Raw genomic sequence first — 54,608 nt, 5'->3', positions numbered from 1 at the left:
AGTCCGGTGCAGTCCTGCGGGACGGCCAGCACCCCCGCCAGACGGATGGACTCCGGCGGCACCATGACCTCTTCTGTCCGCGTCAGGGGATAAGGTGCGGACGACATCGAAACACCTCCTGTATCCGGCGTACCCGATCAGGCCGGTCGTGCGCAAGAGGGGGCGGAAGGCGTCGTCAATTGCCCCTGGTCAGTCCGCGGGGTCGGCCTCCGGAGACGGTTTCGATGTGATCACCTGGACACGCCACGGCATGCGGAAAAGACCCGTCGAATCGCTGCGGACCCACTGCGCGACAGCGGCGACGGCGGAGCCCAGCGCCGTAAAGCCGGCAAGCAGTGCCCAGTGTGTGAGAGTCGCGGAGGTGTAGGCGACCTGCCCGATGCCGGGCACCGCGAGTTTGCCGTTGCCGAAGGCCCAGTTCATGAACGATCCGATCTGACCGCCCAGATCCGAGGTGCGCGAGACCATCCCCTTCAACTCGGCGCTTTTGCTGTTGATGTGGAGCACGGTGATCAGTACGAACAACGCGGTGGCCAGCGAGGAGAACAACGCCAGGCGGGTGATCGCCTCGATACGAAGCCGCAAATTGATCAACACCGCCAAGACGGTGATGACGATGGCCGCGCTGGCGAGGATGGCCCAGAACCCGGTGATCTGCGCGGCGCGCGGTCTGTGTGATGACCAGACGTTCAGGTACACCGTGGTGATCTGCATCCGGCCGAAGGCATTGACGGTGACTCTGCCGTCGGGACCTCTGACGGTGATCCACGCCTGGAACAGCAGTACGAGCGTCACCAAGTTGCCAACCGCCGCGGCGACATAGCCCCAGTGCCCACGCAGCGCGACCTGATAGGCCTTCGGCCCGTGTGGCCCGGTGCCGCTCGCCCCTGGTTCCGGCGTGCCGGTCCTATCCTGGGTTTCGTTCGCCCCCCAGGGAGTTGGCTGCACCATAGCGCCAGTTTATGGTCGGGGCGGTATCGGAGTTCGTTCGGTGACTCACCTCCAGTGGGAAGGCTGCACCACAGGCGGGTGACCCAGCCGAGTTCGCCGCGATGGGAGAACGGGTTCGGTCGGTCCGCAGCGACTTCACTTGTGCGTGCACGGTCCCGTCGCGGGGCGGCGACTACATGCCGATAAGGGCGGATCTCTATTGCGCACCGATCCTGATGCGTAACTCGCCTCATGCATTGCCGACGGTTTTCGTGGACATTGCTGGACCAGCGGTATTTTTTGCCCGGTTCTTCGAGGTCGCTGCCCCGGAAAACCCACCCGGGGTGATCTCCCCGTTACTCCGGAGGACGGAACTTGACGTTTCCTTGCCTAGCGCTCGCCGTCCATAGGGTGAACCATGAAATCCGTGAGTCAGACGTAAGAGTTCACCCAAGTTGAAGGATCACAATGTCCACCAGAATCACGAAAATCTGCGCCGCAACCGCCATGGTTCTCTCATTGGGCCTTATCGCAGGTCCCGCCGCTTCCGCCGAAACGCCATCCGAAGCGGCGACGCCGGCTTTCGGCTCGGTCTTTGTCTGCCTTCCTCTCGGTAGCGTTGTGTGGTGCATCTGAGGCCATTTGCTGGGCCACATAGGTGGCCTGTTTCACTGAATTCGAGGTCCGTACCAGATGAGTAAGGAGGCACAGCCCAGCAGCTGTCGCCGTCCATCGATCAGCCGAGGCGGCGACGCTGCCGATCGAAACCGAAACGAACACCCGCCGCTCGAACCGTACTCCGGCGGGCGGCAACCTTTCCGGCGTGCTCGAGCCGAATTCGGCGGTGAGCCGCCTTTCGCGGAGTCAACGATCTGGATGTCGCGTCGCGACCAGCCGTAGCGGCCCCAGTATCCCGATCGCCAACCCATCTTCTTCTCGCCCACCGGGCGCTCGCACTGTATTCAGGTCACCTCCGTACGAGATGTCACACTCGGCGTCCGCGCGTCGTCTACTCGCCGGACAATCCACACGGAGGAGGTTGCGATGCGAATCGCGGTTGTCGGTGCAAGCGGTCGGATCGGCCGCGAGGTGGCCGACGTGCTGACGAAGCAAGGCCACGAGGTGCTCGGGGTCAGCCGAGCGACAGGCGTGGACGTCTACACGGCAGAGGGGCTGGCAGAGGCGCTGGCCGGGGCGGATGTCGTCATCGACTCGGTCAACGCGACGACCACCGAAACGGCGGCGGTGACGGACTTCTTCCGCAGCGTCGCGCGGAACGTGCAACACGCGGCGGCCGCCGCGGGGGTGCGGCGAATCGCACTGGTCTCGATCATCGGGATCGATCAGTTCACGGCCGGGCATTACGCCGGAAAGCTGGCGCAGGAGCATGCCTACCGGGAAGGCCCGGTGCCGGTGCGGATCCTGCGTGCCGCCCAATTCCACGAATTCACCGAGATGATGCTCGACTGGACCACTCGCGGCGACACGGCCTACGTCCCGAAGTACCGGGCTCAGCTCGTCGCTGCCCGCGCCGTCGCGGAGAAGCTGGCCGAAGTGGCCATCGAGGACAGCGGCGCCGCAATGATCGAGATCGCCGGGCCGCATGAACTGGAGCTCGCCGCAGCCGTGGCGAAATTGGCCGCGCGACAAGGCAAACCGGCTCATGTGGAAGAAATCGTCGACGTCGACGACCCGAATCACGAGCTGCAGGCCCGTGGCGCCTTGCTGCCCGGTCCCGAAGCCGTACTCGCCGGACCGACGTTCGAGGAGTGGCTCGACCACAAGTATCCGGCGCAACAGTAGAGGTCACGACTCCCCTTGACTTCAGGTCGACCTCAACTCGCAAGCTGTGGGCACCGTGAAGAAAAGGGGAATCATGACAACGTTCGGAGAAAAGCAGAGCCGTGGTTACGACCGGCGGGCCACTCGGCTGCTCGGTGGCCTGTACCGGCTGATCGCGGCCGATGTCGACGCCGCGACGGCCCAGGGCGCGTGGGTGCTCGACGTAGGGACCGGACCGGGAAAGTTGCTGGCGCGATTGTGTTCTCGACGACCCGACCTGCGGCTGCACGGCGTGGATCTGTCGCCGCACATGATCGAAATCGCCGAACGAACTCTCGCCGGCCGAGCGGAGTTCTCGGTGGGAGACGTCGGCGCGCTGCCCTACCCCGACGACAGCTTCGACCTGGTCGTGTCGAGCCTGAGTCTGCACGAATGGCCCGAGATGCACCGGTCGATCGCGGAGCTGGCGCGAGTGCTGCGGCCCGGCGGCACCGTGGCGATCTACGACTTCCGGTTCGTGCCCGCGGCGCCCGCCTTGAGCGCGTTGCGCGATTCGTTCCCGGCGGCGACGGTGCGCCGGGAAACGGCGCGTCCTCGGCGACATCCGATCGGGCTGTATGCGCGATTCACCGCTCACGCCGCCTAGAGTGCGGGTATGGCGGGCGGCGACATATCGATCGGCGAACTCGCGGCACGTTTCGGCCTGGCCACCCACGTGCTGCGGCACTGGGAGGACGCCGGCTTGCTCGCTCCGCGACGAGATGGCGCTGGCCGCCGCCGATATCGCGACGACGACGCGGAGACGGTCGCGATGATCCTGCTGGGCAAGCAGGTCGGGTTGTCGCTGGACGAGCTCGCCACGCTCTTCGCCGAAGCCTCCGACCGGAGCGCTCGTCGTGCTCTGCTGCGTGCGCACCGCGACCAGCTCGTATTCCACATCGCCCAGGCCACAGCGGCACTCGAGACCATCTCGCATGCGCTGGACTGCGACGCCGAGGACTTCCGCGGCTGCCCGCACTTCCGGGCGAAGGTCGCCGACGCGTTAGCGCTGGCGACCGTAGCAGGCGGTGCGCAGCAGCCTTCGGGAGTCACGAACCGATCAAGGCGCCGAGTGTAAATCGTTATGGCGCACGGATTTCCGCTCTGACGGTTGAGTTTGCGGCGATCCGGGCGACGGCAGGCGATTCGGTGACGAGACGGGGGTTCTGCGCACGTTTTCCCGATTAGGATCGAGTTCTGCGAACAGTCACACAGCCAAGAGTGACACTTCGACTCGATAGAGGTGCCCCGTGAGCAAGACAATTCGAATCCCTGCGGCAGAACTCGCCGACCACATCGGCGAATCGGTCGTCGGGTATGGCACCCTCACCCAAGCGGGAGTGGTCCAGCCGGGCGGCGATCTCGTGGTCGCGGTTTTCGGCGTGGAGACCAATCGGCGCGAAAAGTCGTTCACGCCAGGTCAATTGGTGGAACTGGAAGTCACCGAGTAATCGCGAACACCCATCGGCTGGGTGGAGCCGCATTCGGCTCTACCCAGCCGAGCGAGCGGCTCAGCCGATCAGCGCGTTCATGATCGTCCCCGCGCTGGTGGCTATGACGCCGCCGAGCATGCCGCCGGCGACCATTTTCGCCGACGCGAGTGGACCGCCCTGCCATTTCTCCCAGGCGAATTTCCCTCCCGCGTACATGATTCCGGTGACGCCGGAGAGAATCACGAACCACGTGAAGTACCGGAGCAGCTGGAGGATCTTGTCCGAATTGGGTGGAGCTTCCGGGACGGGATCCTCCACCTGAGCCATCAGGAACGCTTCGACTGCCGTATGGATCATCATTGATCTGTCTCCGTCGCGTTGCGGCTGGACAAGTTATACGCAATCGCTATGACGATCGAAGTATCGCGATCCGCGGAGTATCCGTCAACCCTCCGGACGGACGAGGGCAACCCGCTGCCGGTCGAGAGTTAGCTGGGAATCGGTGTCAGATCGCCGCGGACGGGTAGTGCACGAGTGTGAGCGACGACGGTGACAGCGTGCCGGCCGCTGACTTGGACCCGACGGCCGCGCGGGCGGTGATCGAGCAAGCCAAGGGCGCGGTGATGCTGGCCTACGGAATCGACGCCGGGGAAGCGTTCACCCTGCTGCGGGTACGGTCCCAGGAAACCAATACCAAGCTGCGGATTCTCGCCGCCAGAGTGGCCGCCGAACTGCCGTCCGTCTGCCCGGCGGCGGTGACCACCGAATTGCGCAGCCGCCTCGACCAACTCCTGTGGACGGCGTGAGCAGACGAGTTGGTCGCGGGTCGAGCAAGGCCACGCGCCCCGATCCTGCCGATCATCAGCAACGGCGCTCGCCTGCTCAGGCGGCTGCCCGGAGATTTCCGGACAAATGGTTGTCCAGCGCTGTCCAGGCCGGGCCGGCCCGGGATTGCTACTGCTTCTGGGCGACCGGGAATACTCGCCGGAACGGCAACCAGGTGGTGCCGTCGTCCCGGTACGGGTAGGCAGCCCGTAGCAGTGGGGCGAGCTGGGCGGCGAACTCGCGCCACTCCGCGTCGTCGAGGACGTCGCGGACCGGGCGCAGCGCAGTGCCTGCGACCCAGCCGAGCACCGGGTCGTCACCGGTCAAACGCTGCAGGTAGGTCGTTTCCCACGCGTCGACGGCGCCGCCCGAGTCGGCGAGCACGTCGGCGTATCCCGCCGGATCGAGCACGGCGTGGGGTTCGAGGATGCCCGCCCGTCCGAGTCGGTCGCGCCATTCGCCGCGGGCGGCCACTTGCCGGATGGCTCGATGCGAGGGCGCGTCGAAGTTTCCGGGAACTTGGATGGCCAACCACGCCCCCGCGGGAAGTTGGCGCATCCATTGCGCCAGCAAAGCAGGATGTCCGGGCACCCAGTGCAGGACGGCGTTGGTTATGACGACATCGGTGTCCTCGCCCGGTTGCCAGTTCTCCACGGAGCCGAGCGTCGCTTCGATGCCGCGGCCGCACGCGGCCGCGACCATGTCGGGTGATGAGTCGAGAGCTTGCACGCTCGCGCCAGGCCACCGCTGCACGAGTACGCCGGTGAGATGCCCTGGACCGCAGCCGAGGTCGACCACTCCCCGCGGCTCGGTCGCGCCGACCCTGACCAGCAGGTCGAAGAAGGGACGCGACCGATGGTCGCCGAAAGCCAGGTACTGCTGTGGATCCCACATGGTCCGCTCCCGAATCGCTACCAAACCGTACGTACGTACTGTATTGTTCGAGCGAAAAGGAGAAAACAGACTCGGCATCACGGTTTCGTAACGGCCGCCTCTGGGTATCACATAGCCATGACGGATCACCGACCAACCCGGATAGCCGGTGTGGAACGGGGAACCGGCGCGCTCGCTTTTGCTACGTGCCTTGCCTTTTCGCTCGGTATCGCGGCGCTCACGCAGTCCGCCTTCTCCACCCTCGTGGCCTGCGCGAGCATCGTGGCCGGGGTCACACTGGTTCTGAACATTCTGCCGCACAGGGCATAACCAAGCCCGCCCTTGCCCCACCAGCCGAATCCTGGTGGCATCTCGGCACATCGACGTGACTCGGAGGCGGGCGGCGGGCCGTTCTAGGGACGTCCAGCCGCCTCGGCGGGAGTGAGAGCTGATGTCGCGGCCTGCGAAGACTCAGCCGCGTGCATGTCCGGCTGCACCTGCCGGATCGGGACGCCTCGCCTGCTGCCGACCACGAACAGCGCGACCAGTACCACGCTGAACCAGACGTAGGTGTTGCCGATGAAGTGCTGCCATGGCGTCCACATGGTTTCGCGGTGCTCGCCGTCGGGCAGCCAGTTGTGCGGACCGATCACGAAGACCGCCGTGGTGACCACGAACGTCATCCACCAGCCGATCGCCCGCCTGCCAGGAAGGCGAGTCGCGTATCCGGCCATGGCGAACAACGCCGGCGCGATCCATACCCAGTGGTGCGACCAGGAGATCGGCGAGACGAGCAGGGTGAAGACGGCGTTGATGGCCAGGGCGAGCGCTGGGAGGTCGGCGGCCCGGCGCATCGCGGCGACGACCAACGCAAGCAGCGCGGCGCCCAGCACCAGCCAGACCACCGTGAACGCGGGCTCGGGCACCTCGAACCGGGCAAAGACCGCCTGAATCGACTGATTGGTATGAAATGCCGACCCGCTCAGCCCGGACACGTTACCGAGCCCGCCGAACCAGTATTTGACCGATTCTTTCGGAAGGATCGCGAAGCCGAGTGCCGTCGCGGCCGCACCGGTGACGGCGGCGGTCGCCGCCGCACGGTAGTCCCGGCGCACCAGGAAGTACAGCACGAACGCCGCGGGCGTCAGCTTGATCGCGGCGGCGATACCGATCAGCATGCCGCGGCGCCAGCGCGGCTTGTGCGTCAGGCAATCCGCGGCGACCAGCGCCATCAGCAACAGATTGACCTGGCCGAAGTCCAGCGTCGAATGAATCGGCTCGAGCAGCAGTCCCAGCGGCGTCGCGCAGGCCGTCGCCCAGACCGCCAACCTGCGCCGCGACTCCTCCGGCCACACCCGCCGAGCCACCACGTAGAGCGTGATGGCGAGCGCGGCCACCGAGGAGACGAAGAAGCTCAGCGCGGCCACATCCCAGGGCAGCATCGCGAACGGGCCCAGCGCGAGCGCGGCGAACGGCGGATAGATGAACGGAAGACCCGCGCCGATGGTGGTCTGCGGCAGTTGGCCGTACATGTCGGCGCCGTGCCGCATGGCGTCGACGCCGAGCCGATATACCTGCAGGTCGATGAATCCGCCGGTGATCTCGTCGAATGGCCAGACCGGCTTCAGGAGACAGAAGGCGGAGAACCCGACCGCGAGAACCGGTGCCAACCGCAGCACACGCCCGAGTCGACGGTTATGGGACATCGGCGTTTCGGCGGTGGCGCTGACACTACTCATCCGCGGCGACTATACCGACCTCTCTCCGCGCGTTCAGCACGTGGGACGGCCCGGTCGCGCTCGTCGCGTGAAGGGCCAGGAAACGGGTATGCCACCAACAGCCCGAGGCAGCAGAGGAGGTCGGCACATGACGGTCGCGACCCCGGTCGATGCGGGAGGCGATGAGCGATGAAGGCGCCCGGCGCTGCGGAGTTCGTCCCCGAGGGCGCGGATCTGGCGCGGTTGCGTCAGGCCGCCTGCCACTGCCGCGGGTGCGATCTCTACCGGCACGCGACCCAGACGGTATTCGGCGCGGGTCCCGCGAACGCGGATGTCGTGGTGATCGGCGAGCAGCCCGGCGATCAGGAGGACGTGCTGGGGCAGCCATTCGTCGGTCCGGCCGGACGGCTGCTCGACCGCGCGCTGGCGGAGGCCGATATCGACCGTGACGCGGTCTACGCGACCAACGCCGTCAAGCACTTCAAATTCGTCGAGCGCGGCAAACGCCGGATCCACAAGACGCCGGGACGCACCGAGGTGGTCGCCTGTTCGGCGTGGCTCGATGCCGAACTCGACCTGCTGCGACCCCGCTTGGTGGTGTGCCTCGGTGCGATCGCGGCACAGGCGGTGCTCGGCCCTTCGTTCAAGGTCAGCGCACAACGCGGAGAGGTGATCGAGGCCGAGGACTATCGAGTCGTCGCCACCGTGCACCCGTCGGCGGTACTGCGTGCACCCGACCGCGCGGAGGCCTATGCGGCGTTCGTCGCCGATCTGCGCATCGTCCGCGCCCAGCTCGGAAACTCCGCGGCAGCGCGCTGAAGGCCGCGGCGCCTGAGCGCGGCTTCACCCACGCGCGCGGACAGCGCTCACTGCCTTGCGGGCCGCCACCAGAACCGGATCCCACACCGGAGAGAACGGCGGCGCGTATCCGAGGTCCAACACCGTCATCTGCTCGACGGTCATCCGGGCGGTCAGTGCAACCGCGGCGATGTCGACGCGTTTGCCGGCGCCTTCGCGCCCCACGATCTGCACGCCGAGCAGCCGGCCCGTCCGGCGCTCGGCGAGCATCTTCACCGTCATCGGCTCCGCGCCCGGGTAATAGCCGGAGCGGCTGGTGGATTCGATGGTGACCGTCACGTACTGCAGGCCTGCCGCCCTGGCGTCCTTCTCGCGCAAACCCGTTCGCGCCACCTCCAGCTCGCATACCTTGCTCACCGAGGTGCCGACGACTCCGGGGAAGGTCGCGTATCCGCCGCCGATGCCCGCTCCGATGATCTGGCCGTGCTTGTTGGCGTGCGTGCCCAGCGGAATGTGGCGTTCCCGGCCGGAGACCAGATCCAACACCTCGACGCAATCGCCGCCTGCCCAGATGTTCTCGTGCCCACGCACCCGCATGGCGAGATCGGTGCGCAGTCCGCCGTGCTCCCCCAACGGCAACCCCGCCGCACGGGCCAGTTGCGTCTCGGGACGCACACCGATTCCGAGCACCACGACGTCCGCCGGATATTCCGCGGTGTCGGTCACCACCGCGGCGATCCGGCCGTCGTCCCCGGTCCGGATCTCGGAAACCTCCGCATTGCCGACGACCTCGATGCCCATTCCGCACATCGCGTCGCGGACCATGGCGCCCATGTCCGGATCGAGCGTGGACATCGGCTCGGCGCCGCGGTTGACCATCGTGACGTCGTAGCCGCGCCGGATCAGGGCCTCCGCCATTTCGACGCCGATGTAGCCCGCGCCGACGACCACGGCGCGGTTGCCGCGCGCCCGCTCCAGCGTCTCCAACAGTGCCTGGCCGTCGTCGAGCGTTTGCACGCCGTGCACGCCGCCCGCGTCGATGCCCGGCAGCGGTGGCCGGACGGGCCGGGCGCCGGTGGCGATCACCAGATGGTCGTAGGTCATCCATGCCTCGATCCCGGTATCGCGCTCGCGGAAGCGGACCCGGCCTTTGGCGACGTCGATCTCGGTCACCTCGGTGTGCATCCGCAAGTCGATATCCCGGGAGCGATGTTCGCCGGGGGTGCGCGCGATCAGGGCGTCCCGCTCGAGGACGTGGCCGCCGACCCAGTAGGGAATGCCGCAGGCCGAGAACGAGGCGAAACCGCCGCGCTCCAAGACCACGATCTCCAATGCGCTCGCGTCCTTCATCCGGCGCGCCTGCGACGCCGCCGACATCCCCGTCGCGTCACCACCGATGACGACCATGCGCTCGCCCATGGTCTTCACGCTACGTTCGGTGCGCATGCGGCGGGCGCTGGGGCCCGGTTTCCGCGAGTTTCCTGGTTGCCATGCGGTCGACCCGCGACTAATTCACACTGATCTTCTGGCAAACGCGATATGAGGGCAGCGTTTTCACCCGGGAGCACACATGACCGACACCCGATCCGCCTCCGACGACGAACGTCGGCTCGCCGAACTCGGCTATAAGCAGGAACTGGCCAGAACGTGGTCCGGATTTTCGAATTTCGCCATCAGCTTCACCATCGTGTCCATCCTTACCGGTGGATTGGCCAGTTATGGAATCGGATTGGCCAATGGCGGGCCGATCACCATGGCGTGGGGATGGCCCCTGGTCTCGATCATGGTGCTGTTCGTCGGGCTCGCCATGGCGGAGCTGGCTTCCGCCTACCCGACCTCGGGTGGGTTGTACTGGTGGGCCGCGGAGCTGGGCGGTCCGGTGTGGGGGTGGTTCACCGGCTGGTTCAACCTGATCGGTCAGATCGCGGTCACCGCGGCGATCGACTACGGCGCGGCCATCTTCACCACCGTCGTGCTGAACGTCATCGGCGTCGACATCGGCACCGACCGGACGGCCATCTTCGGCGTGTTCGCCGCGATCCTGGTCCTGCACGCCGTACTGAACGCGATCGGCCCGCACCTGTCGGCGGTGATCAACAACGTGTCGGCGTGGTGGCACGTCGGCGGCGTGGTGATCTTCGTCGTCGTACTCGGGTTCGGTGCGAAGCACCACCAGAGCGCGGGATTCGTCTTCACCGAAACCGTCGACAACAGCGCGATCGGATTCGGTGGGGTCGCATTCAGTTTCCTGCTCGGCCTGCTGCACGCGCAGTACACCTTCACCGGCTACGACGCGTCCGCGCACATGTCGGAGGAAACGCACGACGCGTCCCGCATGGCGGCGAAGGGCGTCATCAACACGATCATCGTGTCGGCGATCGCCGGATATCTCCTCATCCTGGCGGTGACGTTCGCGATCCCGAATCTCGACGACGCACTAGATCCGGAGCAGAACAGCGGCTATCCGGTGATCTACATCCTGGAGAACTCGCTGACCGGGTTCTGGTCGGGTCTGCTGCTGGTGATCGCGGCGGTCGCGCAACTGTTCTGCGGATACGCCTCGGTGACCTCGGCCTCGCGCATGCTGTTCGCGTTCGCGCGGGACGGCGCCGTGCCCGGGGCGAAGCTCTGGTCGCGGCTTTCGGCGCGAAAGGTGCCCGTGCACGCGGTGCTGTTCATCTCGTTCTTCGCCTTCGTGCTGCTGATTCCGTCGATGTTGGTGCCCGCGCCGAACGCGCCGACCGCATACGCGGCCGCCACCTCGGTCGCGACTATCGGCCTGTACATTGCCTATGGCATTCCGATCCTGCTTCGGCAACGCCACGGCGCCCGATTCCGCACCGGTCCATGGCAGCTCGGCGCGTGGTATCGACCGGTGGGTGTGGTCGCGCTGATCTGGATCGCGGTGATCAGCTGCTTGTTCATCCTCCCCACCGACGCTCGCGGCTACCCGTGGCATCCCGAATTCACTTGGACCACCGTGAATTACGCGCCGCTGACCCTGGTCGGCGTGGTGGGTGCGATCGGGATCTGGTGGCTGATGTCGGCGCGGAGCTGGTTCACCGGACCGAAGCGGACGGTGGACGAGCCCCCCGCCGGCGAGCAAGAGACAGAGGCACCCGCCGTCGTCTGAAGCGAGTCGCTACGGCGAGATCGAGTTCCCCGCTTTGGCATGTCGAGTTTGTCGGCCTCGGTCGCTAGGGTTTGTCGGCATGGAAAGGACCGACCTGGCACGTCTTTCGCCCGCCGGAAGAATTGTGTTCCCTGGAAATCCCTGGCCCGAGGGGCATGCGATCGAGGAGTTCGCGTGGACCGGCCGTATGGACCAGGCGGGTGGCCTGTGGTTCGATCTGCATCTGCGGTCCGCGGACTACGACGCCGATTACCGGCCTGAGGACCACCGCGACGACGACAGTGACATCGACGAGGATTGGCTGTCGCCCATCGTGTGGCAGAACTATCACCGCTGCACGTTGTCGTCCACCTACTGGGGCGAGGACGAAGGCACCGGCCTGCGCGCCGCCGCGCCCGGACGCCCCTTTCTGTTGACGTCCGAACAGCCGCAATGCCTCACCGTCGATCCGCTCCCCTTGGCCGACGCGGAAGACGTCGAATGCCTGGCGTTCAACATCTATCTGCTCGGGCACGACTCGGTCGCCGACCAGGAGGTCTCCTTCACCCGGCGCGCGGACGGCAAGCACGACATCGACTGGCAGGGGCGCATCGCGCTGACCTACGCAGGCCAGGTCGAATTCCGGTACCGATTCCAGGCTCGGATCCCGGGCGCCACGCTGGAATACATCCGATTCCCCGCCGAGATCTCGGCCGAGCAAGCCCATCGGCAGCTCAGCGCCGTACTCGACGCTCCCGAGCAATTCGAACTCGGCCTCGTCGACGGGCAGCCCGCCTGGGTGTCGAGACTCCCGGCGTGATGCTCCGCGGCGTCCGGCCCTACTGACCGGGGGTATGGCCCGGCAGTATGCAGACCGCGTCCAAGCCGAGGACGTGGTTGAGTCGGCCGAACGCGAGCCACGAGCCGATGCTCATGCTCAGTTCGACCACTTCCACCTGGCTGTAGTGGGCGAACATGCGCCCGAAGAACTCCTCGTCGAGGTTGTGGTGATCGGTGGCGTAGTGCTCGGCGTATTCGGCGGCGAGGCGGGTGCGTTCGTCGAAGGCGTCGGTGCTGCGCCAATGCGCGACGGCGTCGGCGAATTCGGGCTCGACCTTCTCGCCGTCGCGCTCGGTGCGCCAGTCCAGGCAGAACAGGCAGCCGTTGATCTGAGCGATGCGCAGCCTGGCGGCCTCGAACTCACGCAAGCCGAGGGTGCTGTGTGAATAGACCGACAAGGAGAAGTTCGAGGCGGCGATCCCGATGCCGGGGACCATCTCGCCCCAGACATAGCCGATCGGGTCCTTCCCCTCAGGGATGTCGATGATCATGGGCGCTTCCTTCCGAGTTTGCCGACCGCGGGCCGCAGCGGAATGTCCAGTGCGTCATAGAGTCCGGGCTCCGCGGCTACCAGCCAGTCGATGGCGTCCACCAGGCGGCCGACGGCCGCGGCGTTCCCGCCCGCGGACCGGTTGCCGTCCTCGTCGGTCGCCACGACGGTCACCTCGATGCGCGGGTGACCCTCGATGATCACCCGGTGCGCACCCGCACCGCCGTCGGCGGGCGTGGGCCAGTCGGTAGCGCAGGACGGATGGATGCGAGTGACATGTTCCACGACCAGGCGCGGTTGCCCTTCGACGATCCCCTGGACCTCGAATCGCACGGCACCCTGGGTACCCGCGGCGAACTCGCCCATGGACGAGGTGGTGACCGTCGCCTCCAGGGCACGCCGGTCCAGCGTCTCGCGGATCTCGTCGAGCTCGACACCCAGCGCTCGCGCCATCAGCCGAATCTGCCCGCCCCACACCATCGTCGGCACCGATGGCGCGAGCATCGGCGGCTGGTAGTCCATCGGCTGGCCCATGCCGACCAGGTAACGCACCGAATCCGGCTGATCGTAGGTGGAGTAGTCGAAGATCTCCTGGCACCGGATCGTGTCCACCGTGCTGCCGAGCCCGCTGACCAGCAGTGGCAGTACGTCATTGCCCCACCCGGGATCGATGCCGGAGACGAACAGCGACCCGCCGCCTTCGGCGATCGCGGCCAGCACCGGCTCGCGCACCTCAGGTGCGGCGTTGCGCGGGTCGTACAACGCATAGAGCGCGGGCGTGACGACCACCGCGCCCACGCGCACCGCCCGCACGATGTCGGCGAGCGCGTCGTCGGGGCGAATATCGCCGGAGGCGGCATAAACGACGGCTGCCGGGCCGGCCGCGAGCACACCGTCGACATCGCAGGTGGCCGCGATGCCGAGCACGTGGCCGAGGCCGCCGAGTTCGCCCGCGTCGCGGCCGATCTTGTCCGGATTGTGCACGAGCACTCCGGTCAAGCGCAGCGCTGGATGGGCGTCGACGGCCCGGATGGCCGCCCGGCCGACATTGCCGGTGCCCCAGACCACCGTGGAGATCATCGATCGAGCGTAGCAAGCGCTTGGTCGGCTGTTCGGCGTTCCTGGAAAGCGCTCGCGGAACCCGGTCGTGGCACGGTCCGGATTCCGCTGCCGAACGGGCGGTTCCCGAACGACGGCGGCGATACGATGCCCCCATGGCGCACCCTGCTGCGGCGGGTCCGGGGGCGACGGTCGCATCCTACGCCGTCCGGTCGCTGTACCCGACGTTTCTCCCGCATGGCGGACTCGGCGCCGAGGACGCGCGTCGCCTGCGGCAACTCGACGCGACCAGTACCTACTTCCTGGCCGTCGCCGCCGCGGTGCCGTTGCTGGGCGTGGCTGGCGTGACCTTCATTCCGCCGCAGGACATTCCCGCCGTGATCATGCCGCTGCGCGTGCTGTGCGTTGGTAGTGCGCTGGCGTTCGTCGGCGTGTATTGGCTGTTCCGGGCGCTGGAAAAAGACCTTGCCGCGCTGGAAGGCCTCGCCGCGTCACGTCGATAAGCGGGGTCGCACCTCGACACCGGCCGCGGGTCGTTCGACGCCGTGCGGGGTGCACGTCGGGGCTGATACCGCGGGAGGCCCCGTGATAACCGCGGCTGGACCGCCAAGTGACTCGTGGCGTTGCTGCGCACGGGTGTTGCCGAGCGCCAGGGGATAGCGGCGCGGCTCCGGATCGCGGCTAGTACGGTTAACGCTGGCCGCCCGGCGCGGGGGCGGCGGTCGGGATCGGGCGGAAAGGCGGCGCGAACATGAACGATCCGTATTCGTCGTGGGCTGCCCGGAATTCGTCCGAAGACCTGCCACTGGCCGCGCGCTATCAGAGTGCGGACCCGATCATCTGGCACGGCAGCATGGTGTATCCGATGTACACCGAGCAGATCGGCCCTTCGCCGACTACCGTCACCGTGACAATGCTTTCCGCGGCGCCGCCCGCTGGGCTGCGCGGGCTGGGGATCGGTCTATCCGTAGTCGACGGCTATGTGGATTTGCACGGACGGCCGCTGGCCGGAGTCGATGCGTGGAGCGACGCACTCGCCGAGGGGGTCGGCTTCCACGTGACGCCGACGGCCTCGAGCGCGTTGGTGACTCTCACCCCGGTCTGGGTGGACGAATTCGGCACCCAGAAGTCCTGGACCGGCAATTACGGCATCGTCGTCGAGCACGGGCCGGAGGGGCGAGTCGTCTTGTGGTGCAGCATCGGCGAGGGACCCCCGAACTTCGCCAACCTGGTCGTGGCGGTGTCGACCGCTCCCACGGTGCTCGCGCCGGACGTATCCGCCACGAACGCGCCCGCGACGACACCGATGGCGATGAGCACGCCCGCCACTCCGTCTGCATCCACCGAAGGTCCCCCGACCGCGCCGACAATGCCGGTTCCCCGCATCGACGCTGCTCCGCGGGCGGGCGAATCCACCACTACCGCCAGTACGACCGTGGGCGAGTCCCCGCGGGTCGCGAATGGCCACCCAATTGCCAACGGGCGACCGGTCCCAGCCCGACGCGCGGGCAGTCTCTTCACGAACCTCCAGTCGTCACGGGGGCCTGCCCAGGAAGCTCCGCCTTCCGTCCCCGGAGCGGTGGAAGGCGACACGCAATCCGCACCGGATTCGCCACACCTAGGGCTACGCCTCCCGGACACGGATACGCGGGCCACAGCAGACCCCCGGCTCGGCGCTGCCACAGCAGACGCCCGGCTCGGTGCTGCCGGTCCATCGCCGACAAACCAACACTCTCCGGCAGATTCCTCGTATTCAGCACCCAGCCCGCTACTGGGGACCACACTCCCCGCAGCAGATGGCCCCGGCACTCCCTCCTCCCCGGGGCTCGCACCCACGCTCTCCGCGACAGAAGTCCCGCGGCTACTACCGGTCGATGCTCCCAACCCGCTGGCCGCGCATCCGCTGACAGACACCCCGCGCACTGATTCCAGCCCACGGGTGTCGAATATGGCGCAGCACACCATGGATGCTTCGAATCCTCCCTTCGGCCCACCGGTTGCCAATACACACCCTGCGACCTACCCCTGGGACTTGGCATCGCCGAATACGCACTCCCCAGGCACGCCGCAGCAGCCCCCAGGAGCGCCGCAGCAGTCCCAAGGAGCGCCGCAGCAGTCTCTAGGCCCGCCAGTAGCGACCATGCAGAGAGCGACGAATACCACGCACTCAGCCCCCGGTTCGTCGTCGCAGAACACGCAACCACCAGTAGGAACTCCCAGCTCCGCCCCCAACCCACCGGTTCCGGATACCGCGACCGATCCGCCGTCACCACCGCAGGCCGGCGAACGATCCGCGGCAGTCGATCCGCCGCGGTCCGCGACCGAGACCAGGCAGTCGGGCGATCCCGGCTATCGCGGCGCTCTCTACGATCTCGGCGTCGCCATGTCCACCATGGGCGAGGAAGAACAGGCGTGTGGGTTGTGGGCCCAGGCCGCCGAGGCCGGGCACGCGGGCGCCGCGTACGAACTAGGGCTGGTCCGGTACCGGCACGGTGATCGGGCCGGAGCCGAAACCTGGTGGCGCACCGCCGCCGACCGCCGCGAACCTCGTGCCATGGCCGGACTCGCCGATCTGCTGGACCAGCAGGGCAAACACGCCGAGGCAGGTTCCTGGCGCGCCTACGCCGCCGAGCAGCAACCCTCCGACGTGCTCGGTCAGACGACGTAACTGCGGGATCGATGCCGGACCGACGACCTCGAGCGGAAAACAACTGGCGCCTGCCTCCGAGCATGCCGTAGGTTGCCGGGCATGGGTGGCAGTGGCGGTGTGCACGCCGCATACGCGGTTGGCGGGTATTACATCCGGCTGCGTATGGCGGCCTGGGCTCTGCCAGCGCACCGTACCGCTCTGATCTCCTGATCCATTCGATCGGAATCCACGCCGACGGCCGATAGGCGCCGTCGGATCCGCCGTGCCCTGGCATGGGTCCGGGCGAATCAACCTTCCTGATTCGACCACTCCGTTCGGAGGACACCCATGTCCCGCCATCGCTCTCTTCCGCTTGCCCGAGGCAGCAGGCTCAGCACCCCGAGCACGCGAATGCGGCTGTCGCAGAACTTTCTCACCGATGCCGGTGCCGCGCGCCTGATCGTGCGCGCCTCCGGTGTGGGCGCCGACGACCTGGTGTTGGAGATCGGACCCGGTGACGGCATGCTGACCCGGCACTTGCTCGGTACCGCAGGCCGCGTCCGCGCCTACGAGAAGGATCGGCACTACGCGGATCTGCTGCGCCGCAGGTACGCGAATGATCGGCGCATCCACTTGTACCACAGGGATTTCCGCACGGTACGCGCTCCACGGGAGCCGTTCGCCGTTGTGGCCAACGTGCCGTTCGCCATCACGACCGACATCGTGCGCTGGTGCCTGGCCGCGCGGCAGCTCACCTCCGCCACCTTGCTCACCCAAATAGAGTTCGCCCGTAAGCATTCCGGCGACTACGGCCGCTGGTCCAAGCTCGCCGTCAGCCATTGGCCCAGGACAGCGATCGAGCTCGGCGCGCGTATCGGCAGGAACAGCTTCCACCCGGTGCCGCGAGTCGACACAGCCATCCTGCGGCTGCGTAACCGGCCCGATCCGCTGCTCCCGCGCGAGCTGATCGGCGACTACCGCAGGGTGGTCGAGCTCGGTTTCTCGGGAGTCGGCGGTTGCCTGGCCGCGTCACTGCGCCGGGAGTTTCCGGCCGGCACCGTACGCGCCTCCTGCGCGGCGGCCGGAATTCCGCTCGACCGGCCGGTCGGGCTGGTCGCACCCGATCGGTGGCTGGTCCTCTACCGAGCACTGCGCGCCTGACCAGGTCCAGCTGGGAGTGGCCCGGTCGGCGAGAAACGGCCGAACCGGGCACCCGCGGCATCCAACGCCCGGATCACGACGACACGCGGACCGACCGCGGCGTCTCGGCGATGAGCATTCGCCGGAGATGCCGCGGCCGGCCTACCCCTGCTGGTCGACTCCGGCAGCCACGGTGATGCCGGCATCGTCCAGCGGCGGATCACGTCCGCGGTCCAGCCCGAACCCGCGGGGTGGGGGATCGGTCAGGCCGACAGAGGCGTGAAGTCGCGGCTGCCGATGTAGCCGGGCCGCGGCGCGGGCGCGGCGAACGGCTCGACGAGGGTGTTCTCCACGCTGTTGAACACCACGAAGATGTTCGAGCGGGGGAACGGCGTGATGTTGTTCGACGATCCGTGCATCAGGTTGGAGTCGAACAACAGCGCCGAGCCGGCCCGGCCGGTGAACTGGCTGATCCCGTACCGGTTCGCCAGCGCGGTGATGTCCTCGGCGGTCGGCACCCCGATCTCCTGCTCCTGCAACGACTCCCGATAGTGCTCGGCCGGGGTGCTGCCCAGGCACGGCACGAAAGTACGGTGCGAGCCCGGCATGACCATCAGACTGCCGTTGATCGGGTAGTTGTCGGTCAGCGCGATCGACAAGCTCACCGCGCGCGGGGTGGGCATGCCGTCCTCGGCGTGCCAGGTCTCGAAGTCCGAGTGCCAGTAGAAACCAGCGCCCCGGAAGCCGGGCATGTAGTTGACCCGGCTCTGGTGCACGTACACCTCCGATCCGAGCACCTGCTCGGCCAACCGCAGCACCCGCGGCTGACGCACGAGCTCGGCGACCGCGGCGCTGAGCTTGTGCACCTCGAAGATCGAGCGCACCCGGTTCGACGACTTCTCCACGATGAGCCGGTCGTCGTCGCGCAGCGCGGGATCCCCTGCGAGCCGGTTGATCTCGCCGCTGAACTCGGCCACCTCCCCAGGAGTGAGCAACTCGTCGAAAATGGCGAACCCGTCGGCGTCGAACGACGCGAGTTCGGGGCTGTCGATCTCTCCCCACACCGCGGGGTCGGCGCGCTCCAAGTGCGGAGCGGGTGCACCGAGCCGGGTCGGGTAGCGATCGTAGCGCGCGGTCTCGGGCCGGGTTTCAGTGTGCTGCAGAACCATTGGTGTGCTCATCCTCCGATCGTCGCGGCCACCAGCGGGTAGACGCCGTTGCTGTCGTGGACCTCCTGCCCCGTGACCGGCGGGTTGAACACGCACATCATCCGCATCCGGGTGCGGACCTCGAGGCGGTGGCGTTCGTGTCCGTCGAGCAGGTACATCGAGCCGGGCGCGAGCTCGTAGCTGACGTCGTTGTCCAGATCGGTCAACGTGCCCTCGCCCTCGATGAGCCACACCGCCTCCACGTGGTGCAGGTAGTGGAACTCGTGCACCGTGCCCGCGTCGATGGTGGTCTCGTGGAAGGAGAAACCGACGCCGTCGCCGCCGAGGATGATGCGCTTGCTGCGCCAGCCCTCGCCCCTGACGTCCCGCTCGCTGCCGGTGATCTCCGCGGTGGTGCGCACGATCATGCGCCCGCCCCCATGCCGCCGCACACCGACTCGACGGCGCCGGTGAGAACATGCAGCCCCTGGTCCAATTCCTGCTCCGTGATCGTCAACGGCGGAAGCAGCTTCACCACTTCGTCGGTGGAACCGGAAGTCTCCACCAGCAGACCACGCTCGAACGCGATCTGGCAGACCTTGCCCGCCTGCGAGGGGTCCTCGAACACGACGCCGTGCACGAGACCCCGGCCGCGGGTCGAGACGCCCGGGAAGTATCCGGCCAGCTCACTCAGGACGCGGGCGATCCGCTCGCCCTTGGCCTGGGTCGCGGACTGGAGGGCGTCGTCGGACCAGTAGTGGCGCAGCGCGGTGGTGGCGGTGACGAACGCCGGATTATTGCCGCGGAAGGTTCCGTTGTGCTCGCCCGGCGACCACTCGTCCAACTCCGGCTTGAACAGCACCAGCGCCATCGGCAAGCCGTAGCCGCCGATCGACTTCGACAACGTGACGATGTCCGGGGTGATGCCCGCGATCTCGAAGGAGAAGAACGGTCCGGTGCGCCCGCAGCCCATCTGCACGTCGTCGACGATGAGCAGGATCTCCCGGGCCGCGCACAGCTGGGCGAGATGCCGCAACCACTCGGCGCGCGCCACGTTGACGCCGCCTTCGCCCTGCACGGTCTCCACGATCACCGCGGCGGGGCGGTCGAAGCCCGACGAGGTGTCGTCGAGAACCTTCTCCATCCACTGGAAGTCGGCGGTGGTGCCGTCGAAGTAGCCGTCGTAGGGCATGTGCGCGGCGTGCACCAGCGGCACTCCCGCCCCCGCGCGCTTGGCGGCGTTACCCGTGACCGACAGAGCACCGAGAGTCATGCCGTGAAAAGCGTTGGTGAAGCTGACGATCGTCTCGCGGCCGGTGATCTTGCGCGCGAGCTTGAGCGCGGCCTCGACGGCGTTGGCGCCGGTCGGGCCGGGGAACTGGACCTTGTAGTCCATGCCGCGCGGCGTGAAGACGGTGTCGCGCAGCGTCTCCAGCAGCTCCCGCTTGGCCGCCGTCGACATGTCCAGGCCGTGGGTGATGCCGTCCGCGGCGATGTAGTCCAGCAGCGAGCGCTTGAGCACGTCGTTGTTGTGCCCGTAGTTCAGCGCACCGGCGCCGGCGAAGAAGTCCAGGTAGTCCTTGCCTTCCTCGTCGCGCAGCCAGCTGCCCTTCGCGGTGGTGAACACGGTGGGCCAGGCGCGGCAGTAACCGCGCACGTTGGACTCCAGGCTCTCGAAAACGGTGGTGTCGGCGTTGATCATCGGTGATCCTCCTCGGTGGTGCGGGCGGTCGGTGCGATGCGGTACAGCTCTTCGGGTGCGTGGCTGTCCGGGAAGACGCCGGCATCGAACAGGGGGTGCCGGGTGACATCCGCTCCCCGTGCTCTCGCCACCGACGCGAACATTGCGATGGATCCGGCGTTGTCCGGCGAGATCGTCGTCTCCAGTACCGAAACACCCCGCGCCGCGACACTGTTGAGCAAGGTGTGCAGCAGCTCGGCGCCGATGCCGCGGCCGCGCTGCGAGTGATCCACCGCGACCTGCCAGACGAAGACGGTGTCGGGCGCCTGTGGGCGGACGTATCCGATCACGTATCCCACGACGCGGCCGTCGAGTTCGGCGACCACCGAGGTGCCCGCGAAATCGCGGCACCACAGCAGGTAGGCGTAGCTCGAATTGACGTCGAGCACCGCGGAATCCTTGGCGATTCGCCACATCGCGGCGCCATCGTCCAGGCGGGGCGTGCGCAGGACCACGAGCGGCCCGGTGTTGTTCCGGGACGGGGCGGCCCCAAGAGCGGCCGCGGCGTTTTCGACGTGCGATCGCTCGATCTCCGCTGGGGACAGGGTTGGCAGTGACATACAACTCCCTCGTCGGGTCAGCAGTACTTATTCAGGCTTGCGAAGTGACTTTGAGCTGAAGTGGTCGACTTCTTTACGGTCGTGTTACGGATGGATGTCGCCCAACCGGGGCAGGCGCACGACGAATCGCGCACCCCCGCCCGGCCGCTCGGTGCAGTCCACCCGGCCGTGATGCGTGGCGACGGTTTCGGCGACCAGCGCGAGGCCGATCCCGGTTCCACCCGGCGAGCGGCGGCCGCTGCGCGCGGTCGCGAATCGTTCGAAGATGCGCGTCCGGTCCGCCGGCGGCACGCCCGGCCCCGCGTCATCGACGGTGATCACCGCGTCGGTGCCGTCGCGGTGCACGGTGACCGCGACCACACCGCCGCCGTGCCGGTCGGCGTTGTGCAGCAGGTTGGCCACCGCGCGTTCCAGCTCCAGCTTGCGGCCGCGCACGGTGACGTCCTGGTCGATGGTGAGCAACTCCGCCCGGTAACGGCGATCGGCCAGCGTGTGGGTGAGCAGGTCGCGCACCGACAGCGGCTCGGCGTCGCCGTGGTGCATGCCCGCCTCCACCCGGGCCAACGCCAGCAGATCATCCAGCAGCCTGCGCAGGTGGTCGACCTCGTCGGTCACCAGGCCGACCGCCCGTTGGGAACGTTCCGGCAGATCACCGCGATGCCGATTGAGCACGTCGACGCTGGCCATCAGGGTGGTCAGCGGGGTTCGCAGCTCGTGGCTGACGTCGCCGAAGAGGCGATGCTCGCGTTCGATGCGCCGCTGCAGCGAGTCGACCATGGAGTTGAACGACTCGACCGTGATGGCCAGGTCCTGGTCCGCGGTGGCAGGCAGCCGCAGGTCGAGGTCGCCGGAGGCGATCCGCGCGGCCGTGCCGGCGAGCTGGTGCAGCGGGGTCAGCACCCGCCTGCTGGCCCACCAGCCGACCGCCGCGCCGATCAGGGTCACCGCGATGGCACAGCCGATCAGAACGTTGCGCAGCAGAACCAGATCGGCATTCAGGTCACCGTACGACTCGGCGCCCGCACGCTGCCGCTGCGCCTCGAGATAACCGCGGCTGATGACGAACACCGACACGACCAGCACCAGCGACATCAACGCGGCGATGGCCGCGAACGCGGCCGTCACGCGGCCACGCAGGCTCCAGGCGCCCGGACTCCAGCGTTTCGCGTCGAAGCGGCGCTCAGCGCCGCACATCGAGGCGGTAACCGAGCCCGCGCACCGTCACCACGATGCGCGGATCGGACGGATCCCGTTCGATCTTGGTGCGCAACCTGCGCATGTGCACGTCCACGATCCGCTCGTCACCGAAAAACCCACGGTCCCAGACTCGTTCGAGTAGTACGGTACGGCTGAGCACCCGGCCGGGTGACTCCGCCAGCTCACACAGCAACCGGAACTCCGTCAGCGTGAGCCGGATCTCCTCGTCGCCGCGACGCACCACCCCGCTGTCCTGCGCCAGCACCAGCGGCGCCGTGTCGTCGGCATCCAGCACCATCTCCTGCGGCGTCTCGCGCTCAGCGGTCAGCCGGGCGCGTCGGCGCACCGCCCGCATGCGCGCGGTGATCTCCTTGATCTCGAACGGCTTGGTGACGAAATCGTCGGCGCCCGCCTCCAGTGCGGCCACCACGTCGTGGGTGTCGTCACGAGCGCTGACCACGATGATCGGAACGTCGTGGTCACGACGGATCTCCCGGATACATTCGAATCCGTCCATACCGCCGAGCATCAGATCGACGATCATCACATCGGGCACGCCGTTGCTGCGCAGATGGGTGAGCGCGTCCTCGGCTTCCTCCGCCTCATCGACGTCGTAGCCCTCATCCTCCATCGCGAGGCGTAACGCTCCACGGACCCGGTCGTCGTCTTCCACGATCATCAGGTTTGCGCTCAAGACCTTATCCCTTGCAGACATGCGGAAGCGCGTCACGATGCGGACTACCGCATCCCCATACCGACGCGAACTTCCGCTTTCGAGCAACCTTGCTCGCTTTCAAATACCCGGGAGTCCCTGCCGGTAAACGTCCGGCAGACCGGCGCGGACCCCCGTCGGGTCGTCCACACACGCTATATGGCCCACCGGTCCGGCGGTGATCGGGTCATCGGCCGACCTGGATGCGCCGCTGCTACACGCACCGCGGAGCCCACCGGACTGTACACGAAAAGCCCTCGGCCGCAGTTATTTTCGTATGCACCTAAGGTAACGCCGAGGCCGCGGGGAAACGCTGGGCACACACCGCAACTCGCGATCGCGCTGTGTTCGGCACCACCCCCTCCGTACGCGGCCGCCGACGGTGACGGGACTCACCCCGGTGGCAGCGGCCCAGCGGCTACCGCGGTGCCTCCAGGCGGTTGAAGTTACTCGGCGACCCGTCGGCGTTGTGTTCCTGGTACCAGAACCGCAGCTTTCTCGCGTCGAAGATGGCGAACCATTCGTCCCACCCCACCCGGCGCAGCACGGCGCCCCCGTATCCGGGGAAGTCGAAACGCAGCACTCCGAGCCGTCCGTCGTACTCGCTGCCCGGCACGGTCGCGGGCCGGGCGCCACGCTGCTGCGCCCAGCGACGGATGACGTCGTGATTCCTCGTGACGGAAATCCCCTTGGTCCGGGGCGGCCACCCAGTGCCACCCGGACCCAACTTCGGATTCCGGGTGCCTGGTCGGCGCTGGTCGGTCATGACGAGCTCCTCGAGCCATTGGCATCTGTTGTCCGGCTCCTGAGTGACTACCCGGGGGACATACTCCGCAAACTGGTCGGACGAACCGTCCGTAATCGCAGCCCCGGCCGGTTCGTCCCGCAATCGCTGGGTAACCGGCCGGTGATCGGCTCCTGCGCACGGCGCGGCCGCGGCGCGGCGCCGACCATGAAACGAGGAGGAGTTCGATGCGCAGTGTCAGCACGGCGCGGCCGGTCCCGGATCCCGTTCCCCCGAGGCCCGAGCCGGACCCCGTGCCGCCCATCCCGGAACCGGATCCGGTACCCCCGATTCCGGAACCGGATCCCATTCCGGATCCGAATCCCCGTCCACCGGGACCCGGTCCGCTGCCGCCGGTGCCAGGACCGATCCCTCGGCCGCCGACGCCTGGACCGGTGCCGGATCCCGGTCGTCCGTCTCCGGACCCGCAACCACCTGGACCGTCGCCGGACCCCATGCCGCCGAATCCGGTGTAGGCGTACCCCGGTCGCGCGCGGGCTGACGACGGACCGACTTGCCCGTCAGGCGTACTCAGTCGCGCAGCGCCTGTTCCCGCAGGGAGTTCAACGTCCTGGACAAGATGCGGGAGACATGCATCTGGGAGACACCGAGTCGCTCGGCGATCTGGTTCTGCGTCAGCGACTCGAAGAATCGCATGATCAGCACCTGGCGCTCACGCTCGGGCAGCTCGCCGATCAGCGGTTTCACCGCCATGAAGTCTTCGACCAGGTGATAGGAGGGCTCCTCGCTGCCGAGGCTGTCCAACAGGGGCAACGGGGCGTTCTCGATGTCGTCGCCGGCCACCGCGTCGATGGACGACGACTGGTAGGCGTTGCCCGCGATCAAGGCCTGGGTCACCTCGACCAGATCGACGTCCAGCTCCGCCGCGATCTCCCTGGCCTTCGGCATCCGGCCGAGTCGCTGCGACAGCGTCTCGACGGTCGCGCCGATGCTCAACTGGATCTCTTTGGTCCGGCGCGGCACCCGCACGGCCCAGGTGTTGTCCCGGAAATGCCGCCTGACCTCGCCCATGATGGTCGGCACCGCGAACGACAGGAACGACGATCCGCGCGCCACGTCGAACCGGTCTGCGGCCTGCACCAACCCCAGCCGCGCGACCTGCAGCAGGTCGTCGAAATTCTCGCCGCGCCCGGAGAACTTCCGCGCGATGTGCTCGGCCAGCGGAAGGCAGCGTTCGATGAGTTCCTGCCGCATCGGCTCCCGGCGTGGATCATTCGGGGCCAGGGCTGCGATCTTCTCGAACAGCGGTTCGATGTTGTCGTAGCTGTCGCCGCGCGATCTCGACTCACCCGTCATCCGCGGCACCCCGCACCCAGCTGAAGTCGATCACCGTGGGAAACCCGCCCAGCATGCCGTCGTAGGAGCCCTGGGCCGCGGCGATCGAATCGGTCAGGGTCCGCACGATGTGCCAGCCGAAGCCTGCCTGGCCGATCACCGACTCGGAGACCGCGACCGAGGAGACGTGCACGAACATCTTGTCGGCGTCGTAGGTGAACTCACAGTCCAGCATCGAGCCGGGCACGGCGTCCAGAATCAGCGAGGTCGCCACCTCGTCCAGCGCGAGCCGGATGTCGGTCACCTCGTCGAGGGCGAAGTCCGCGATCAGGGCAACGGTTTCCGCCAGCGCGCGCAGCATGGTCAGCTGCTCCGACTGAGCGGGCACGCGCACGCCGACGGTTGTTGTCTCGGTAGAGGATCGGGAAATCCACTCCCCCATTGCCCATCACCACCTTGTCCTCGCAGCCGCCGCGCGGCGGCCTGGATACCGCTGGTCATCCCGAGCCGCCGAAACACCGCACTCGCCGCGGACGTGAATCGAATGGCCGCCGCGCTTCTCGGTCGTTGACGTACCCCGCGCCGACGGATCGAAACACTGGTCAGTCGGTGCCGATCCGCTCGTGGGCGGTGAGCAACAGGTGGTCGAATTCGGTGCGCAGGCTCACCGGGGTGCCGGTCAGCCCGGGCAGGTCGGCGACCAGTCGCGCCGCCAGGGTGCGCAGTTTCACATTGGTCTCCTGCGACCGCCAGCTCAGCACCCGGAATGCCTGCTCGGCGCCGATGCCGTAGACCAGCATGAGTGCGCCTTTCGCCTGTTCGATCACCGCACGGGCGGCGTACAACTCGGGCAGCGCGTCGTCGAGCGTTTCCTGCCGGTGTTCCTCGAGCGTCTCGGTGACGTCGATGTAGTACCCCGACGTGCCGACCACCTCGCCGGCCTCGTCCACCATGCGATCGGCCACCAGGATCACATGGTGGACTTCGCCAGTGGTATCGATAATCCGATGACGGCTGGAGAACGGCTCTGCGTAATCGATCGACCTCGCCAGGGCACTGGCGACCGCGGCGCGGTCGTCCGGGTGCTTGTGCATCAATAGCAACTCCGTTGTCGGCGTCACCGTCCCCGGCCGGTAGCCGTGGATCAGAGCCACCTCGTCCGACCATTCCCATCGCTGGTCGGCGAACCAGAACCGAAAACTGCCGACGCTCTGCGGCGTCCCCATCGCGATCACCCGGTCCAGCACGAGGGCTTCCTCGGGCTGGACCGACCCACTCTCAGTCACAGCAGAAGTATCCGTTGCCCGTGCGTGCGGTGCGAGCAGATCGGGACGCGAGGTCACGACGGCATCGAGTCAGCTGATGCCTGCCCTCGCTGGGGCTCGGCTATAACCTCGGTTCGCTCGCTCATACCTGCGCACCTGCGCCTCACTGCCGCTCGGCTCCGGCATGAGCGAGTGCTCGGCTGTGTCCTCGCTCATGCGTCCAGCGCCGTCCGCATCGAGGGATAGTGCGGGAAGAGCGACCGCACGCCGGTGACCTCGAGCGCCCGCTCGACTCCTGATCCACCCGCGACGATCCGCAGATCGGGACCGCTGGACACGGCCCTCCGGAGCGCGCCGAGCCGCACTGCCGCGCGCAAACTCATGAACCTCGCCGCCCGCAGATCGATCACGACGGCATCGCACGGTGACTGCAGCGCTCGGTCGACCGTTGCGAAGAACTCGGCCGATACGGCGGCGTCCAACTCGCCTTCGACGCGGACCACTACACATTCGCGGCGGCGATCCACCCGCTGTGCCCACAACCGGTTGTCGCGCCTACGTCCCGGTCCCGAACCGTCGAGATGCACGCCATCGGCATGCTCTCGTAGCAGAGAAATGGCAGACAAGTCGAACCTCCCATCCAGGGGATTCCAGCTCTCCGCGACGGCTGGGACGAGGGGCGGCGCCCGGGGTGAATCGGTTGTCATGCCGTCCCATCGACCGGCTGCGCCGTGCGTCGAACCGGGGTCGGCTGTTATCTCAACCTCCCTACAGTGTGGCACGGCCGACCAGTTCCCGACAGCGTTCGGCGGGAGAACCTCGTACCGCCGTAACGCCCGCGAGCGGGGCGATAGACCGCGCACGGCCGGAGCGAAAGCAGGAGGTACGCCCAGCCGTGGCCACTCCGGTGGGTTTCATCCGCCCGCCGCAGGGCATATCCGGCACATATTCCCCGAACGTCACGCGATGCCGGTCGTTGGGCAGCCGCGCGCCTTCGCGCGTTCCGGCGGCACCCGCGACGAGAACGGAGCAACCGGTGAAGATCGCCATGGTTTCCGAAGACACCAGCCCGCTCGCCGAGGGAAGTCCCGCCGATCCGAGCGGGCGCAGTCCGCAGGTGGCCGGGCTGTCGGCCGCCTACACCCGGCGCGGGCACGACGTGACGGTCTACACCCGCCGCACCTGTGCCGCGTCCCCCGTCGAGCACGTCGCCGACGGCGGCTACCGCGTCGTGTCCGTCCCGGCCGGGCCGCCTACCCCGCTGCCCGGCGACCGGACACTGCCCTACCTCGGCGAATTCGGCACGTTTCTGCGGCGGCACTGGGCCGTCGAGCAGCCGGACATCGTGCACGCGCACCACTGGCTGTCCGGGCTCGCCGCCGAGCTGGCGGCGCGGGCGGACGGCATCCCGGTGGTGCTGACGTTCCATGGACTCGGCACGGTGCAACGGCGCTGTGAAGGTCTCGCGGACCAGAGCCCGCGCTCGCGGATCCGTTTCGAGCGGCTGATCGCGACCAGGGCGGCGCACGTGGTGGCGACCTGCTCCGACGAGGCCGTGGAACTGACCAGGATGGGGGTGCCGCGCTTCCGGACCTCGATCGTGCCCTGCGGCGTCGACCTCAGCGCGTTCACCCCCGAGGGCAGCCGCGCCGAGCGGAACGCCAGGCATCGGCTGGTTGCCGCGGGAGAACTGGTGCGGCGCAATGGATTCGACGCAGTGATCAAGGCGCTGCGGGAACTGCCGGACACCGAACTGGTGATCGCCGGTGGCCCGGCGACCGACGACCAGGACAACACCGAAGGCCGAAGGCTGCGCCGCGTCGCCGCGGATCACGGTGTGCTCGAACGCCTTCGGCTGATCGGACCGGTGGGGCGCCCGATGTTGCCGCGGCTGTACCGCTCCGCTGACATCATGGTGTGCACGCCCTGGTACGAGCCGTTCGGCACGGTGGCGCTGGAGGCGATGGCATGTGGCAGGCCGGTGATCGCGACGCCCGTGGGCGGCCTGCTGGACACGGTGGTCGACGGCGTGACCGGGCGGTTGGTCGCTCCCCCTGATCCGGACGCGATCGCACGGGCGATTCGCCCGCTGCTCGAGGACGCGACGCTGCGTGAAACATGGGGCGCCGCGGGCTATCAGCGTGCGGCGGGACGCCATTCCTGGGATCGGGTCGCGGTCGAGACGCTCAGCGCCTACCACCGCGGTGCTCCCGCGCGAGCGGGGGAAGTCGTGTCCTGGGCCAGGTGAGCGATGACCGTGCTCAGCGATCGGTCGGTGTGCCGCGCCAGCGCCATGGCGCGATGAGCCAAACCACCAGGAACAGCGCGGCGAGGATGATTCCCGCGGCCACGGCTTCCGCCCTGCCCGCCACATAGTCCACCACGAGGGTCACCGCTCCGATCAAGGCGATCCCCAGCAGCGCGAGCCCCGCCATCGCGCACCGATGCGCCGCGGCGACGACATTGCCCAGCCGGTGCCGCCGAAACAGAATGCGATGCCAGGACACCGGCGCGACCAGGAACACCGTCGCCCCCACGGCGGCACCCAGGGTCGCGACATACAGCATGCGCATGGCGTGCGACAACGTGCCGAACGACGCCTCGAACGGCAGGATCAGAAGCGCTCCGAACAGGAACTGCACGCCGGTCTGCACGACGCGCAGTTCCTGGATCAGGCTTGCCCAATTGCGGTCAAGTTGTTCGAGTTCGGTCTCACCACGTTCTCGGCGCGCCCAGGCGTCGTCATTCTCTGGCACGCCGGGTCTCCTGGCGATTGCGTTTTTCGATCGCCTCGACGAGTTCGTTCTTGGTCATCCGGGAACGGCCGGGGATAGACAGCCGTCTGGCGACGGACAGCAGGTGCTCCTTCGGCGCATTGGCGTTGACCCCCTCGGCGGTCTCCCCCTGCGCCCTCGGGCCGCCGTGCTCGGCGCGTTCATCGGAGGGACCGCGACGCGGCTTCGGCTCCCAGTGGTCGCCGACCTTCTCGTAGCTGTGTTTCAGTGCGGCGTAGGCGACGCGATGGGCGCGCTCCTCGTTGCCGTTGTATTGTTCGAGCGCGGCGTCGTGCGCTTCCGCGAAGGTGCGCTGAGCCTTCTCCTCCGACCGGCGCAGGGTGCTCGGCAACTCGGACTGTTTGGCTTCGCCGCGTGCCGTCGTCTTGGGCATGATCGCTCCTTCCATCACGTCCGGTAGTCCGAAAACCGCTCGCGACGTGTCTGCGCGGGCTCTTCGTATCCGGTCGCATACCCGCCGGAAACCTCGATTAACCCGGCGTCCGCCGGGTACCACCGCTGCATGGCCGTGACCACCGATCAGTTGCTGCACGCGCTCACCCGCGCGGTGAACGCGCTGGCCGGTACCGATATCCGATTCGCGGTGGCGGGCGGCTGCGCGGTCTACGCTCGCGGCGGTCCGGCCTCGCAACACGATGTCGACCTCTTCATCAAACCGGCCGACTCGGGGCGGGCGGTCCACGCGCTGACCCGCGCGGGACTTCGCGCGTGCGAACCGCCGGAGAACTGGCTGCGCAAGGTCTACGCCGACGACATCCTCATCGATCTGATCTACCGTCCGAACGACCGCGAGGTGACCGACGAAGTGCTCGATCGCGCCACCGTGATGCGAATCGGGCCGACCAAGGCTCCGGTGATCAGCGGCACCGACCTGATGGTGGACAAGATGCTGGTGTTCGACGCCCATCGGCTCGACCTCAGCCCGATCCTGCACATCGCGCGCGACCTGCGGGAACAGGTGGACTGGGAGGTGGTGCGCGAGGAGACCAAGGCGTCGCCGTACGCGCGGGCCTTCCTCGGCCTGCTGGATGATCTCGGCATCACCCGCACCGGAAAGGTGGACTAATGGAGCAGCCGCAATACGTCGTCGCCAATCTGCGCCGCGCGTTGGCCGAGGATCCGCGCACCGCCGAACTCGGCGTGCAGGTGACCATCCGCGGCGATGTCGTGGTACTCGGCGGCGAAGTCAGCAGCGAAGAACGCAAACAGCGGATGGAAACCGTGGTCCGCGAGCAACTCCCGCACGCGCGCATCCACAACGATGTTCACGTCACCCGTCCCGCGGCGCCCGTGGAAACCGAGACGCTCGAACAGGAACAATCCGAAAGGAGTTGAGCGGCATGCGGATAGCCGCGGTCGGTGACATACACATGGGCGTGGATTCGCGCGGGCAGTGGCGTCCCGCGCTGCGTGAGCTGCCCGAGCGGGCCGACGTACTCCTGCTTGCCGGCGATCTGACCCGGCACGGCACCGTCGACGAAGCGAAGGTCGTCGCCGCGGAGTTCGCGGACCTCGGCGTGCCGGTCGCCGCCGTGCTCGGCAACCACGATTACCACTGCGACGCCGAGCACGACATCGCTTCCTTGCTCGGCGACCACGGCATCACAGTCCTGGAAGGGACATCGATGACGCTGACCGTCGAAGGGTCGACGCTCGGGGTCGCGGGCACGAAAGGCTTCGGCGGTGGCTTCGCGGGCAAGTGCGCCAGCGTCTTCGGCGAACGTCTGATGCGCGAATTTGCCGGGCACACTGTGGAAGTGGCCGCCGCGCTGGGCAGTGCCCTCGCCGCGCTGGACACCGATGTCAGGGTTGTGCTCACGCACTACTCCCCCATCAGTGACACACTGCACGGCGAGCCGAGGGAGATCTATCCGTTCCTCGGCTCCTACCTGCTGGGTGAGGCGATCGACGCGCACGGCGCGGATCTGGCGTTGCACGGTCACGCGCACGCGGGCGCCGAGCGCGGCACGACTCCGGGCGGCATCCGGGTGCGCAATGTCGCCCAGCCGGTGATTCGTGCGGCGTATGCGGTCTATGACCTGCACCCGGCCGCGGTCTGAGCACGCTGGATCAGAAGTCGGTCGAGATGGCCTCCACCGTGCTGCCCGCCTCGGTGTTCTCGACGGTGGTGGCGACGTCTGCCTGAGCGATGATGCCGACCAGTTGGCCGTTCTCCAGCACCGGCACGCGCCGTACCTGATGCTGCGACATCACCGACATGACCTTGCGTACGTCGTCGTTCGCGTCGACGGTGACCAGTTCTTCGCCGCCGAGTTCGCCGGCGTCCACCCCGAGGGGGTCCTTGCGCTGGGCGATCACCTTGACGACGATGTCGCGGTCGGTGAGCATCCCCTTCAGCCGGTTGTCCTCACCGCAGATGGGCAGGGCGCCGACATTCAATTCCGCCATCCGCTGCGCGGCCGTGACGATCGTGTCGCTGGAGCGGACGCATTCCACGTCGGGGGTCATGATGTCCCGTGCTGTTGTCATCGGTGTCCTCCTGGGACGTCTCGAGTGGTGTGAGCCCCCGAGAATCGGGCGACTCGCTCACGTCGTACCCGCGTTTCGGATGCCTTAACGCGGGCATCCGACCGGTATGGCGGCCCGGATCGCCGGCTCGGAGCACTTCCGGCGCTACGTCCGCCGCGCACCGAAATCGTTGCCGCTGAAGAGAAAGGACAGTCCGATGCTGCCAGCACCGAACGAATCGAACGCGGGATCCGGCGCCGGTGAGCAGCACGGACGCTCGCATGAGACTTTTCCGGATCACGCACGCACGGTCCGCACGCACGCCGGGGAATCCATCGAGGACGCCCGGAACTGGCCGGGCATCATCCTCGTCGGCATCGGCGTCGTGACGATCGCGCTCACCCTGACCGCCGCCGGATACGGGTTCGCGGGCTGGGCGGTGGTGGCCGGTGTCGTCAGCGCCGTGTGCATCATCGCCGGTGTCCTCGTGATCGTCGCCGAGCATCGCCGAATCAAAGTGCGCGAAGGCAGGCGGCTGAGGGATGCGGCTGGTCACTGACCGTGCGGACGGGAGATCCGGTCTTGCCGTGCCGGGTAACGAGGCCGTGTCGCGACCCTGGTCGCCGATTCGAGGGAGAAGACAATGACAGACCATCGGAACCGGGCCGTGCTGCGCCTGGCCTTGATCACCTGTGCGTGCGCGGCCGGCTCGGCGCTCGCGGGGTGTACGGACAACGGCGACAGCGCGCCCGTTCCGGCGACGCCCGATTCCCCGGCCGTCTCGATCACCATGCCGGGCCCGGCGGAAACTCAGGTGCCGAACCCGGACCAGATCACGCCGGACGCGGCGAAGCAGTTGTGCGACATGATGCGTGCCGACCTGGACAACTGGCGTGATCAGGGGACGACGATCGCCAAAGTGAGCTTCAACGGCACCGCACACAACTGGGCGGTCCGCAACGGCGGCCTCAACGACTTGATCGTCACCGACCGCTCCGTCGTCGACACCGCCACCACGCAGAACTGCCCCGACGTGCGCCAGCAGGCGCTGGAGGCGCTCGACGTCCCGGATCTGGCCTCGGCGCTGGCGGGGGTCGGACGATGAGCGCCGCGGCCCGGCCCGGCCGTATGGGCATAGCCGTTCTGGCAGTTCTGGCCGTGTGTGCGGCAGGCTGCGGTGACGAGCCGCAGAAGGTGGTGAACAAGGGCGGCGACACCCCGTGCAACGAATTCGTCGCCCAGGATGCCGAGAAGCAGCGCATCACCACGGAGAAATTCCTCGAGCAGGAACGCGAGGGTGACGCAACGCCGGACGCCCGCACCGTGGATGCCGCGATCGCGGCGATCGAATTGATGTGCGCGGCACAGGCCAATCCGGATACCCCGATCCGGAAGGCGGATCTCACCGGCATTCTCGTGCCGAAATAGCGTGTCAGCTGCCCGTCGCAGGAGTGGAAACGACAGGTTTCGAACCGCGCGTACCGGGCATGTCCCGAATACCGCTCCCGCCATGGGTTATCCAGGCGCCAACTCGGTGGGAGTACTGCCGGAATCCGATGCGCATGCCCCCGACAACGGCGTCGAGGACACATCGGCCGGCGACTTCGAGACGCGTTTTCCCGGCGTCGGAGCAGGATTTCCGGCGAGCGCCTCGAAGCTGTGGCACACCCGCCCCGGGTTCGCCAACGACGTCGTCCCGGCGGCGGGTCCCCCTTTTGCGATCACAGTGGAGGCATACATGGCTGTCACGCTCGCGCTCTGCGCGCACGGACTGCGCGAGCTGCTGACGGCGGTTCCGGCCCTGCGCGCATTGCACGACGCCCTTCCGCGACAGCGGCTGGTTCTCGCGGCGCCGGGCTGGCTGCGCCCCGTCGTCGAACTGGCCGATTGCGTCGACGAACTGCACGCAACTCCGCTGCCGGCCGCGCTGCGCTGGAACGCGCCCCCGCCCACGTTCGCGGTCGATCTGCACGGCGCGGACGCCGGCAGCATCGGTGCGCTGCTCGCGACCGGCCCGGCACACATGATCGCCCACCGCCACAAGGACTTTTCGCAAATTCCCGGTCCGGCGTGGCAATTAGACCTGCCGGAGACCGTACGGTGGTGCCGACTGCTGGAATACGCGGGCATTCCGGCCGATCCGGCCCGCCTGGATATCGCGCCGCCGCCGGAGAGCATCGGCGAGCCGGAATTCATCGTCGTGCATGCGGGTGGTGCGCCCGCGCGGCGCTGGCCCGCGGAGCGGTTCGCGGCCGTGGCGGCCGACGCGGCGCTCGTGGTGAGCGGCGACACGGGTGTGGGGCACCTGGCCACCGCGTTCGGCACCCCGTCGGTGCTGATCTTCGGCCCCGAATCACCCGCGACCTGGGGACCGCCGCCGGAACGCGAGGCGCATATGGTCCTGTGGGCAGGCCGCGTCGACGATCCGCTGGCCGACGCGCCCGCGCCGGGGCTGGATCTGATCAGCGTCGCCGAAGTGGTCGCCGCCGCCGATCGGCAGCTCACCAGCCGGGCGCTGGTGTGACCAGCGGGCTCGGGAGTTTCGGCCTATCGAGACCGGCTATTTCGGGGTTATGACCTCCCTCTGGTTGCACGGCGCACAGATCCCGGCGCGATTGCGGTTGACGCCGGGCTCGCGCTTCGACACGGTCGTGATCGGCGGCGGGCTCACCGGCCTGGTGACGGCCCTGCTGCTGGCCGAGAACGGCATCGAGGTGGCCGTGGTCGAAGGCAGACGCGTCGGCGCGGGAACGACCGGTTCCACCACCGGAAAGATCAGCCTGTTGCAGGGGACCCGGGCTCAGCAGATCGCCGCGCACCACTCCGATCACACGCTGCGCGCCTACGTCGAGGCGAATCGCGCGGGACAGGAGTGGTTGTTGCGTTTCTGCGCCGCGCACAGCGTCCCGGTCGAGCGGGTCCCCGCGCTGACCTACGCGCAGAACGAGGACGAAATATCCGCGGTGCGAGCCGAATACGCCGCGACGCAGAAAGCGGGCCTGGCCACCGAACTGCTCGACGAACTCGATGTTCCGTTCCCGGTGCACGGCGCCGTCCGCCTCGCCGACCAGGCGCAGCTCGATCCGATGGCGCTGCTCGCGGCGCTGGCGGCGGATGTGGAGTCGCACGGTGCACCGATCTACGAGTCCACCCTGGTGCGCGGCGTGCACCACGGCGAGCGAGGCGATCTGGTGGTGTCGACCGAGCACGGCGAACTCGCCGCCCGCACGGTGGTCTTGGCCACGGGGACACCGATTCTCGATCGCGGCGGATTCTTCGCCCGGCTCACCCCACAGCGGTCCTACCTGGCCGCGTTCGCCGTCGACGAGCCTATTCCGCAGGACATGTACATCAGCGCGGGCAGCCCGGCGCGATCCCTGCGTCGCGCGCCGGGACCGGACGGCGAGCTGCTGCTCGTCGGCGGCAACGGCCACGTCGTCGGCCGCGGCGGGTCGACCCGGCGCAAGGCCGACGACCTGGTGAGCTGGGCGCGGACCTGGTTCCCCAGCGCGACACCGGTGCACCAGTGGTCCGCCCAGGATTACGCGCCGGTCGACGAGCTGCCCTACGTGGGACCTGTGCTCCCCGGCCAGAACGACATTCAACTGGCCACCGGATACGCCAAATGGGGACTGACCAACGGCGTCGCCGCGGCCATTGCGCTGGCCGGTCGGCGCGTCGGCAATCCGCCGGACTGGGCGGGTGCGCTGGCCAGCTGGCGCCCGAGTGAACTCAAGGCGCTTCCCTCCGCGACGAAGCTGAATGGCGCGGTGGCCCAGCACCTTTCCGCGGGCTGGCTGCGTGCCGTCACCCGGCACGACGGCGCCGCCCCGGCCGAAGGCTGCGGCGCGGTGCTGCGTGAGGGCCTGCACCCGACCGCGGTGTGCACGGTAGGCGGCACCACGACGCGGGTCTCCGCGATCTGCCCGCATCTGTACGGCATCGTGAGCTGGAACGACGCTGAACGCACCTGGGACTGCCCGCTGCACGGCTCCCGGTTCGCGCCCGACGGCACGTTGCTCGAGGGTCCGGCGACCAGATCCCTCACTCCACTGCAGATGCCGCGCAGTACCTCCTGAGCTGGCCGGACCGGTGTCAGTCCCTCGAGGGGCGAGCGTCGGCTAGGATCTTGTCGACGGTCTGCTCGACGGTCAGCTCCGACGTGTCCAACCAGAGCCCGATCCGAGGTGTGCTCTCCCGCAACACGGCGTCCAGACCCTTGACGGTGAACTCGTCGTAGGCATCCTTGCCACGCCCGGCCTCGCGGGCGGCGACCACCTCAGGGCGCGGCGCCAGTACGACGATGTACAGCGGACGGGTAATGATCAGATCCGCCATCCACGGCAGGAATTCGCCGAGGACTACGTCTTGCACGACTACCGTGAACCCGGCGTCTGCGTACGCGTCGGCCGTGCCGGCGGCAAGGCTGTAGCGCAATCGAAGCTGCGCGAGCGCCTCCGGCGACGGGTCCGGGCTCATCTCCGCACGCCCGTTCACGACGAATCGCCGGAAGGTGTCGCCACGTACATGCGCGGACCGCGGGAGCCGCTCGGCCAGTGCCTGCGCGACGGTGGACTTGCCCGCGGCCTGGATGCCGGTGATCAGATAGACAGCGGACGCCATGGTGATCATGATTGCGCACCGTGGCGTCGCCGCCGAACGGTTTATGGGCGGACGCAACCGGCGAGCCGTGTAGCCGGGCACAAGCTGATCGGCCCGGGTAGACGTCCCCCAGCGCGCGATCCCCGAGACGTCAGCGGGCGGGCGCGGTGACCTTCTGCTCGACGTAGCGGGTCATCGCCCAGTTCAGCCCCCGCATCGCGAGGGTGTACGCGGGCGGGATGTACCGCTGGGCCCAGAAGCCGATGCGGATGTCGTGCGAGGTGAAGATCAGGTACCGATTACGCTCGACGCCGCGCACGATCGACCCGGCCGCCGCCTCCGGCGTGACCGCGTGCCGCATGAACAGCGACACCCCGCGCTGTACCGCCTCGGCCGTCCGGTCGACGCCCGCGATGTCGACGCTGTCGACCATCGGTGTGGCCATGGCCCCCGGACACACCAGGCTCACTCCGATGCCGTGCTTGGCCAGGTCGAAACGCAACACTTCCGACACACCCCGCAAGCCGAACTTGCCCGCGCTGTAGGGCGCGTGCCATGGCAGTCCGAACAATCCCGCGGCCGACGACACGTTCACCAGGTGCCCGCCGCGGCCCGCGGCGATCATCTGAGGGACGAACGCTTCGATCACGTGGATCGGACCCATCAGGTCGATGTCGATGGTGCGCCGCCACTGCGCGTGCGTCAGCCGGTCCACGGTGCCCCAGGTGGCGATCCCGGCCACGTTCATGACGATGTCGACACTGCCGACCGCGGCGTGTGCCTCCGCCGCGAGCGCGACGACCTGGTCGTAATCACTGACGTCGGCGGCCGTGGCCACGTGTACGGTCGCGCCCGCCGCACGCGCGTCGGCGGCGGTCTGTTCGAGTCCGTCGGCGGCGATATCGGTGAGCACCAGCGCGGCGCCTTTGGCCGCGGCGGCGAGTGCCGTACTCCGACCGAGGCCGCTGGCCGCGCCGGTGATCAAACAGGTCTTACCGCCGAACTTCGTCATAGTCGACGACCATACGCAACCATGAACATCACTGTCTATGGAACTGGGGAACGGTGTTTTCGCGATCCCCTGGCGCCCGTCAACGGTCGTCATCATGGCGGCCCCGCCACGGCACCGGAGCCAGCGCGACGGTGATGTTGTCACCGCCTCCGCAACCCAATGCGAACTCGGCGAGCGTGTTGGCCGCCGCTGTGGGAGCGGCCCCGGCCACCTTGTAGGACAAGGCGGCCGGAGCGGGCAGGTAGTTCCACAACCCATCGGAGCACAGCAGCAACATGCCGGGACCCGTGACACGCACCGTCCGCACGCAGTTGTCCGCCCAGGGTTCCGGCGGGCTGTCCGCGCCGAGCCAGCGGATCAGCGTGTGGGCCCGCGGGTCGGCCATCGCCGCCTGCTCGTCCATCGCACCGGCATCGACCAGGGCTTGTGCCCAGGAGTCGTCTACGGTCAACCGCCGCGAGGGCTCCTCGCCCGTCTGCGCCAGCCAATAGGCCCGGCTGTCACCGACATTGGCGACGGTGATCTCGGTATCGGCGCCGTTGTGCACCACGATGGCGGACACGTAGGTGCACGATGGAGCCGGACCATCGGGGACGTCGACGTCGCGTACGGCCTGTGCGGCGGCGGCGAGACCGAGCATGATGGCGTCGGTGGCGGGCTGCCCGGCGGCGAGCGCGGCGGCGGTGGCGGCGACACCGGCGCGTACTGCCGCACCGGAGGCCACTTGCGGTCGCGCCGAGGTCGAGACTCCGTCGCTGACCGCGATCACGACGGCCGTGGACGACCCGGTGATCGCACTGTCGAGTACGCCCGCGGCGACGGCATCCTCATTGCGACCATGGACGATTCCGCGATCTGTGAGTACCGCTACCGCGCCGAGGTCGGCGGCGCAGCGATCCGGCACCGACCGGGACCGTCCACAGTGCGAGCATCGTCCGTCGGGGTCGAATCGCGTTCCACCACACTGCGCGCACGGCGTCGGGTCGTCGCCGGGCAGCGCGACGTAGCGGTAGCCGAGTTCGCGGTCGCAGGACGAGCAAAGGCGGCTGTCCAGCCCGACCGCCGCACACCCCGCGCAGCGTAGGTCGCTGGCGTCGGTGCTCATGCCTGCGCCTCGCTGGCGCTCGGCTCCAGCTTCCTCATGGCACGATCCCCGGGCAGTCCGGCGACGCCGTCGCGATCCGTCCATTGTCCGCAAGTCGTTGGCCCAACCGTAACCACAGTGGCTCGTTGTTGGTGCGAACGTCCACACCGTCCTCCTTCGTCTCCCCGCCCGGCCAACTCCGATGGCGATAGTACGGGAGTGTTCCGGGTGCCAGATCCCAGTGTTGTATCGACCGGGCTCATGGCCGAGATCGCGGTAGCCGATGGTCTGCCCGAGCCGCTGGGGCGCACGCCGCGCAGCGCCCGCGGCGCTCAGACCAACTCGGGCGCGCGACAGGGCCGGAGGCCGCGGGAGCGGAAAGTCTGCGGCGGGCAGCCCTGCCAGCGACGAAAGGCGCGGATGAAGGAGGCCGCTTCGGCGTAGCCGAGCCGGGCAGCCACCTGTTCGGTGGTCATATCGGTATGCGTGAGCAACACTTCCGACATCGTCTGCCGCACTTCGTCGAGCAGTGCCCGGAACGACGTTCCCTCTTCGTGCAGGCGCCGCGACAGGGTGCGCGAACTCATGTACAGGCCGAGCGCGACCGTCGCCTGATCGGGGATCTCACCGGGATCACGCACCAGCAGATCGCGCACCGAGGCGGCGACGCCGGTACGGGTGCGGCGCCGGTCGAGCAGGTCGCGGCACAGCTGCCCGCAGCTGTCCCGCGCGGCGTCGTTCGCCGGTGGCAGCGGCTGATCCAGCAGGCAGCGGTCGAAGACCACCCCGCTCACCGTCGCGCCGAAAATCGGCACCACGCCGAAGACCTCGCGATAGCGCTTGATGCTGCGCGGCGGCGCGTGCCGGAAACTCACCCGCTGGACGGGGACGCCGACGGAGTACAGTTCGCGATCGAACGCGGGCAGTCCCGCCAGTGTCATTTCGGCGAAGAACGCCCGCATGCCCGGCGGAATCTCGGCGTCCTGGAACAGCAGTCGCGCTTCGCCGTCGGCTTCCTCGAAGGTCAGCCGACCGAGCGGCACATTGCGGCCCGCACTGCGCTGCGCCACCTCGATCAGCTCACGCAGCGTCCGGCTACCGAGCAGTGCGAGGCCCCACGGTCCGCGCAAGCGGAAGTGCTGACGAGCGGCCGCGACGAGACCGAGTCCGGGTTCGTCGCCGAAACGGGCCAGCACCGTGCGCACCACGCGCAATTCGTCGTGCGCGCTGATCTCGGCGGAGGGATCGAGCAGCGCCGCGGGCGACACCGTCGTTCCGGCCAGGCACGCGGCCGGCGCCATCCCGCGCTCTCCAGCGATCCGCACGAGAGTGCGCACGCCCGCGGTGCTGCGGAGAGTATCCCGATCGACCATGGCTCGCATTCCTCGATGAAGCGGTACTGCGCGGTACCGGCGCAATGTATCAATCGGGTGTGCCGCGTATCGCCGGATCGCCCAAATGGGGTTCCTGACGCGGGGTGGCAGCCGCTGCGGCACAGTCGTTTTCAGGGACGAATCAGTCCCGCACGGTGATGCCGAGAGAATGCGCGAAGACGGGCGCGAGGTCCATCAACTGCACGTGGGTGATCGTCGCGCCACGCAGACTGTCGAGCCCGTCGCTGACGTCGAGGGTGGTCGCACCGCGCAGGTCCACCTTCGCCAACCGCGCATTGCGTAGCGACAGCCGGACCAGCGCCGAGCCGGGCACCGTGAGGTCGGTCAGCGTGGCGTCGGCGAAATCGCAGTCGCGCAGCACACAGTCGACGAAGGAAACGTCGCGCAACTGTGCGCCGCGGAAGTTGACCGAGTCGAATTTGCAGCCTTCGAAGCGCACCCGGCGCAGGTTCGCACCCGCCATATCGACACCGGACATCGCGCCCGACACCACCTCGCCGTCCAGCCAGGCGGTGTCGGCCAGCTCGGTGCCCACCCAGCGGACATGGCGCAGCCACACATCGCTGAAGCGGGTGTAGCGCAGGCTTCCCCGGGTGATGGCGACCGAGGTGAACACCGACTCGCTGAATCGGGCGTGCCGTACGTCGGGATCGTCCAGTTCGCCACCGTCCACCCGGACACAGTCGTAATCGCCCTCCGCCTCGAGATCGCCTTCCGGAGCGGTGAGGTACCGCGCGTAGGGCAGGTCGTCGAGTTCGCGCGCCATGCGCTCCTCCATTTCGTCGCGACGATCGGTTCAGGTCGAGTATTCCGGTGCTCCATGACAAGTTCGGTGACGCCGTTCAGACCGCGATCACGTACAGGCGGGCGCAGCGAATAAGCAGGTTGCTGGGGCCTGAACCTTTCGGAACCCGTACGCTGCCGGTACGAGCGCCATCAATCGCGAACGGGGGGCACCAGATGATCGTGAACAGGTGGACGGGTGTCGAGGTCCGAGCACTGCGCGTGCAGGCACTGCGCCGTAGTCAGCGTGAGTTTGCCGAAATGACCGGGTTCTCGGAGGCTGTCGTCCGGAAGTGGGAGCGCCGAGGCGCGACCATCAGCTTGGCTGGCGAATTCGCTGCTGGGATGGACACGCTGCTTCGGCATCTCGACGACGAGCAGGCGGCCCGTTTCCGTACAGCGCTCCGCATCGATCCGTCCGTTACCGTCGGTGCCGACTACTCAGCTGCGGCTGTAGAGGCTCGGATCTCGGATCTACGTCGAGCGCTCGACGCTCACGACGTGCCGGATGACGGCCCGATACGGTCGGTCGAGCTTCTGCGCAACGCCGTCACCGCCGCGGTAAATGACCGTCTGAATTCCAACTACCTTCGTCTCGCCTGCGAACTTCCCGGGCTGCTCGGGGAACTCCATCGCGCTCGCCTTGTTCGTCCTGAGGTAGAAGTCGATCGCCTTCTCGTGCAAGCCTATCGCGCAGCGGATGCCATTGCCGACAAGTACGGCTATTACGACTTGTCGGCCCGAATCATCACGATGATGCAAGATACGGCAGCCAGAACTGGCGACGAATTGCTCGGTGCTGCGACAACATATAGGCCGGCGTCCGTGCGCATACATCAGGTATCACTCGGCGTGGAGATGGGCGATGCTGGTGCGGCACTCGCGGCGGCTTGCGACTGGGCACCGTCCGGTCAGGTACCGGCAGAACGACGATCTCACTTCTATATCGACGTGGCCCGTGCGCACATGTTGGCAAGGCAGCGCGATAACGTGCTCGGCGCACTCTATGAAGCTCAATCAATTGCACCGCAGCACACGGGTAGTCACCCGTTGGTGAAGGAGCTGCTGACACTTCTCTAACCTTGCTGATCCAAGAGTTCGACCAGCTCGTTTAGGGAATCAACCACCCAATCCGCGATTCCGTGCCGACTCACCTCGTCAGCCCACAGGTGGCCCCACGGCCCTCGGCGGATAAGTGCGCATCTCAACCCGGCTGCGCGGGCCGCGACGATGTCGTTGTCTCGATGATCGCCGACGTACACGATTTCCTTGCGTACTCCAAGCGCAAATCCTGCGACGCGGTCGAAGAAGGCGCTGTCGGGCTTTGCGACACCCCATTCTCCCGACGTGGCAATGCCATCACATGGCAGTTCCAGTGCCCGCAACAATGACGCGGCTCGCACCGTTTGATTCCCCGCGATGCCAACCCACACTCCGCGTTCTCGGAGAGCCGACAGTGCCGGACGCACGTCCGGATACAGGTCTTGTTCCTGAATATTCTCGCCGCGTCCAGCATCTTCTCGGAGCTGCCGCTCGCGCTCCAGGTCAAATCCTGGTTGGAAGTACTGGAAGGTCTCAGCGTTGTTGCGGCCTGCAGCTGTCACCGCGCCGAGTACTGCCGAGAAGGTGTGACGCGGTACGCCGATCCAGTCCGCCCATGCACCGAACTCCCGCGTGTCGTCCAGCAACGTTTCACCCACGTCGAAAACCATGGACCGAATCAAGCAGATCTCCCAGCTAGGATCGACAGCGCTACGACTGAATGTCAGTCTACGGACTCAGCTCAGGCGCTGCGCGAACCTTCCAGCAGGGCTGGTTCGTCCGATTCGCGCGATCAGCGCAGGGTACGGATCCAGCGGCGGGTGTCGGCCGGATCGATGACGTCGTCGATTTCCAGGACCGTCGCGGCGGTGAGCGCTTTGCCGTTGGCGTAGGCGAGCTGGACCAGGTTGTCGAACGCCTCCTGACGCTTGTCCGGATCGTCGATGGCGGCCAGTTCCTTGGCGAACCCGAGACGCACTGCGCCCTCCAGACCCATGCCGCCGATCTCCCCGGTGGGCCAGGCGACGACGAACCGCGGCGCACGGAATGAGCCCGCGGCCATGGCTTGGGCGCCGAGGCCGTAGCCCTTGCGCACGATGACGGTCCCCAGCGGCACCGACAGCGCGGCGGAGTCGATGAACAGCCGGCTGAACTTCGTGACCGTGCCGTCCTTCTCCGCGTCCGGCCCGACCATGAAACCCGGTGTGTCGCAGAGCGATACGATGGGCAGGCAGTGGGCGTCGCACAGGCGCAGGAACATGCTGAGCTTATCGGCTGCCGGTGCGTCGATGGCGCCGCCGTGATGGTGGCAGTTGTTGGCGACGAGGCCGAACGGCCGTCCTTCGACGCGGATCAGCGCGGTGACCATCCCCACCGCCCAGTCGCGGCGCAACTCCAGCACCGACCCGACATCCGCGACGGCCTCGATCGCGGCGCGAATGTCGAACGCGCGCAGGCGGTTCTCGGGGACCACATGCCGCGCCAGCCGCGGGTCCGGCGCGGTCCAGTCCTCGATCGCTCCCTGGAAGTAGGCGAGGTAGCGGCGGGCGATGGCGACCGCTTCGGCCTCGTCGGCCGCGACCACGTGCACGACACCGTTGCGGCGTTGCACGTCGATCGGCCCGATGTCCTCCGGGGCGTACACGCCGAGCCCGCCGCCCTCGATCATGGCGGGACCACCCATGCCGATATTCGCGTCCGGGGTGGCGATCACGACGTCGCACATGCCCAGCAAGGCGGCGTTGCCCGCGAAGCATCGTCCGGACACGATGCCGATCAACGGAACCCGGCCCGACAACGCACCCATCGCGCGGAACGTGGTGACATCCAGTCCGGAGATACCGGGGTAGTCGGTGTCGCCCGGTCGACCGCCACCGCCCTCGGTGAAGAAGACCACCGGAAGGCGCTGCTCGCGAGCCAGTTCCAGCATGCGGTCGGTCTTGGCGTGATTGCGCATGCCCTGGGTGCCCGCCAGCACCGTGTAGTCGTAGGACAGCACGACCGCGCGCGATCGGCCGGGACCGAACGGCTCGGCGTTGACGGTGGCGACGCCCGCGACCAGCCCGTCGGCGGGGGTGTTCGCGATCAGGTCCTCTTGGCTGCGCCGCAGGCGCTGCGCGGCGACCGCGAGCGCCCCGTACTCGACGAAGCTGTCCGCGTCCACCAGGTCGGCGATGTTCTCGCGCGCCGTCCGCCGCCCGAGCCGATGGCGTTTCGCGACCGCCTCGGGCCGGGATTCGTCCGAGCCGACGCGGTGGCGGGCGCGGACCTCGGCGAGATCGGCGCGCACGGCATCCAGATCGACCACTGCCACGTCGGCATCCTCGCCGTCATGATCGGCGGCGACGAAGGTCAGCAGTGGCGCGTGCGGGTCGACGACCGCTCCCGCCGCCACGACGTGGCGGCGCACGCACAACGCTTCTTCTGCTCGCACGACATGCTGCATCTTCATGGCCTCCAGCACCGCGACCTCGCCACCGGCGGCCACGACGGCGCCGGGCTCAGCAAGAGTCACCACGGTGCCGCCCATCGGCGACAGCACCGCCTGCTCGTCGTCGGCCAGTGTCACCGCCTGAACCTCGACATCCAGGACGGGTGCGGACGGCTGCGCGGCGCTCGCGAAATCGTCGGCGCGCCGGACCAATTCATCGACGTGCCGCTCGAACCACGCAGTCGGCACCACGCCACCCTCGGCCAGTTCCGCCAGCACCGCGCGCAGCAGGGCGACGTTGGTGTCGACACCGGTCACGGCGATCTCGGCCAACGCGTCCGCGCAGCGGCGCAACGCGGCGGGATAGGACGGGCCGGACGCGATGATCTTGGCCAGCAGCGAGTCGAAATGCGCACCTTGCCGCATCCCGGCGAACACGGCCGTGTCGACGCGCACGCCGCTGCCGGTCGGTGCCGTGAAATGGGTGATGGTGCCGGTTCGCGGTAGCACGTCACCGCCCGCCGTGACGGTCTCGGCGTTCACTCGCGCCTGCACCGCGTAGCCACGTGCCGCGCCGGGGTCGGACAGCCTCAGATCGGCCAACGTCCGGCCCCGCGCGAGATCGCACTGCACCGCGACCAGATCCATTCCGGTGACCGCTTCGGTCACGGTGTGCTCGACCTGCAGCCGTGGATTGACCTCCAGGAACCACGCTTCGTCGCCACGCACAAGGAACTCGACGGTGAGTACGCCGCGACACCCGACGGTTTCGGCGATCCGAACGGCCCACTGATGCAACCGATCTCGCAGCATCGCGGCGAGCTCGGGAGCGGGCGCCACCTCGAGAAGTTTCTGCTGCCGACGCTGCACGCTGCAGTCGCGGTCGCCGACGCCGGCCGCCCGTCCGCCGTCCGCGACGATCTGCACCTCGATGTGGCGGGCGTCGGTGACCAGCGCTTCCGCGTAGACCGCGTCGTCGCCGAATCCGGCCAGCGCCTCGGCTCGGCACTGCGCGAAGGCTTGCGGCAGCGACGCCGCGTCCCGGACCACGCGCATCCCACGCCCGCCGCCGCCCGCGGCGGCCTTCACCATCACGCCTCCGGGGTATGCGGTGAGCAGCGCCGCGATTTCCGCGATTTCCGCACCCCGACGGGTCGCGGGGATGACCGGGACACCGGCGCTCTCGGCCGCGGCCCGGGCGGCGGTCTTGTCGCCGAAAACGCGAAGTGCCTCGGGCGCCGGTCCCACGAACACGAGGTCGGCAGCGGTGCATGCGCTCGCGAATTCCGCGCTCTCGCTGAGGAATCCGTAGCCGGGGTGGACCAGTGCGCCCGGTCCCGCCTTCCTCGCCGCCGCGACGACCGCCGCCACGTCCAGATAGGCGGCGGCTCCGGCACCCGGCAACACCACGGCGTCGTCGGCCAGGCGGACGTGCAGCGCGTCCTGTTCCTCGGCGGTGTGCACCGCCAGGGTTCGCCAGCCACGCTCCCGGGCGGTGCGCAGAATCCGGACCGCCACCTCTCCCCTGTTCACCACGACCACGTGCATGCGGCCAGTGTTATTGACGTTGACGTCAACGTCAATCCCGACGACGATGGTGCTCGTGACCCAGTCCACTTGGTCGGTGCGCGCCGCCCGGGAGCGTTCGCATACCTCCCGGCACCGCGACCTGCTCGACGCCGCGGCGCGGGTATTCGCCGAACGCGGCTACGACAACACCACTGTCGCGGCGATCACCGCGGAGGCGGGCGTCTCCCGCGCGACGATGTATGTCTATTTCGCCTCCAAGGAGGAGATCTTCCTCGCGCTGGCCGCGCGGGTGCGGGACGACTTCCTCGCCGCCCAAGAGCCGGACATCGAAGACGACGACCCGCGAGCGATGTTGCGCGCCACCATCGCCGCGTCCGCCGCCGCGGTCGCCGCGGCGGGACCGCTGTTGCGCCTGATCGACGAGCGCGGCGCGGTGGACCCGGAGGTCGCGGCGCTGTCCGAGGAGATCACCGAACGCCCGATCCTCCGCTTCACCCGTTACCTGCAACGCCAGCTGGAAGCGGGCCGCATCGCCCCGGTGGCGGCGCCGCGCATGATCGCCGAAACCGTCGGCTACGCGCTCACCGCGGGCATCCTCGCCCGACGCACCGCCGACGAACGCAGCCGCGCCGAATATCGCGACGCGATCGGAACGGTCGCCGAAACGCTGCTGGGCCTATAGTCACGACTCCCGCGAACCGGTCTACGCGAGCTGACTGCGGTAGCGGCGGGCACCTCGTCGTGCGCGCCGCCGCGCCGAAACGCCGAGCCGCGCTCAGGCGCTGCGCGAACCCTCCAGCGGAGGCGCAGTGGTCGGCGACTTCTCGGCCTTGGTGAAGGTGAGCACCCCGTCCTCGAGCGCACCTTTGCGCAGCAGCTTGCGGTCGCGGAAGTAGTTGTTGATCACCTGCCACGGGCCGTTGGTGCCCTGCCGCGGCATCACCGCGTCGCCGCGCTTGATATAGCCGGAGGTCAGCGCACCGCCCATGACCGAATCCGATCCACGGTCGCCGTCGCGGGCGATGGCCTCGACCCGGGTGAATCCATTGGCCTTCATGTGATTGAGCACGCGGCAGAAGTACTGGGCCGCGAGGTCGGCCTTCAGCGTCCAGGAGGCGTTGGTGTAGCCGAGCACCATCATCGCGTTCGGTACGCCGTCGAGCAGCGCACCCTTGTACACCACCCGGTCGCGGGTGACCACCGGCTCGCCGTCGATCTCCAGGCTCATGCCACCGAGCATCTGCATGCTCAGCCCGGTAGCGCTGATCACCAGGTCCGCAGGTAGCTCCTCGCCGGAAACCAGGCGGATGCCCGTCTCGGTGAACGTCTCGATGCGGTCGGTGGCGATGGACGCCTTGCCGCTGCGCAGCACCTTGAACAGGTCGCCGTTGGGCACCACGCACAGGCGCTGGTCCCACGGGTTGTAGCTCGGCGTGAAATGGCGCATGTCGACATCCGCCCCCACCTGCATGCGCACGGCGCCGAGCAGCAGCTTCTTGGCCGCCTCCGGATTGGTGCGGGAGAGCTGGAAGCTGGCGCGCTGCAACGCGATATTGCGGGCGCGTCCCATCTGGTAGACGAGCTTCGCGGGCACTTTGGCCAGTTTCATACCGACCGCGACCGGATCGTCGGCGGGCAGCGGGGCGATGTAGGTCGGCGAGCGTTGCAGCATGGTGACGTGCGCGGCCGCGTCGCTCATCGCGGGGATCAGCGTGATCGCGGTGGCGCCCGAGCCGATCACCACCACCCGCTTGCCGGCGTAGTCCAGATCCTCGGGCCAGTGCTGCGGATGCACGATCTGGCCGCCGAAGTTCTCCTCGCCCGGGAAACTCGGACGGTAGCCATTGTCGTAGTCGTAGTAGCCGGTGCAGCCGACGAGGAAGTTACTGGTGTAGCTCTCGGTCTCCCCGGTTCGCTCGTCCAGAGCCTCGACCGTCCAAGTGGACGTCGTGCTCGACCAGCGGGCGGTGGTCACCTTGCGGCCGAACCGGATGTGCTCGGTGACGCCGTACTCGGCGGCGGTCTCCTCGATGTACTGCCGGATGTGCGGCCCGTCGGCGAGCACCTTCGTGCCGTGCCACGGGCGGAAGCCATAGCCGAACGTGTACATGTCCGAGTCGGAGCGAATGCCGGGATAGCGAAACAGGTCCCAGGTGCCGCCGATGGCGGTTCTGCGCTCCAGGATCGCGTAACTGCGCCCGGTCTTCTCCATGGTGAGATGACAGGCCATGCCGATTCCGGACAGCCCAGCGCCGATGATCAATACGTCGACATGCCGCGTCATTGAGGTACTCGTTTCGTTCGATCAGCCCGCACACCGTTGAGCGCACGCGTGCTGAGCCAAGGGTACGTGTTATTCGTGGTTACGTCTAGTCACGAATCAGCACACGGACGCCCGAATAGAAACCGGCCTGGTCGCAAACCGTGACCCGCGGCCGCCCAGCGCCCAGAATGGATCACTGCGGCGCGCCCACCAGGCGCACCGCCACCTTCCAGCGACACTCCCACGGCAGGCTGCTGCTGAACGTGGTGCCGTCGCGGCACGGGGTCGCCGTAGTATCGGCCGAATTTCGGGCGGATATCAGGTGTGACCGGAGTACGCCGGGAAGGGGCAATGGCTGGCTAGACATGTGGATTCTGGTTCCAGATGAATTTGAGCGTCACAGTGTGGCTTGAGGGCTCTGGATCCAGACGAAAAGTGGCGTCACTCGGGTGGGGGCAGGGGATGTGTCGTTGTTCCGAGCGATGGGTTGGAAGGTGGTCTGGTGAGGGCCGGGTCAGTAGTCGGCGAGCGGCAGTTCGTCGCTGGAGACGCCACCGAGCAGGATTTGGAACCGTTCGAGGTGGCAGCACAGCTCGTGGAGAGTGAAGCCGGGCGCACCGACGAACTCAATGAACGCGGCAGTGACTCCAGCGCCCGCGCGTTGGAAAGTCTTGGGGGAACCCGAGCATCTCGGCCAACTCTGCGGCGTTGGGGGCATTGAGGTGAAATGCGTTGTCCGCCATGGAGCCAACAAAGCACCAAGTGCGTGCCGGTTGCGGTGAGATCATCGAAGCAGCTGGCTCGAACAGCGCCCCGGTGATGGCCGTTAGCGGCTTCACCGGGGCGAATTCAGGGCCGGTCGTTACGAGGTTGCGACGGGGCCGTCGGCCCAGAAGTCGCGGGCCAGACCGCGACGCTCGCGCCACAGGGCGGACTTGTCGCGGAAACCGGTGACGCCTCGGCCACGATCGGCGTCGGTGACCTGCCAGACGCCGTTGACCGCGCCGGTGAGTCCCGCTGAGAGCTTCTCGAACGCCTGCGCTGTCTTGAGGTCGGCTTCGGCACCGTTGTCGATGATGAACTTCAGCTGACGCGCGGCCTGCTGATTCTTGCTCAGCAGGACAGTGACCAACCGCTCCACCTCAGCGTCGAGGTCTTTGTCGGCTACGACCCTGTTCCACAGGGTGAGTTCGGCTGCGCGGGAGGCCGGATGCAGGGCACCGAGAAGATTGATCTCCTTGGTGAGGCGCCGACCGATGAGCCTGGTCATGCGGGTAGTGCCGCCCCAGCCGGGAGTGATGCCCACATCCACCTCTGGCATTCCCCATTTCGCGCTCTCGGCAGCCACGACGAAATCGCAGGCCATGGTGATCTCCAGGCCGCCGCCGACCGCGAAGCCATCCACCCGCGCCACGGTTAGTTTGTCCAGAGCGGCGAGAGTGTCGGCCATGTGCTGGTAGCCGGCGACACGTCGCATGATCTCGTTCGCGTTGCCCCACCGGTGCATCTCGGTGATGTCGTCCCCGGCGCAGAATGTCCCGCCCGCCCCCGCGATTACCAGCACCTTGATCGTTGCGCTGTCGCGCACGGTCTCGAGGGCGTGAATGAACTCATCGGACAGCTGTATCGACAACGCATTACGTGCCTGTGGGCGATTGAGCGTGATCGTGGCGACCGGACCGTCCGTATCGAAGATCAACTGCTCATACGGTGGTGCGACACCGTGCGCAGACGGTGGCGATGCAGGTACCTGACTGGCTGTGGTCATGCGAACCCCTTCGCTTTGGTAGGTATCGAATTGCTACCTACAGCTAACCATGAGTAGGTATCGAAACGCAACCATGTAGTGTGGGGGCATGCAGACATCGGTACCGCAGCGGCGTGATTCGGTCGCCGCAGCATTGGACGAGGTCGGGGACCGATGGACATTCCTGGTGTTGCGCGAGTGTTTCTTCGGGGTGCGGCGTTTCGCCGATTTCCAGCGCAATACCGGGGCGGCGAAGACGATCGTGTCGGATCGGCTCGGCAAGCTAGTCGATCACGGGATCCTCGAACGGCGCCGCTACAGCGACCGGCCACCGCGGGAGGAATACCGGTTGACCGAGAAGGGCCGCGACCTCTACGGAGTAACTGTCGCCTTGATGCGATGGGGAGACCGCTGGGTCGTCGACCGGCCACCGCTGATACTCACCCACACTGCCGACGGTGGAGCAGTCGAACAGGTACTGCGCTGCACCCACTGCGGAGATCACCTGATCGCCAGCGATATCGCCTACGAAAACGGCGATCCGGAGATAGCCGACGATCAGGATTCCGAAACGGCATGACCCTGCGAGGGCTGCACATGCGATAGCCGCAGCCCGCGAAGAACGTGCTCTAGTATGGGGTCGCCGACTGGTCGAATTTCGGGCGGATACGGCGTAGCTGCTGGTCAGTGGGTGCGGGAAGTGCCGGGGCCGATGAGGCTGGTCAGTTCGCGCATGGCCTGGGGTGAGGGTTTGAAGTAGCGGCGCAGGTTCTCGGCCTTGCGGTGACGTGACTTGGCCATTAGTTCGAGCAGGCTCGCGCCGGATTCGCCGAGGTGCGTCAGGCCCGAGTGCCGGAGTTCGTGCAGATCCCATCCGGTGCCGGGCTCGTCGGTGGCGGTGGCGGCGTCGAGTAGATCGCGGGCTTGGTCGTAGGACAGCCGTGCGCGTCCGGTGTCGGGGCACAGGTCGCGGTCGGCGAGGTATTTTCCGGGCCCGGGCCGGCGGTGGGTGATGAACACCGGTCCGTGGGTGCGGCCACGGATCAACCGGGGCAGCAGCCGGGCGGTGCCGGCGTCCCAGTACACGGTTTCCAGGACGTGTTCGTGGTGGGTGGCGCCGCGGCGGCGGGTGCGAGGCTTGGCCCCCTTGGACTTCACCCGGGCGCACCGGCCCGCCAGGTCGAGGTCTTCGATGTTGAGCTGGAGCAGTTCCTCTGTGCGAGCGCAGGTTTCATACAGCATCCGCCACAGTGTCTTCTCTCGCAGATGGATCTCGCGGCGGGAGATGAGCCGGTCGATCGTGGTCCGCGAGCGCACTGGTGTCTCGGAGTCCGGCGGGGTCGATCGCGTGGCCGACGCCGGGACCGCGGGGGCGTGCCCGCCTTGCTCGCGACACCAGGCCAACCACTTGGACACGGCCGCGCGGCGGGCGTTCCAGGTGTTGACCGCCGCACTGCCCCACAGTGTTTCGAGGGCTGCGCCGATCTCGTCGTCGGTGACCGAGTCCAGGGCCCGGCTGGGGCCGGGCAGTCCGTCCGGATCGCGGCCGTCGAGCTGGTCGACGGTTTTGACGACCGCGATGCCGTAGGCGCGGCGGGTGTTGCCGGGCCCGATGGTGTCCAGGAACGCCTCGCCAGATCCTCGCAGAGTGCGGGGCGCGGCGGTGTGGATCCGGGTCACAGTTGCCGCCATCGATGCCACCTCTCCGCTCCGCCCCGGATAACGGGGCCGGGTCGTGTCGTCGCCGTGACGGCATCGCCGCAGGCGGTCTCTGATGATACCCCGGATAACAGGCCGTTATCACGGGTTACCCATGCCCGCGGCGTTCACTCACCCGCGCGGAGGTATCGCCGGTAAGCCCTGCCGTCATGCCGGGGAGGTTTCGGTGCGGGAGAGGGCTCGTTGCAGCAGGTTCTGAAGCATGTCCTGTTCGGGCTGGGTCAGCCCGGTGATGAGTGGTTGCTCGTTCAGGATTTTCAATAGTTTTTCCCGGAGCGCAGCGCCTTCGGGGGTGAGGGCGAGCTGTTTGGCTCGACGGTCGGTGGGGTGGGGGTGCCGTTCGAGCAGTTGCAGGGCTTCGAGTTTGTCGATGATGACGGTGGCATTGGAGGGTTCGCAAGTCAGCCGCGCGGCGAGTTCGCGCTGGGTCATCGGACCGGTCAGCTCGCGCAGGGCAGTGGCTTGGGCGACGGTGAGACCGAGTGGGGTCACCCACTCGCGCATGCGCGCATTGTTCTGCAAGTCCAGCTCGTGGATCAATTTACCCAGCTCCCACTGCGCCGCCGCGTGTGAATCCGACATCGTCATGCATCCCACACTAGCAAAGTACTTCAAGCCATGATATACATGGTTTACATCATTCAAGCCATAACAATATGCAGCGTGCATGCGACACCTCGAGGAGTGGAGCCCTGTGGACCTGAATCTCACCGACAAGACCGCCGTGGTCACCGGCGCCGGCCGCGGTATCGGACTGGCCACCGTCCGCACCCTGATCAACGAAGGCATCCGGGTCGTGGGCGCCGCACGCACCATCACACCCGAACTGAAAGACACAGGCGCACACACGGTTTCGGCTGACCTGAGCACCGCCGACGGAGTCTCCGCCCTCATCGAGGCTGCTCTGACCGAATTGGGCGGCATCGACCTGCTTGTCAACAACGTGGGAGGCGGGGAGGCCACCTTCGGGTTCCTCAACAGCAACGACGCCGAGTGGACCAGCGTGTTCGACCTCAACGTGCTCAGCGCGGTCCGCACCACCCGCTCGGCCTTGCCCAGCCTCATCGAACGCCGGGGAGTGATCGTCAACATCTCCTCCACCACGGCCCGGATGCCCGCGAACGCCCCGGCCTCCTATAGTGCGGCCAAGGCGGCCCTCACCGCGCTCGGTAAATCCCTGGCCGAGGAATTCGGCCCTCGGGGGGTCCGGGTGAACACCATTTCCCCCGGTCTGGTCCGCACCTCCGTCTACGAAGGCCCGGCTGCCGCGGCCGGTCAGAACCTGGACGAGTTCGTCCAACAGATCGTGAAATCCCAAAACATCACGACCGACCGGATGACCGAGGCCGAGGAAGTGGCGACTTTGATTGCGTTCCTGTTATCCGATGTCGCAGCGAATATCACCGGTGCCGATTACGTCATCGACGGCGGTGGTGTGAAAACGGTCTGAACTGCAAGCATTCCGACGAATTGCGATCAACTCTCGGCCAATCCGGCTTGCATGCCGGTCGAGCTCGGTACTGCCGAGGGCTGCTGTCTCCTCACCCTAGGCGACAGCAGGATCAGCTAAACCCCCGATGGTATCGGTCCTGCTCAATACCTACGTCATCAACGTAAAGGAGTTCACTCATGAAACCGTTCACGTTCAAGGCCACGACCCATTCGACCGCGCCGGCGAGTATCGGTAAGCCGGTCGGCTCGGCGGTGATGGAGGCGGTGATCGACGAGCCGGGGCCGGTCGAGGTCGACACAGTCGGCACGGATTGGGAAGCCAACCTGTCGGGATTGCTCAATCTGAAACATCCCAAAGCCGTTGCGGCGGGACTGAAGGAACGCAAAGAGCCGATCAAGATCTACACCCATGTCGTCCGGCATCCCGCGCACGGCTTCTTCCTGGTCGACACCGGCGTATCTCAGCGGCTGGTGGAGGATCCGACCGGCGTGGGGGTCGGATTCATGTTGAAGAAATACGGAGGCATCGACAAGATGAACCCCCGGCCGAGTACTGCACAGGTCATCGAAGCGCAGGGAGTTCCCCTTGCCGGGGTTTTCATGACCCATCTGCATCTCGATCACGTCTCCGGGTTTCCCGACATTCCACTGGATGTCCCGGTCTACACCGGCGCCGATGAAGCCGAAGCCAGACTGTTTTTGAATGCGGTCGCCCAGGGAACGAACAATCACCTCCTGGAGGGAAGGCCGCCGCTTCAGGAACTTCAGTTCGAGAGAGACCCGGACGGGAAACTCGCAGGAGTCAACGATGTCTTCGGCGACGGCTCGTTCTTCGCGATCCTGACCCCGGGACACACCATCGGACATCTCTCGTTCCTGGCCCGCACACCGGACGGTGCGGTACTCATGACCGGCGATGTGTCCCATACCCGTTGGGGTTGGGAGAACGACGTCGAGCCGGGAACTTTCTTGGCCGAGCGCGATGCCAGTCGTGAAAGCCTGCTCGCCTTGAAGGCACTGAGTAAGCGCCACCCGAAGATGGACGTGCGATTGGGCCATCAGGCCTGAACCCGGATACATCGCGATATGGCCGCCGTGGCGGCGGACAGATCCAGCATTTCAACCCACAATCATGGAGGACAGACACATGTCTAAAGTCGTCGGGCCCGCCGAGCGCACTATTGACGCTCCCGCGGACGAGGTCTACCGGTACCTGGCGGACATGCAACTTCACTCTCGGTTCCTGCCGCGCCCCTTCTACGACTTCCAAGTCGAGAAGGGCGGCGTGGGTGCAGGCAGCGTCGTCCGATTCAAGATCGACTTTGCCGGCGGCGTCCGGGAGCTCCGGATGCAGGTCACCGAGCCGGAGTCGGGCCGAACCCTGGTCCAAACTGACACAGGCGGCTCCGGCCTCGTCACAACGTTCACCGTGACCCCGCAAGGCAAGCAGACGCTGGTGAACATCACCTCCAGTTTCAACGGCGAGACCGGCGTCGCCGGCTTCGTCGAGGGGATCATCGCGCCGCGCAGGTTGCACCACATCTACGTCAAGGAACTCGCCCGCCTCGACGACTACGCCCGCGAGCAGCGCGTCGATCGGTAGGACATCAGCCCTGGGCGAAACACAACCCCGGATTCGCAGATCGAGAAGAGAAGGAGAGAATGACCATGACCGATACCTTGGAAGATGTAGCCGACCGGATGGCCATCACCGAACTGGTCCACCGTTACGCCCGACATGTCCATCAACACGATCGCCGCGATACCGAGATGATGGCCTCCTGCTTCACCAAGGACGCGGTGATGGAGTTCGACGGAGGGGTTTCTCGGCGAGTGAGCGAGCTCGGACTGACAGGCCCCAATGATCCCGTGATCCTGCGGAAGGTGGATGGGCTCGACCGGGTCGATCTTTCCA

At 67.4% G+C, this 54,608-nt stretch carries 58 protein-coding genes and 3 pseudogenes (2 of these 61 cut by a window edge); 27 read left to right on the top strand and 34 right to left on the bottom strand.

The genetic code is table 11. The features are described 5' to 3' along the window. Together AB0M45_RS23135 and AB0M45_RS23130 are read right to left on the bottom strand one after the other, a co-directional pair. Positions 1-8: pseudogene (locus AB0M45_RS23135) on the bottom strand (phosphoribosyltransferase) (its annotated part extends 562 nt beyond the left edge of the window); the annotation flags it as partial. A 181-nt stretch (positions 9-189) separates the two neighbouring features. Beyond that, a complete protein-coding gene (locus tag AB0M45_RS23130) occupies positions 190-951 on the bottom strand; it encodes a hypothetical protein (RefSeq protein WP_364332725.1) in 762 nt (253 codons plus the stop codon). 1,023 nt (positions 952-1,974) lie between these two features. Here AB0M45_RS23130 and AB0M45_RS23125 point away from each other — a divergent pair. The 4 genes from AB0M45_RS23125 (at position 1,975) to AB0M45_RS23110 (ending at position 4,202) form a co-directional block, all read left to right on the top strand. After that, positions 1,975-2,733 carry an NAD(P)H-binding protein gene (locus tag AB0M45_RS23125; RefSeq protein ID WP_364332722.1) on the top strand — a complete coding sequence of 253 codons (759 nt, stop codon included), beginning with the start codon at positions 1,975-1,977 and terminating at the stop codon, positions 2,731-2,733. A gap of 73 nt (positions 2,734-2,806) precedes the next feature. Next, positions 2,807-3,358: a class I SAM-dependent methyltransferase gene (locus AB0M45_RS23120; protein WP_364332719.1), complete on the top strand. Its 552-nt coding sequence runs from the start codon at positions 2,807-2,809 to the stop codon at positions 3,356-3,358. A 9-nt stretch (positions 3,359-3,367) separates the two neighbouring features. After that, positions 3,368-3,829: a MerR family transcriptional regulator gene (locus AB0M45_RS23115; RefSeq protein ID WP_364332716.1), complete on the top strand. Its 462-nt coding sequence runs from the start codon at positions 3,368-3,370 to the stop codon at positions 3,827-3,829. A 172-nt stretch (positions 3,830-4,001) separates the two neighbouring features. Beyond that, complete coding sequence (locus AB0M45_RS23110) at positions 4,002-4,202, top strand: hypothetical protein (RefSeq protein ID WP_364332713.1); 201 nt, start codon at positions 4,002-4,004, stop codon at positions 4,200-4,202. A 60-nt stretch (positions 4,203-4,262) separates the two neighbouring features. Here AB0M45_RS23110 and AB0M45_RS23105 read toward each other — a convergent pair whose 3' ends face one another. After that, positions 4,263-4,541 (bottom strand): hypothetical protein, encoded by a 279-nt coding sequence (locus AB0M45_RS23105; RefSeq protein ID WP_040779098.1) that lies wholly within the window; start codon positions 4,539-4,541, stop codon positions 4,263-4,265. Between the two features lie 230 nt (positions 4,542-4,771). Between AB0M45_RS23105 and AB0M45_RS23100 the strand changes: the two are divergent. Continuing rightward, positions 4,772-4,990 (top strand): annotated as a pseudogene (locus AB0M45_RS23100) (ANTAR domain-containing protein); the annotation flags it as partial. 148 nt (positions 4,991-5,138) lie between these two features. On the opposite strand, the gene AB0M45_RS23095 reads toward AB0M45_RS23100, so the two are convergent. Together AB0M45_RS23095 and AB0M45_RS23090 are read right to left on the bottom strand one after the other, a co-directional pair. Next, a complete protein-coding gene (locus tag AB0M45_RS23095; RefSeq protein ID WP_364332710.1) occupies positions 5,139-5,903 on the bottom strand; it encodes a trans-aconitate 2-methyltransferase in 765 nt (254 codons plus the stop codon). A gap of 392 nt (positions 5,904-6,295) precedes the next feature. Next, on the bottom strand, positions 6,296-7,621 hold the full coding sequence (locus AB0M45_RS23090; RefSeq protein ID WP_364332707.1) for a glycosyltransferase 87 family protein: 1,326 nt from the start codon (positions 7,619-7,621) through the stop codon (positions 6,296-6,298). Positions 7,622-7,789: 168 nt separating this feature from the next. Between AB0M45_RS23090 and AB0M45_RS23085 the strand changes: the two genes are divergently transcribed. Further along, positions 7,790-8,419: a UdgX family uracil-DNA binding protein gene (locus AB0M45_RS23085; RefSeq protein ID WP_364332704.1), complete on the top strand. Its 630-nt coding sequence runs from the start codon at positions 7,790-7,792 to the stop codon at positions 8,417-8,419. A gap of 24 nt (positions 8,420-8,443) precedes the next feature. Here the strand turns inward: AB0M45_RS23085 and AB0M45_RS23080 are convergent, their stop codons facing one another. Further along, positions 8,444-9,844: an FAD-dependent oxidoreductase gene (locus AB0M45_RS23080; RefSeq protein WP_364332700.1), complete on the bottom strand. Its 1,401-nt coding sequence runs from the start codon at positions 9,842-9,844 to the stop codon at positions 8,444-8,446. A 124-nt stretch (positions 9,845-9,968) separates the two neighbouring features. Between AB0M45_RS23080 and AB0M45_RS23075 the strand changes: the two genes are divergently transcribed. Both AB0M45_RS23075 and AB0M45_RS23070 read left to right on the top strand, forming a co-directional pair. Then, positions 9,969-11,531, top strand: a complete 1,563-nt coding sequence (locus tag AB0M45_RS23075; RefSeq protein WP_364332697.1) for an amino acid permease — start codon at positions 9,969-9,971, stop codon at positions 11,529-11,531. A 79-nt stretch (positions 11,532-11,610) separates the two neighbouring features. Then, positions 11,611-12,330 (top strand): hypothetical protein, encoded by a 720-nt coding sequence (locus AB0M45_RS23070; RefSeq protein ID WP_364332694.1) that lies wholly within the window; start codon positions 11,611-11,613, stop codon positions 12,328-12,330. 19 nt (positions 12,331-12,349) lie between these two features. Here AB0M45_RS23070 and AB0M45_RS23065 read toward each other — a convergent pair whose 3' ends face one another. Next, complete coding sequence (locus AB0M45_RS23065; protein WP_364332691.1) at positions 12,350-12,841, bottom strand: carboxymuconolactone decarboxylase family protein; 492 nt, start codon at positions 12,839-12,841, stop codon at positions 12,350-12,352. Then, the gene (locus AB0M45_RS23060) at positions 12,838-13,920 is read right to left on the bottom strand and encodes a dihydrodipicolinate reductase (RefSeq protein WP_364332688.1); all 1,083 of its coding nucleotides are present in this window, start codon (positions 13,918-13,920) and stop codon (positions 12,838-12,840) included. The genes AB0M45_RS23065 and AB0M45_RS23060 overlap by 4 nt, the downstream gene beginning before the upstream one ends. A gap of 179 nt (positions 13,921-14,099) precedes the next feature. On the opposite strand from AB0M45_RS23060, the pseudogene AB0M45_RS23055 reads away from it, so the two are divergent. After that, positions 14,100-14,402, top strand: a pseudogene (locus tag AB0M45_RS23055) (serine/threonine protein kinase); the annotation flags it as partial. 640 nt (positions 14,403-15,042) lie between these two features. On the opposite strand, the gene AB0M45_RS23050 reads toward AB0M45_RS23055, so the two are convergent. Continuing rightward, positions 15,043-15,243, bottom strand: a complete 201-nt coding sequence (locus AB0M45_RS23050) for a hypothetical protein (protein ID WP_364332685.1) — start codon at positions 15,241-15,243, stop codon at positions 15,043-15,045. Positions 15,244-16,039: 796 nt separating this feature from the next. Here AB0M45_RS23050 and AB0M45_RS23045 point away from each other — a divergent pair. Together AB0M45_RS23045 and erm are read left to right on the top strand one after the other, a co-directional pair. Continuing rightward, positions 16,040-16,567 (top strand): hypothetical protein, encoded by a 528-nt coding sequence (locus tag AB0M45_RS23045; protein ID WP_364332682.1) that lies wholly within the window; start codon positions 16,040-16,042, stop codon positions 16,565-16,567. Positions 16,568-16,876: 309 nt separating this feature from the next. Next, positions 16,877-17,689: a 23S ribosomal RNA methyltransferase Erm gene (gene erm / locus AB0M45_RS23040; RefSeq protein ID WP_364332679.1), complete on the top strand. Its 813-nt coding sequence runs from the start codon at positions 16,877-16,879 to the stop codon at positions 17,687-17,689. Positions 17,690-17,931: 242 nt separating this feature from the next. Here the strand turns inward: erm and thpD are convergent, their stop codons facing one another. The 11 genes from thpD to AB0M45_RS22985 all read right to left on the bottom strand — a co-directional run bounded on the left by thpD (position 17,932) and on the right by AB0M45_RS22985 (position 26,997). Beyond that, positions 17,932-18,849 (bottom strand): ectoine hydroxylase, encoded by a 918-nt coding sequence (gene thpD, locus AB0M45_RS23035; RefSeq protein ID WP_364332676.1) that lies wholly within the window; start codon positions 18,847-18,849, stop codon positions 17,932-17,934. Further along, positions 18,846-19,244 carry an ectoine synthase gene (locus AB0M45_RS23030; protein ID WP_364332673.1) on the bottom strand — a complete coding sequence of 133 codons (399 nt, stop codon included), beginning with the start codon at positions 19,242-19,244 and terminating at the stop codon, positions 18,846-18,848. The genes thpD and AB0M45_RS23030 overlap by 4 nt, the downstream gene beginning before the upstream one ends. Next, the gene (gene ectB / locus AB0M45_RS23025) at positions 19,241-20,518 is read right to left on the bottom strand and encodes a diaminobutyrate--2-oxoglutarate transaminase (protein ID WP_364332670.1); all 1,278 of its coding nucleotides are present in this window, start codon (positions 20,516-20,518) and stop codon (positions 19,241-19,243) included. Before ectB ends, AB0M45_RS23030 begins: the two co-directional genes overlap by 4 nt. After that, positions 20,515-20,973: a diaminobutyrate acetyltransferase gene (gene ectA, locus AB0M45_RS23020; RefSeq protein ID WP_364332791.1), complete on the bottom strand. Its 459-nt coding sequence runs from the start codon at positions 20,971-20,973 to the stop codon at positions 20,515-20,517. Before ectA ends, ectB begins: the two co-directional genes overlap by 4 nt. Before the next feature lie 228 nt (positions 20,974-21,201). Then, the gene (locus tag AB0M45_RS23015) at positions 21,202-22,242 is read right to left on the bottom strand and encodes a HAMP domain-containing sensor histidine kinase (protein ID WP_364332667.1); all 1,041 of its coding nucleotides are present in this window, start codon (positions 22,240-22,242) and stop codon (positions 21,202-21,204) included. Positions 22,243-22,297: 55 nt separating this feature from the next. Continuing rightward, on the bottom strand, positions 22,298-23,008 hold the full coding sequence (locus AB0M45_RS23010; RefSeq protein ID WP_364332664.1) for a response regulator transcription factor: 711 nt from the start codon (positions 23,006-23,008) through the stop codon (positions 22,298-22,300). Between the two features lie 436 nt (positions 23,009-23,444). Beyond that, a complete protein-coding gene (locus tag AB0M45_RS23005) occupies positions 23,445-23,792 on the bottom strand; it encodes a hypothetical protein (protein WP_364332662.1) in 348 nt (115 codons plus the stop codon). A gap of 549 nt (positions 23,793-24,341) precedes the next feature. Then, positions 24,342-25,127 (bottom strand): RNA polymerase sigma factor SigF, encoded by a 786-nt coding sequence (locus tag AB0M45_RS23000; RefSeq protein WP_364332660.1) that lies wholly within the window; start codon positions 25,125-25,127, stop codon positions 24,342-24,344. Beyond that, on the bottom strand, positions 25,117-25,548 hold the full coding sequence (locus AB0M45_RS22995) for an anti-sigma factor (protein ID WP_364332657.1): 432 nt from the start codon (positions 25,546-25,548) through the stop codon (positions 25,117-25,119). The genes AB0M45_RS23000 and AB0M45_RS22995 overlap by 11 nt, the downstream gene beginning before the upstream one ends. 160 nt (positions 25,549-25,708) lie before the next feature. Then, entirely contained in the window at positions 25,709-26,332 is a 624-nt protein-coding gene (locus tag AB0M45_RS22990) for a PAS and ANTAR domain-containing protein (protein WP_364332788.1), read from the bottom strand. A gap of 251 nt (positions 26,333-26,583) precedes the next feature. Beyond that, entirely contained in the window at positions 26,584-26,997 is a 414-nt protein-coding gene (locus AB0M45_RS22985; protein WP_364332654.1) for an STAS domain-containing protein, read from the bottom strand. 410 nt (positions 26,998-27,407) lie between these two features. Between AB0M45_RS22985 and AB0M45_RS22980 the strand changes: the two genes are divergently transcribed. After that, on the top strand, positions 27,408-28,619 hold the full coding sequence (locus AB0M45_RS22980) for a glycosyltransferase (RefSeq protein ID WP_364332651.1): 1,212 nt from the start codon (positions 27,408-27,410) through the stop codon (positions 28,617-28,619). Between the two features lie 13 nt (positions 28,620-28,632). Here AB0M45_RS22980 and AB0M45_RS22975 read toward each other — a convergent pair whose 3' ends face one another. Further along, on the bottom strand, positions 28,633-29,127 hold the full coding sequence (locus AB0M45_RS22975) for a DUF6328 family protein (RefSeq protein WP_364332648.1): 495 nt from the start codon (positions 29,125-29,127) through the stop codon (positions 28,633-28,635). Beyond that, on the bottom strand, positions 29,114-29,539 hold the full coding sequence (locus AB0M45_RS22970; protein ID WP_364332645.1) for a ChaB family protein: 426 nt from the start codon (positions 29,537-29,539) through the stop codon (positions 29,114-29,116). The genes AB0M45_RS22975 and AB0M45_RS22970 overlap by 14 nt, the downstream gene beginning before the upstream one ends. A gap of 129 nt (positions 29,540-29,668) precedes the next feature. Here AB0M45_RS22970 and AB0M45_RS22965 point away from each other — a divergent pair, with 129 nt between their 5' ends. The 3 genes from AB0M45_RS22965 to AB0M45_RS22955 are packed head-to-tail and all read left to right on the top strand — an operon-like array spanning position 29,669 to position 31,226. After that, entirely contained in the window at positions 29,669-30,232 is a 564-nt protein-coding gene (locus AB0M45_RS22965; RefSeq protein ID WP_364332642.1) for a nucleotidyltransferase, read from the top strand. Next, positions 30,232-30,501: a BON domain-containing protein gene (locus AB0M45_RS22960; protein WP_364332639.1), complete on the top strand. Its 270-nt coding sequence runs from the start codon at positions 30,232-30,234 to the stop codon at positions 30,499-30,501. Before AB0M45_RS22965 ends, AB0M45_RS22960 begins: the two co-directional genes overlap by 1 nt. A gap of 5 nt (positions 30,502-30,506) precedes the next feature. After that, the gene (locus AB0M45_RS22955) at positions 30,507-31,226 is read left to right on the top strand and encodes a metallophosphoesterase (RefSeq protein ID WP_364332636.1); all 720 of its coding nucleotides are present in this window, start codon (positions 30,507-30,509) and stop codon (positions 31,224-31,226) included. Between the two features lie 10 nt (positions 31,227-31,236). On the opposite strand, the gene AB0M45_RS22950 is transcribed toward AB0M45_RS22955, so the two are convergent. Continuing rightward, entirely contained in the window at positions 31,237-31,656 is a 420-nt protein-coding gene (locus AB0M45_RS22950) for a CBS domain-containing protein (RefSeq protein ID WP_364332633.1), read from the bottom strand. 196 nt (positions 31,657-31,852) lie between these two features. On the opposite strand from AB0M45_RS22950, the gene AB0M45_RS22945 reads away from it, so the two are divergent. The 5 genes from AB0M45_RS22945 (at position 31,853) to AB0M45_RS22925 (ending at position 35,714) form a co-directional block, all read left to right on the top strand. Beyond that, positions 31,853-32,194, top strand: coding sequence for a hypothetical protein (locus AB0M45_RS22945; RefSeq protein ID WP_364332630.1), 342 nt, complete (start codon positions 31,853-31,855; stop codon positions 32,192-32,194). A gap of 84 nt (positions 32,195-32,278) precedes the next feature. Next, the gene (locus AB0M45_RS22940; RefSeq protein ID WP_364332627.1) at positions 32,279-32,740 is read left to right on the top strand and encodes a hypothetical protein; all 462 of its coding nucleotides are present in this window, start codon (positions 32,279-32,281) and stop codon (positions 32,738-32,740) included. After that, the gene (locus tag AB0M45_RS22935; RefSeq protein WP_364332624.1) at positions 32,737-33,063 is read left to right on the top strand and encodes a hypothetical protein; all 327 of its coding nucleotides are present in this window, start codon (positions 32,737-32,739) and stop codon (positions 33,061-33,063) included. Before AB0M45_RS22940 ends, AB0M45_RS22935 begins: the two co-directional genes overlap by 4 nt. Positions 33,064-33,145: 82 nt before the next feature. Then, the gene (locus AB0M45_RS22930; protein WP_364332621.1) at positions 33,146-34,159 is read left to right on the top strand and encodes a glycosyltransferase family 9 protein; all 1,014 of its coding nucleotides are present in this window, start codon (positions 33,146-33,148) and stop codon (positions 34,157-34,159) included. A gap of 49 nt (positions 34,160-34,208) precedes the next feature. After that, positions 34,209-35,714: an FAD-dependent oxidoreductase gene (locus AB0M45_RS22925; RefSeq protein WP_364332617.1), complete on the top strand. Its 1,506-nt coding sequence runs from the start codon at positions 34,209-34,211 to the stop codon at positions 35,712-35,714. Between the two features lie 16 nt (positions 35,715-35,730). On the opposite strand, the gene AB0M45_RS22920 is transcribed toward AB0M45_RS22925, so the two are convergent. From AB0M45_RS22920 to AB0M45_RS22900, 5 genes are all read right to left on the bottom strand, one after another. Beyond that, the gene (locus AB0M45_RS22920; RefSeq protein ID WP_364332614.1) at positions 35,731-36,267 is read right to left on the bottom strand and encodes an AAA family ATPase; all 537 of its coding nucleotides are present in this window, start codon (positions 36,265-36,267) and stop codon (positions 35,731-35,733) included. 121 nt (positions 36,268-36,388) lie between these two features. Continuing rightward, positions 36,389-37,249: an SDR family oxidoreductase gene (locus AB0M45_RS22915; protein ID WP_364332611.1), complete on the bottom strand. Its 861-nt coding sequence runs from the start codon at positions 37,247-37,249 to the stop codon at positions 36,389-36,391. A 79-nt stretch (positions 37,250-37,328) separates the two neighbouring features. Then, a complete protein-coding gene (locus AB0M45_RS22910) occupies positions 37,329-38,354 on the bottom strand; it encodes a protein phosphatase 2C domain-containing protein (protein WP_364332608.1) in 1,026 nt (341 codons plus the stop codon). 311 nt (positions 38,355-38,665) lie between these two features. Next, entirely contained in the window at positions 38,666-39,706 is a 1,041-nt protein-coding gene (locus AB0M45_RS22905) for an AraC family transcriptional regulator (protein WP_364332605.1), read from the bottom strand. A 142-nt stretch (positions 39,707-39,848) separates the two neighbouring features. Next, complete coding sequence (locus tag AB0M45_RS22900; protein ID WP_364332602.1) at positions 39,849-40,493, bottom strand: pentapeptide repeat-containing protein; 645 nt, start codon at positions 40,491-40,493, stop codon at positions 39,849-39,851. Between the two features lie 194 nt (positions 40,494-40,687). Here AB0M45_RS22900 and AB0M45_RS22895 point away from each other — a divergent pair, with 194 nt between their 5' ends. Next, positions 40,688-41,590: a hypothetical protein gene (locus AB0M45_RS22895; RefSeq protein ID WP_364332599.1), complete on the top strand. Its 903-nt coding sequence runs from the start codon at positions 40,688-40,690 to the stop codon at positions 41,588-41,590. On the opposite strand, the gene AB0M45_RS22890 is transcribed toward AB0M45_RS22895, so the two are convergent. Both AB0M45_RS22890 and AB0M45_RS22885 read right to left on the bottom strand, forming a co-directional pair. After that, positions 41,587-42,222, bottom strand: a complete 636-nt coding sequence (locus AB0M45_RS22890) for an HAD family hydrolase (RefSeq protein WP_364332597.1) — start codon at positions 42,220-42,222, stop codon at positions 41,587-41,589. The genes AB0M45_RS22895 and AB0M45_RS22890 overlap by 4 nt on opposite strands. Positions 42,223-42,344: 122 nt before the next feature. After that, positions 42,345-45,530, bottom strand: coding sequence for a carboxyl transferase domain-containing protein (locus AB0M45_RS22885; protein ID WP_364332594.1), 3,186 nt, complete (start codon positions 45,528-45,530; stop codon positions 42,345-42,347). Between the two features lie 55 nt (positions 45,531-45,585). On the opposite strand from AB0M45_RS22885, the gene AB0M45_RS22880 reads away from it, so the two are divergent. Beyond that, complete coding sequence (locus tag AB0M45_RS22880) at positions 45,586-46,194, top strand: helix-turn-helix domain-containing protein (RefSeq protein WP_364332591.1); 609 nt, start codon at positions 45,586-45,588, stop codon at positions 46,192-46,194. Between the two features lie 93 nt (positions 46,195-46,287). Here AB0M45_RS22880 and AB0M45_RS22875 read toward each other — a convergent pair whose 3' ends face one another. After that, a complete protein-coding gene (locus AB0M45_RS22875) occupies positions 46,288-47,796 on the bottom strand; it encodes an NAD(P)/FAD-dependent oxidoreductase (RefSeq protein WP_364332588.1) in 1,509 nt (502 codons plus the stop codon). An 841-nt stretch (positions 47,797-48,637) separates the two neighbouring features. Beyond that, positions 48,638-49,543 carry an enoyl-CoA hydratase/isomerase family protein gene (locus tag AB0M45_RS22870; protein ID WP_364332585.1) on the bottom strand — a complete coding sequence of 302 codons (906 nt, stop codon included), beginning with the start codon at positions 49,541-49,543 and terminating at the stop codon, positions 48,638-48,640. Positions 49,544-49,631: 88 nt separating this feature from the next. Between AB0M45_RS22870 and AB0M45_RS22865 the strand changes: the two genes are divergently transcribed. Further along, positions 49,632-50,102, top strand: coding sequence for a helix-turn-helix domain-containing protein (locus AB0M45_RS22865; RefSeq protein WP_364332582.1), 471 nt, complete (start codon positions 49,632-49,634; stop codon positions 50,100-50,102). 104 nt (positions 50,103-50,206) lie between these two features. Here AB0M45_RS22865 and AB0M45_RS22860 read toward each other — a convergent pair whose 3' ends face one another. Further along, positions 50,207-51,214 (bottom strand): site-specific integrase, encoded by a 1,008-nt coding sequence (locus AB0M45_RS22860; RefSeq protein WP_364332579.1) that lies wholly within the window; start codon positions 51,212-51,214, stop codon positions 50,207-50,209. A 174-nt stretch (positions 51,215-51,388) separates the two neighbouring features. After that, positions 51,389-51,886, bottom strand: a complete 498-nt coding sequence (locus tag AB0M45_RS22855) for a MarR family transcriptional regulator (RefSeq protein ID WP_364332576.1) — start codon at positions 51,884-51,886, stop codon at positions 51,389-51,391. 22 nt (positions 51,887-51,908) lie between these two features. Between AB0M45_RS22855 and AB0M45_RS22850 the strand changes: the two genes are divergently transcribed. From AB0M45_RS22850 to AB0M45_RS22835, 4 genes are all read left to right on the top strand, one after another. Further along, a complete protein-coding gene (locus tag AB0M45_RS22850; RefSeq protein WP_364332573.1) occupies positions 51,909-52,691 on the top strand; it encodes an oxidoreductase in 783 nt (260 codons plus the stop codon). Between the two features lie 179 nt (positions 52,692-52,870). Further along, on the top strand, positions 52,871-53,761 hold the full coding sequence (locus tag AB0M45_RS22845) for an MBL fold metallo-hydrolase (RefSeq protein ID WP_364332570.1): 891 nt from the start codon (positions 52,871-52,873) through the stop codon (positions 53,759-53,761). A 79-nt stretch (positions 53,762-53,840) separates the two neighbouring features. Continuing rightward, the gene (locus tag AB0M45_RS22840; protein WP_364332567.1) at positions 53,841-54,296 is read left to right on the top strand and encodes an SRPBCC family protein; all 456 of its coding nucleotides are present in this window, start codon (positions 53,841-53,843) and stop codon (positions 54,294-54,296) included. Positions 54,297-54,361: 65 nt separating this feature from the next. Next, positions 54,362-54,608: the 5' portion of a nuclear transport factor 2 family protein gene (locus AB0M45_RS22835; RefSeq protein ID WP_364332564.1), read on the top strand. Its footprint extends 230 nt past the window's final position; only the first 247 of its 477 coding nucleotides appear in the window; its start codon is at positions 54,362-54,364; its stop codon lies beyond the right edge, outside the window.

It is taken from the genome of Nocardia sp. NPDC051787, from assembly GCF_040681325.1.
In the GTDB taxonomy this organism is placed as follows: Bacteria; Actinomycetota; Actinomycetes; order Mycobacteriales; family Mycobacteriaceae; genus Nocardia.
Note: the sequence above shows the minus strand (reverse complement) of the source record. Positions and strands in the feature narration are given on the sequence as shown.

What these genes read in the sequence shown, in the direction of transcription:
- AB0M45_RS23115 (WP_364332716.1), top strand. Translation starts at nt 3,368, where the DNA reads ATGGCGGGCGGCGACATATCGATCGGCGAACTCGCGGCACGTTTCGGC.
- AB0M45_RS22900 (WP_364332602.1), bottom strand. Translation starts at nt 40,493, where the DNA reads ATGGCGCGCGAACTCGACGACCTGCCCTACGCGCGGTACCTCACCGCT.
- AB0M45_RS23065 (WP_364332691.1), bottom strand. Translation starts at nt 12,841, where the DNA reads ATGATCATCGACATCCCTGAGGGGAAGGACCCGATCGGCTATGTCTGG.
- AB0M45_RS22955 (WP_364332636.1), top strand. Translation starts at nt 30,507, where the DNA reads ATGCGGATAGCCGCGGTCGGTGACATACACATGGGCGTGGATTCGCGC.
- ectB (WP_364332670.1), bottom strand. Translation starts at nt 20,518, where the DNA reads ATGATCAACGCCGACACCACCGTTTTCGAGAGCCTGGAGTCCAACGTG.
- AB0M45_RS23125 (WP_364332722.1), top strand. Translation starts at nt 1,975, where the DNA reads ATGCGAATCGCGGTTGTCGGTGCAAGCGGTCGGATCGGCCGCGAGGTG.
- AB0M45_RS23080 (WP_364332700.1), bottom strand. Translation starts at nt 9,844, where the DNA reads ATGCGCACCGAACGTAGCGTGAAGACCATGGGCGAGCGCATGGTCGTC.
- AB0M45_RS22860 (WP_364332579.1), bottom strand. Translation starts at nt 51,214, where the DNA reads ATGGCGGCAACTGTGACCCGGATCCACACCGCCGCGCCCCGCACTCTG.
- AB0M45_RS22920 (WP_364332614.1), bottom strand. Translation starts at nt 36,267, where the DNA reads ATGATCACCATGGCGTCCGCTGTCTATCTGATCACCGGCATCCAGGCC.
- AB0M45_RS22915 (WP_364332611.1), bottom strand. Translation starts at nt 37,249, where the DNA reads ATGACGAAGTTCGGCGGTAAGACCTGTTTGATCACCGGCGCGGCCAGC.
- AB0M45_RS22885 (WP_364332594.1), bottom strand. Translation starts at nt 45,530, where the DNA reads ATGCACGTGGTCGTGGTGAACAGGGGAGAGGTGGCGGTCCGGATTCTG.
- AB0M45_RS23090 (WP_364332707.1), bottom strand. Translation starts at nt 7,621, where the DNA reads ATGAGTAGTGTCAGCGCCACCGCCGAAACGCCGATGTCCCATAACCGT.
- AB0M45_RS23005 (WP_364332662.1), bottom strand. Translation starts at nt 23,792, where the DNA reads ATGACCGACCAGCGCCGACCAGGCACCCGGAATCCGAAGTTGGGTCCG.
- AB0M45_RS23120 (WP_364332719.1), top strand. Translation starts at nt 2,807, where the DNA reads ATGACAACGTTCGGAGAAAAGCAGAGCCGTGGTTACGACCGGCGGGCC.
- AB0M45_RS22865 (WP_364332582.1), top strand. Translation starts at nt 49,632, where the DNA reads ATGCAGACATCGGTACCGCAGCGGCGTGATTCGGTCGCCGCAGCATTG.
- AB0M45_RS22925 (WP_364332617.1), top strand. Translation starts at nt 34,209, where the DNA reads ATGACCTCCCTCTGGTTGCACGGCGCACAGATCCCGGCGCGATTGCGG.
- AB0M45_RS23105 (WP_040779098.1), bottom strand. Translation starts at nt 4,541, where the DNA reads ATGATCCATACGGCAGTCGAAGCGTTCCTGATGGCTCAGGTGGAGGAT.
- thpD (WP_364332676.1), bottom strand. Translation starts at nt 18,849, where the DNA reads ATGAGCACACCAATGGTTCTGCAGCACACTGAAACCCGGCCCGAGACC.
- AB0M45_RS23000 (WP_364332660.1), bottom strand. Translation starts at nt 25,127, where the DNA reads ATGACGGGTGAGTCGAGATCGCGCGGCGACAGCTACGACAACATCGAA.
- AB0M45_RS23095 (WP_364332710.1), bottom strand. Translation starts at nt 5,903, where the DNA reads ATGTGGGATCCACAGCAGTACCTGGCTTTCGGCGACCATCGGTCGCGT.
- AB0M45_RS22930 (WP_364332621.1), top strand. Translation starts at nt 33,146, where the DNA reads ATGGGTTATCCAGGCGCCAACTCGGTGGGAGTACTGCCGGAATCCGAT.
- AB0M45_RS22995 (WP_364332657.1), bottom strand. Translation starts at nt 25,548, where the DNA reads ATGGGGGAGTGGATTTCCCGATCCTCTACCGAGACAACAACCGTCGGC.
- AB0M45_RS23060 (WP_364332688.1), bottom strand. Translation starts at nt 13,920, where the DNA reads ATGATCTCCACGGTGGTCTGGGGCACCGGCAATGTCGGCCGGGCGGCC.
- AB0M45_RS22850 (WP_364332573.1), top strand. Translation starts at nt 51,909, where the DNA reads ATGCGACACCTCGAGGAGTGGAGCCCTGTGGACCTGAATCTCACCGAC.
- AB0M45_RS22950 (WP_364332633.1), bottom strand. Translation starts at nt 31,656, where the DNA reads ATGACAACAGCACGGGACATCATGACCCCCGACGTGGAATGCGTCCGC.
- AB0M45_RS23130 (WP_364332725.1), bottom strand. Translation starts at nt 951, where the DNA reads ATGGTGCAGCCAACTCCCTGGGGGGCGAACGAAACCCAGGATAGGACC.
- AB0M45_RS22960 (WP_364332639.1), top strand. Translation starts at nt 30,232, where the DNA reads ATGGAGCAGCCGCAATACGTCGTCGCCAATCTGCGCCGCGCGTTGGCC.
- ectA (WP_364332791.1), bottom strand. Translation starts at nt 20,973, where the DNA reads ATGTGGCGAATCGCCAAGGATTCCGCGGTGCTCGACGTCAATTCGAGC.
- AB0M45_RS23085 (WP_364332704.1), top strand. Translation starts at nt 7,790, where the DNA reads ATGAAGGCGCCCGGCGCTGCGGAGTTCGTCCCCGAGGGCGCGGATCTG.
- AB0M45_RS22845 (WP_364332570.1), top strand. Translation starts at nt 52,871, where the DNA reads ATGAAACCGTTCACGTTCAAGGCCACGACCCATTCGACCGCGCCGGCG.
- AB0M45_RS22945 (WP_364332630.1), top strand. Translation starts at nt 31,853, where the DNA reads ATGCTGCCAGCACCGAACGAATCGAACGCGGGATCCGGCGCCGGTGAG.
- AB0M45_RS22890 (WP_364332597.1), bottom strand. Translation starts at nt 42,222, where the DNA reads ATGGTTTTCGACGTGGGTGAAACGTTGCTGGACGACACGCGGGAGTTC.
- AB0M45_RS22990 (WP_364332788.1), bottom strand. Translation starts at nt 26,332, where the DNA reads ATGGGGACGCCGCAGAGCGTCGGCAGTTTTCGGTTCTGGTTCGCCGAC.
- AB0M45_RS22895 (WP_364332599.1), top strand. Translation starts at nt 40,688, where the DNA reads ATGATCGTGAACAGGTGGACGGGTGTCGAGGTCCGAGCACTGCGCGTG.
- AB0M45_RS22970 (WP_364332645.1), bottom strand. Translation starts at nt 29,539, where the DNA reads ATGCCCAAGACGACGGCACGCGGCGAAGCCAAACAGTCCGAGTTGCCG.
- AB0M45_RS22910 (WP_364332608.1), bottom strand. Translation starts at nt 38,354, where the DNA reads ATGAGCACCGACGCCAGCGACCTACGCTGCGCGGGGTGTGCGGCGGTC.
- AB0M45_RS23075 (WP_364332697.1), top strand. Translation starts at nt 9,969, where the DNA reads ATGACCGACACCCGATCCGCCTCCGACGACGAACGTCGGCTCGCCGAA.
- AB0M45_RS22905 (WP_364332605.1), bottom strand. Translation starts at nt 39,706, where the DNA reads ATGGTCGATCGGGATACTCTCCGCAGCACCGCGGGCGTGCGCACTCTC.
- AB0M45_RS22840 (WP_364332567.1), top strand. Translation starts at nt 53,841, where the DNA reads ATGTCTAAAGTCGTCGGGCCCGCCGAGCGCACTATTGACGCTCCCGCG.
- AB0M45_RS22965 (WP_364332642.1), top strand. Translation starts at nt 29,669, where the DNA reads ATGGCCGTGACCACCGATCAGTTGCTGCACGCGCTCACCCGCGCGGTG.
- AB0M45_RS22875 (WP_364332588.1), bottom strand. Translation starts at nt 47,796, where the DNA reads ATGACGCGGCATGTCGACGTATTGATCATCGGCGCTGGGCTGTCCGGA.
- AB0M45_RS23070 (WP_364332694.1), top strand. Translation starts at nt 11,611, where the DNA reads ATGGAAAGGACCGACCTGGCACGTCTTTCGCCCGCCGGAAGAATTGTG.
- AB0M45_RS22935 (WP_364332624.1), top strand. Translation starts at nt 32,737, where the DNA reads ATGAGCGCCGCGGCCCGGCCCGGCCGTATGGGCATAGCCGTTCTGGCA.
- AB0M45_RS22940 (WP_364332627.1), top strand. Translation starts at nt 32,279, where the DNA reads ATGACAGACCATCGGAACCGGGCCGTGCTGCGCCTGGCCTTGATCACC.
- AB0M45_RS23045 (WP_364332682.1), top strand. Translation starts at nt 16,040, where the DNA reads ATGCAGAGAGCGACGAATACCACGCACTCAGCCCCCGGTTCGTCGTCG.
- AB0M45_RS22870 (WP_364332585.1), bottom strand. Translation starts at nt 49,543, where the DNA reads ATGACCACAGCCAGTCAGGTACCTGCATCGCCACCGTCTGCGCACGGT.
- AB0M45_RS23030 (WP_364332673.1), bottom strand. Translation starts at nt 19,244, where the DNA reads ATGATCGTGCGCACCACCGCGGAGATCACCGGCAGCGAGCGGGACGTC.
- erm (WP_364332679.1), top strand. Translation starts at nt 16,877, where the DNA reads ATGTCCCGCCATCGCTCTCTTCCGCTTGCCCGAGGCAGCAGGCTCAGC.